The 55,919-nt window shown below is 72.3% G+C and carries 48 protein-coding genes, 3 tRNA genes and 2 pseudogenes (1 of these 53 running past the window's edge); 33 read left to right on the forward strand and 20 right to left on the reverse strand.

Annotation, left to right across the window (positions count from 1 at the left end):
* From ACIQ5Y_RS18565 to ACIQ5Y_RS18600, 8 genes and pseudogenes are all read left to right on the forward strand, one after another.
* Positions 1 to 3,269, forward strand: a 3,269-nt coding sequence (locus ACIQ5Y_RS18565) for an alpha/beta fold hydrolase (protein WP_403881043.1), incomplete at its 5' end; no start/stop codon positions are given.
* A gap of 104 nt (positions 3,270 to 3,373) precedes the next feature.
* Positions 3,374 to 3,583 (forward strand): MbtH family protein, encoded by a 210-nt coding sequence (locus tag ACIQ5Y_RS18570; RefSeq protein ID WP_403881046.1) that lies wholly within the window; start codon positions 3,374 to 3,376, stop codon positions 3,581 to 3,583.
* 37 nt (positions 3,584 to 3,620) lie between these two features.
* Positions 3,621 to 3,878: an acyl carrier protein gene (locus ACIQ5Y_RS18575; RefSeq protein ID WP_403881049.1), complete on the forward strand. Its 258-nt coding sequence runs from the start codon at positions 3,621 to 3,623 to the stop codon at positions 3,876 to 3,878.
* The gene (locus ACIQ5Y_RS18580; protein WP_403881052.1) at positions 3,875 to 5,143 is read left to right on the forward strand and encodes a beta-ketoacyl-[acyl-carrier-protein] synthase family protein; all 1,269 of its coding nucleotides are present in this window, start codon (positions 3,875 to 3,877) and stop codon (positions 5,141 to 5,143) included. The genes ACIQ5Y_RS18575 and ACIQ5Y_RS18580 overlap by 4 nt, the downstream gene beginning before the upstream one ends.
* Complete coding sequence (locus ACIQ5Y_RS18585; protein WP_403881055.1) at positions 5,140 to 6,213, forward strand: beta-ketoacyl synthase N-terminal-like domain-containing protein; 1,074 nt, start codon at positions 5,140 to 5,142, stop codon at positions 6,211 to 6,213. The genes ACIQ5Y_RS18580 and ACIQ5Y_RS18585 overlap by 4 nt, the downstream gene beginning before the upstream one ends.
* A complete protein-coding gene (fabG, locus tag ACIQ5Y_RS18590) occupies positions 6,210 to 6,962 on the forward strand; it encodes a 3-oxoacyl-[acyl-carrier-protein] reductase (protein WP_403881058.1) in 753 nt (250 codons plus the stop codon). Before ACIQ5Y_RS18585 ends, fabG begins: the two co-directional genes overlap by 4 nt.
* Entirely contained in the window at positions 6,959 to 7,762 is an 804-nt protein-coding gene (locus ACIQ5Y_RS18595) for a 4'-phosphopantetheinyl transferase family protein (RefSeq protein WP_403881061.1), read from the forward strand. Before fabG ends, ACIQ5Y_RS18595 begins: the two co-directional genes overlap by 4 nt.
* Positions 7,759 to 8,703, forward strand: a pseudogene (locus ACIQ5Y_RS18600) (hydroxyacid dehydrogenase); the annotation flags it as partial. The gene ACIQ5Y_RS18595 and the pseudogene ACIQ5Y_RS18600, both read left to right, overlap by 4 nt.
* A 65-nt stretch (positions 8,704 to 8,768) precedes the next feature.
* On the opposite strand, the gene ACIQ5Y_RS18605 reads toward ACIQ5Y_RS18600, so the two are convergent.
* Positions 8,769 to 9,860, reverse strand: coding sequence for a LuxR C-terminal-related transcriptional regulator (locus ACIQ5Y_RS18605; protein ID WP_403881064.1), 1,092 nt, complete (start codon positions 9,858 to 9,860; stop codon positions 8,769 to 8,771).
* A 143-nt stretch (positions 9,861 to 10,003) separates the two neighbouring features.
* Between ACIQ5Y_RS18605 and ACIQ5Y_RS18610 the strand changes: the two genes are divergently transcribed.
* From ACIQ5Y_RS18610 to ACIQ5Y_RS18655, 10 genes are all read left to right on the forward strand, one after another.
* Positions 10,004 to 10,360, forward strand: a complete 357-nt coding sequence (locus ACIQ5Y_RS18610) for a hypothetical protein (protein WP_403881067.1) — start codon at positions 10,004 to 10,006, stop codon at positions 10,358 to 10,360.
* 136 nt (positions 10,361 to 10,496) lie between these two features.
* Entirely contained in the window at positions 10,497 to 10,628 is a 132-nt protein-coding gene (locus tag ACIQ5Y_RS18615) for a hypothetical protein (protein WP_403881069.1), read from the forward strand.
* Positions 10,629 to 10,633: 5 nt separating this feature from the next.
* Entirely contained in the window at positions 10,634 to 10,906 is a 273-nt protein-coding gene (locus ACIQ5Y_RS18620) for a chorismate mutase (protein WP_403881072.1), read from the forward strand.
* Positions 10,907 to 10,984: 78 nt separating this feature from the next.
* Entirely contained in the window at positions 10,985 to 15,019 is a 4,035-nt protein-coding gene (locus ACIQ5Y_RS18625) for an amino acid adenylation domain-containing protein (RefSeq protein ID WP_403881075.1), read from the forward strand.
* Positions 15,019 to 15,795: an SDR family NAD(P)-dependent oxidoreductase gene (locus tag ACIQ5Y_RS18630; protein WP_403881078.1), complete on the forward strand. Its 777-nt coding sequence runs from the start codon at positions 15,019 to 15,021 to the stop codon at positions 15,793 to 15,795. Before ACIQ5Y_RS18625 ends, ACIQ5Y_RS18630 begins: the two co-directional genes overlap by 1 nt.
* A gap of 36 nt (positions 15,796 to 15,831) precedes the next feature.
* Complete coding sequence (locus tag ACIQ5Y_RS18635; RefSeq protein WP_403881080.1) at positions 15,832 to 16,869, forward strand: 3-oxoacyl-ACP synthase III family protein; 1,038 nt, start codon at positions 15,832 to 15,834, stop codon at positions 16,867 to 16,869.
* Positions 16,870 to 16,878: 9 nt separating this feature from the next.
* Positions 16,879 to 17,856 (forward strand): zinc-binding dehydrogenase, encoded by a 978-nt coding sequence (locus tag ACIQ5Y_RS18640; RefSeq protein ID WP_403881083.1) that lies wholly within the window; start codon positions 16,879 to 16,881, stop codon positions 17,854 to 17,856.
* 165 nt (positions 17,857 to 18,021) lie between these two features.
* Positions 18,022 to 18,636: an antibiotic biosynthesis monooxygenase gene (locus ACIQ5Y_RS18645; RefSeq protein ID WP_403881086.1), complete on the forward strand. Its 615-nt coding sequence runs from the start codon at positions 18,022 to 18,024 to the stop codon at positions 18,634 to 18,636.
* Positions 18,637 to 18,773: 137 nt separating this feature from the next.
* On the forward strand, positions 18,774 to 19,043 hold the full coding sequence (locus ACIQ5Y_RS18650) for a type II toxin-antitoxin system Phd/YefM family antitoxin (protein WP_030744248.1): 270 nt from the start codon (positions 18,774 to 18,776) through the stop codon (positions 19,041 to 19,043).
* Entirely contained in the window at positions 19,036 to 19,299 is a 264-nt protein-coding gene (locus tag ACIQ5Y_RS18655) for a type II toxin-antitoxin system RelE/ParE family toxin (RefSeq protein ID WP_197990151.1), read from the forward strand. The genes ACIQ5Y_RS18650 and ACIQ5Y_RS18655 overlap by 8 nt, the downstream gene beginning before the upstream one ends.
* 133 nt (positions 19,300 to 19,432) lie before the next feature.
* On the opposite strand, the gene ychF is transcribed toward ACIQ5Y_RS18655, so the two are convergent.
* Positions 19,433 to 20,521 carry a redox-regulated ATPase YchF gene (gene ychF, locus ACIQ5Y_RS18660; protein WP_403881090.1) on the reverse strand — a complete coding sequence of 363 codons (1,089 nt, stop codon included), beginning with the start codon at positions 20,519 to 20,521 and terminating at the stop codon, positions 19,433 to 19,435.
* A gap of 321 nt (positions 20,522 to 20,842) precedes the next feature.
* Between ychF and ACIQ5Y_RS18665 the strand changes: the two genes are divergently transcribed.
* Positions 20,843 to 21,181 carry a DUF6542 domain-containing protein gene (locus ACIQ5Y_RS18665; RefSeq protein ID WP_403881093.1) on the forward strand — a complete coding sequence of 113 codons (339 nt, stop codon included), beginning with the start codon at positions 20,843 to 20,845 and terminating at the stop codon, positions 21,179 to 21,181.
* Here the strand turns inward: ACIQ5Y_RS18665 and ppgK are convergent.
* The gene (gene ppgK / locus ACIQ5Y_RS18670; protein ID WP_403881095.1) at positions 21,178 to 21,927 is read right to left on the reverse strand and encodes a polyphosphate--glucose phosphotransferase; all 750 of its coding nucleotides are present in this window, start codon (positions 21,925 to 21,927) and stop codon (positions 21,178 to 21,180) included. The two genes, ACIQ5Y_RS18665 and ppgK, sit on opposite strands and share 4 nt — an antisense overlap.
* A 21-nt stretch (positions 21,928 to 21,948) precedes the next feature.
* Entirely contained in the window at positions 21,949 to 22,953 is a 1,005-nt protein-coding gene (locus tag ACIQ5Y_RS18675; protein WP_403881098.1) for a 4-hydroxy-3-methylbut-2-enyl diphosphate reductase, read from the reverse strand.
* Positions 22,954 to 23,048: 95 nt separating this feature from the next.
* On the opposite strand from ACIQ5Y_RS18675, the gene ACIQ5Y_RS18680 reads away from it, so the two are divergent.
* A complete protein-coding gene (locus ACIQ5Y_RS18680; protein ID WP_403881101.1) occupies positions 23,049 to 24,428 on the forward strand; it encodes an APC family permease in 1,380 nt (459 codons plus the stop codon).
* 791 nt (positions 24,429 to 25,219) lie between these two features.
* Here ACIQ5Y_RS18680 and ACIQ5Y_RS18685 read toward each other — a convergent pair.
* On the reverse strand, positions 25,220 to 25,816 hold the full coding sequence (locus tag ACIQ5Y_RS18685) for a histidine phosphatase family protein (RefSeq protein ID WP_403881104.1): 597 nt from the start codon (positions 25,814 to 25,816) through the stop codon (positions 25,220 to 25,222).
* A 124-nt stretch (positions 25,817 to 25,940) separates the two neighbouring features.
* Between ACIQ5Y_RS18685 and ACIQ5Y_RS18690 the strand changes: the two genes are divergently transcribed.
* Genes ACIQ5Y_RS18690 through ACIQ5Y_RS18700 form a run of 3 tightly spaced genes read left to right on the forward strand, consistent with a single transcriptional unit; the run spans position 25,941 to position 30,030 of the window.
* Positions 25,941 to 27,113: a hypothetical protein gene (locus tag ACIQ5Y_RS18690; protein ID WP_403881107.1), complete on the forward strand. Its 1,173-nt coding sequence runs from the start codon at positions 25,941 to 25,943 to the stop codon at positions 27,111 to 27,113.
* Entirely contained in the window at positions 27,101 to 28,684 is a 1,584-nt protein-coding gene (locus tag ACIQ5Y_RS18695) for a hypothetical protein (RefSeq protein ID WP_403881110.1), read from the forward strand. The genes ACIQ5Y_RS18690 and ACIQ5Y_RS18695 overlap by 13 nt, the downstream gene beginning before the upstream one ends.
* Positions 28,681 to 30,030, forward strand: coding sequence for an AAA domain-containing protein (locus tag ACIQ5Y_RS18700; RefSeq protein WP_403881113.1), 1,350 nt, complete (start codon positions 28,681 to 28,683; stop codon positions 30,028 to 30,030). Before ACIQ5Y_RS18695 ends, ACIQ5Y_RS18700 begins: the two co-directional genes overlap by 4 nt.
* Before the next feature lie 17 nt (positions 30,031 to 30,047).
* On the opposite strand, the gene ACIQ5Y_RS18705 is transcribed toward ACIQ5Y_RS18700, so the two are convergent.
* Positions 30,048 to 30,533 carry a MarR family winged helix-turn-helix transcriptional regulator gene (locus ACIQ5Y_RS18705; protein ID WP_403881116.1) on the reverse strand — a complete coding sequence of 162 codons (486 nt, stop codon included), beginning with the start codon at positions 30,531 to 30,533 and terminating at the stop codon, positions 30,048 to 30,050.
* A gap of 120 nt (positions 30,534 to 30,653) precedes the next feature.
* Here ACIQ5Y_RS18705 and ACIQ5Y_RS18710 point away from each other — a divergent pair, with 120 nt between their 5' ends.
* The 4 genes and pseudogenes from ACIQ5Y_RS18710 to ACIQ5Y_RS18725 all read left to right on the forward strand — a co-directional run bounded on the left by ACIQ5Y_RS18710 (position 30,654) and on the right by ACIQ5Y_RS18725 (position 32,692).
* On the forward strand, positions 30,654 to 31,223 hold the full coding sequence (locus tag ACIQ5Y_RS18710) for an NADPH-dependent FMN reductase (protein ID WP_403881119.1): 570 nt from the start codon (positions 30,654 to 30,656) through the stop codon (positions 31,221 to 31,223).
* A gap of 91 nt (positions 31,224 to 31,314) precedes the next feature.
* Positions 31,315 to 31,653: a hypothetical protein gene (locus ACIQ5Y_RS18715; RefSeq protein ID WP_403881122.1), complete on the forward strand. Its 339-nt coding sequence runs from the start codon at positions 31,315 to 31,317 to the stop codon at positions 31,651 to 31,653.
* A gap of 392 nt (positions 31,654 to 32,045) precedes the next feature.
* A pseudogene (locus tag ACIQ5Y_RS18720) lies at positions 32,046 to 32,628 on the forward strand (bifunctional DNA primase/polymerase).
* Positions 32,619 to 32,692 (forward strand) — tRNA-Lys (locus ACIQ5Y_RS18725). The pseudogene ACIQ5Y_RS18720 and the gene ACIQ5Y_RS18725 overlap by 10 nt, the downstream one beginning before the upstream one ends.
* A gap of 82 nt (positions 32,693 to 32,774) precedes the next feature.
* On the opposite strand, the gene ACIQ5Y_RS18730 is transcribed toward ACIQ5Y_RS18725, so the two are convergent.
* Positions 32,775 to 34,010 (reverse strand): M6 family metalloprotease domain-containing protein, encoded by a 1,236-nt coding sequence (locus ACIQ5Y_RS18730; RefSeq protein ID WP_403881125.1) that lies wholly within the window; start codon positions 34,008 to 34,010, stop codon positions 32,775 to 32,777.
* Positions 34,011 to 34,357: 347 nt separating this feature from the next.
* Between ACIQ5Y_RS18730 and ACIQ5Y_RS18735 the strand changes: the two genes are divergently transcribed.
* Both ACIQ5Y_RS18735 and ACIQ5Y_RS18740 read left to right on the forward strand, forming a co-directional pair.
* Positions 34,358 to 36,277, forward strand: coding sequence for a putative bifunctional diguanylate cyclase/phosphodiesterase (locus ACIQ5Y_RS18735; RefSeq protein WP_403881128.1), 1,920 nt, complete (start codon positions 34,358 to 34,360; stop codon positions 36,275 to 36,277).
* 146 nt (positions 36,278 to 36,423) lie between these two features.
* The gene (locus ACIQ5Y_RS18740) at positions 36,424 to 37,005 is read left to right on the forward strand and encodes an ALF repeat-containing protein (RefSeq protein ID WP_403881130.1); all 582 of its coding nucleotides are present in this window, start codon (positions 36,424 to 36,426) and stop codon (positions 37,003 to 37,005) included.
* Positions 37,006 to 37,085: 80 nt separating this feature from the next.
* Here the strand turns inward: ACIQ5Y_RS18740 and ACIQ5Y_RS18745 are convergent, their stop codons facing one another.
* Together ACIQ5Y_RS18745 and ACIQ5Y_RS18750 are read right to left on the reverse strand one after the other, a co-directional pair.
* Positions 37,086 to 38,786, reverse strand: coding sequence for a glycosyl hydrolase family 18 protein (locus tag ACIQ5Y_RS18745; RefSeq protein WP_403881133.1), 1,701 nt, complete (start codon positions 38,784 to 38,786; stop codon positions 37,086 to 37,088).
* A 254-nt stretch (positions 38,787 to 39,040) separates the two neighbouring features.
* Positions 39,041 to 40,201 (reverse strand): LLM class flavin-dependent oxidoreductase, encoded by a 1,161-nt coding sequence (locus ACIQ5Y_RS18750; protein WP_403881136.1) that lies wholly within the window; start codon positions 40,199 to 40,201, stop codon positions 39,041 to 39,043.
* A 228-nt stretch (positions 40,202 to 40,429) separates the two neighbouring features.
* Here ACIQ5Y_RS18750 and ACIQ5Y_RS18755 point away from each other — a divergent pair, with 228 nt between their 5' ends.
* Positions 40,430 to 41,188, forward strand: a complete 759-nt coding sequence (locus ACIQ5Y_RS18755) for an IclR family transcriptional regulator C-terminal domain-containing protein (protein WP_365171569.1) — start codon at positions 40,430 to 40,432, stop codon at positions 41,186 to 41,188.
* Between the two features lie 115 nt (positions 41,189 to 41,303).
* Here ACIQ5Y_RS18755 and ACIQ5Y_RS18760 read toward each other — a convergent pair.
* The 8 genes from ACIQ5Y_RS18760 to ACIQ5Y_RS18795 form a co-directional block, all read right to left on the reverse strand.
* Positions 41,304 to 41,377: transfer RNA gene (locus ACIQ5Y_RS18760), tRNA-Lys, on the reverse strand.
* Positions 41,378 to 41,422: 45 nt separating this feature from the next.
* A complete protein-coding gene (locus tag ACIQ5Y_RS18765; protein ID WP_403881139.1) occupies positions 41,423 to 42,073 on the reverse strand; it encodes a LuxR C-terminal-related transcriptional regulator in 651 nt (216 codons plus the stop codon).
* Positions 42,061 to 43,341, reverse strand: coding sequence for a sensor histidine kinase (locus ACIQ5Y_RS18770; protein WP_403881142.1), 1,281 nt, complete (start codon positions 43,339 to 43,341; stop codon positions 42,061 to 42,063). Before ACIQ5Y_RS18770 ends, ACIQ5Y_RS18765 begins: the two co-directional genes overlap by 13 nt.
* Positions 43,342 to 43,421: 80 nt before the next feature.
* Entirely contained in the window at positions 43,422 to 45,080 is a 1,659-nt protein-coding gene (locus tag ACIQ5Y_RS18775; protein ID WP_403881476.1) for an IS200/IS605 family accessory protein TnpB-related protein, read from the reverse strand.
* 318 nt (positions 45,081 to 45,398) lie between these two features.
* The gene (locus ACIQ5Y_RS18780) at positions 45,399 to 47,093 is read right to left on the reverse strand and encodes an AMP-binding protein (protein WP_403881145.1); all 1,695 of its coding nucleotides are present in this window, start codon (positions 47,091 to 47,093) and stop codon (positions 45,399 to 45,401) included.
* Between the two features lie 26 nt (positions 47,094 to 47,119).
* Positions 47,120 to 47,731, reverse strand: coding sequence for a lytic polysaccharide monooxygenase (locus ACIQ5Y_RS18785; protein WP_403881147.1), 612 nt, complete (start codon positions 47,729 to 47,731; stop codon positions 47,120 to 47,122).
* A gap of 239 nt (positions 47,732 to 47,970) precedes the next feature.
* Complete coding sequence (locus ACIQ5Y_RS18790; RefSeq protein WP_403881150.1) at positions 47,971 to 50,223, reverse strand: SPFH domain-containing protein; 2,253 nt, start codon at positions 50,221 to 50,223, stop codon at positions 47,971 to 47,973.
* An 11-nt stretch (positions 50,224 to 50,234) separates the two neighbouring features.
* A complete protein-coding gene (locus ACIQ5Y_RS18795; protein ID WP_403881153.1) occupies positions 50,235 to 51,548 on the reverse strand; it encodes a peptidoglycan-binding protein in 1,314 nt (437 codons plus the stop codon).
* Positions 51,549 to 51,810: 262 nt separating this feature from the next.
* On the opposite strand from ACIQ5Y_RS18795, the gene ACIQ5Y_RS18800 reads away from it, so the two are divergent.
* Positions 51,811 to 51,884, forward strand: a tRNA-Lys gene (locus ACIQ5Y_RS18800).
* Between the two features lie 68 nt (positions 51,885 to 51,952).
* Here the strand turns inward: ACIQ5Y_RS18800 and ACIQ5Y_RS18805 are convergent.
* The 3 genes from ACIQ5Y_RS18805 to ACIQ5Y_RS18815 form a co-directional block, all read right to left on the reverse strand.
* Complete coding sequence (locus tag ACIQ5Y_RS18805; protein WP_403881156.1) at positions 51,953 to 52,615, reverse strand: class F sortase; 663 nt, start codon at positions 52,613 to 52,615, stop codon at positions 51,953 to 51,955.
* The gene (locus tag ACIQ5Y_RS18810) at positions 52,612 to 53,247 is read right to left on the reverse strand and encodes a hypothetical protein (protein WP_403881159.1); all 636 of its coding nucleotides are present in this window, start codon (positions 53,245 to 53,247) and stop codon (positions 52,612 to 52,614) included. Before ACIQ5Y_RS18810 ends, ACIQ5Y_RS18805 begins: the two co-directional genes overlap by 4 nt.
* 78 nt (positions 53,248 to 53,325) lie before the next feature.
* Positions 53,326 to 53,490 (reverse strand): hypothetical protein, encoded by a 165-nt coding sequence (locus tag ACIQ5Y_RS18815; protein WP_403881162.1) that lies wholly within the window; start codon positions 53,488 to 53,490, stop codon positions 53,326 to 53,328.
* Between the two features lie 77 nt (positions 53,491 to 53,567).
* Between ACIQ5Y_RS18815 and ACIQ5Y_RS18820 the strand changes: the two genes are divergently transcribed.
* The gene (locus tag ACIQ5Y_RS18820) at positions 53,568 to 55,073 is read left to right on the forward strand and encodes a recombinase family protein (RefSeq protein WP_403881165.1); all 1,506 of its coding nucleotides are present in this window, start codon (positions 53,568 to 53,570) and stop codon (positions 55,071 to 55,073) included.
* A gap of 194 nt (positions 55,074 to 55,267) precedes the next feature.
* Positions 55,268 to 55,919: the 5' portion of an HAD-IIA family hydrolase gene (locus ACIQ5Y_RS18825; protein WP_403881168.1), read on the forward strand. 128 nt of this gene lie beyond the right edge of the window; the window shows 652 of its 780 coding nt (coding positions 1–652); it begins with the start codon at positions 55,268 to 55,270; its stop codon lies off the right edge, out of view.

A 55,919-nucleotide genomic window follows, 5' to 3' on the forward strand; every position in this document is an offset into this window, starting at 1 on the left:
CCGACCCCCAGGAACTCTTCGGACGCATCGCCGGCGACGGCGTCACCATCCTCGAAGTCGTCCCCTCACTGCTCCGCGCCGCCGTCGACTCGTGGAACAACGGTCTGGTCCGTCCCGAACTCTCGCCGCTCACGCACCTGATGGTGACGGGCGAGACCCTCCCCGCCGATCTGGCGCGGGAGTGGCTGGACCTGGCGCCACACATTCCCCTCGTCAACGCCTACGGGCCGACGGAGTGCTCCGACGACGTCACCCACGCCGTCATCACTCCGGCGACCCCGCTCGACACCCGCGCGCCGATCGGGCTCGCGGTCCGCAACACCCGCCTGTACGTGCTGGACGCGGACCTGCGGCCGGTGCCGCCCGGCGCCGCCGGCGAGTTGTACGTCGCCGGCGTCGGCGTCGGCCGCGGCTACCTCGACGACCCGGCCAAGACCGCGATCACGTTCACGGCCGACCCGTACGCCGTCCGGCCCGGCACCCGCATGTACCGCACCGGCGACCGCGTCCGCCAACGCCCCGACGGACAGCTGGAATTCCTCGAACGCACCGACCACCAGGTCAAGATCCGCGGCCACCGCATCGAACTCGGCGAGATCGAGACCGCACTGCGGCGCCTGCCCGGCATCACCGACGCCGCCGCCGCCGTCCACCACGGACGCCTCGTCGGCTACCTCATCGGCACCACCGAGGACCCGAGGACGGCTCTCGGCGCGATCCTGCCGGACTACATGGTGCCCGGCGCCTTCCTCACGCTGGACGCGCTGCCGCTCACCCCCAACGGCAAGGTCGACCGCAAGGCGCTCCCCGCGCCGGATCCGCAGGCCCACGCGACGGGTCCCGCGCGGGAGCCCCGCACGGACACCGAGCGCGTCCTGTGCGCGGTCTTCGCCGCCGTGCTCGGGCTGCCGGCCGTCGGCATCGACGACAGCTTCTTCGACCTCGGTGGCGACAGCATCCGCTCCATCGAGGTGGTCGCCGGCGCCCGGCGGGCCGGACTGCGGGTCACCGCGGCCGACGTGTTCACCTACAAGTCGGTGGCCGCGCTGGCCGCCGCCGTCGGCGAGGCCGAGCCGGCCGAGATCGTCGGCACCGAGGACGGCGTGGGCGAGCTGGCGCCCACACCGGTCATGCTGCGGCTGCTCGAAGAGGGCGGCCCCCTCGACGGGTTCAACCAGTCCGTCGTCCTCACCACCCCCGCGGACCTGGACCCCGAGCGGCTCACCGGGGCGCTCCAGCGGGTCGTCGACCACCACGACGCCCTGCGGCTGCGCCTGACCGGACGGGACGCCGGCGACTGGCGGCTCGTGATCGGCGAGCCGGGGACGGTCCGGGTCGCGCCCCTGGTGACCCGCATCGACGCGGATCACCGCGCCTACGAGGACGAGGCGCTGCTGCGTCGGGCGGTCGCCGCGCAGTCGGAGGCCGCGCGCGACCGGCTCGCCCCGCGCGACGGGGTCACACTGCAGGCCGTGTGGATCGACCGGGGGGACAGCCGCCCCGGCCGGCTGATCCTGATGCTGCACCACCTCGTGGTGGACGGCGTCTCCTGGCGCGTGCTCCTGCCCGACCTGCTCACCGCGTACGAGCGTCCCGGCACGGCGCTCGACCCGGTCGGCACCTCACTGCGCCACTGGTCCGGGCTGCTCCAGGAGCAGGCCGGGGCCCGCGCCGGTGAACTGCCCTACTGGACCGAACTGCTGTCCCACGGGGAACGGCCGCTCGGGACGCGTGCGCTGGACCCGGCCCGGGACACCTACGCCACGGCCCGGACGCTGCGCGTGACCCTGCCGGCGGAGCACACCGGCCCGCTCCTGGAGCTGGGCCCCGCCGCCTTCCAGGCGGAGATCAACGACGTGCTGCTCGCCGGCCTCGGGCTCGCGGTCGCCGAGTGGCGCGGCCGGAGCCTGCTCGTCGAGGTCGAGACCCACGGGCGCGAACAACTCCACGAGGGAGTCGACCTCTCCCGTACGGCCGGCTGGTTCACCAGCACCCACCCCGTGCTGCTGAGGGCCGCCGCGCTCGACGCCGAGCAGGCGGTCAAGGAGATGCGCGAGCAGCTCAGGGTGCTGCCCGACCACGGCCTCGGCCACGGCATCCTGCGCCATCTCGGCGGCGGACCGGCTCCGTTGCCCGCGGTGAACCCGCAGCTCGGCTTCAACTACCTGGGCCGCTTCGCCGCGGTGGAGTCGTACGACGGCGGATGGGCGGCCGCACCCGAGTCCCGGGAGGCGTTCGCGGCGACGTCCGGCGGCATGCCCCTCGGCCACACCGTCGAGGTGGACGCCCTGGTCGAGGACGGCCCCGACGGGCCCGTCCTGGTCGCCAACTGGACGTGGGCGGGGCAGGTTCTGGAGCCGGACGACGCCGAGGCGCTGGCCGAGGGCTGGTTCCGCGCGCTGCGCACCCTTGCCGAGCGGGCCGGCGAACTCGCCGCGACCCGCCCCTCCGGGGCCGGTGAGCGGCGGCCCGCCCTGCTCACCGAGGCCTTCGAGACCCTGCTTCCCATCCGGCCCGACGGCACCCGCGAGCCGCTCTTCTTCCTGCACGGCGGCGTGGGTCTCAGCTGGCCGTATCTCGGGCTCGCCGAACACCTGGCCAAGGAATTCCCGGTGTACGGATTCCAGGCGTCCGGAATCGTCGCGGAAACACCGCTTCCGACGTCGATCCCGGAAATGGCCGAGGAATATGTCCGTAGAATTCTGGAAATTCAGCCGAACGGGCCTTACCATCTTCTCGGCTGGTCCTTCGGCGGACTTCTCGCCCACGCGGCGGCCACCCGCCTCGAAGGACTCGGACACCGCGTCGCGCTCCTCGCGAACCTCGACGGCTACCCGGTCCCCGAGCCCGACGGCATCCCGGACGACCGGGCTCTGCTCGCCAAGATCCTGGAGTACTGCGGGTACGACGCGGCGGCGTTCGCGGGCGGCGAGCCCACGCTCTCCGAGGTCCTGGCCCTGTTCCGGCGGGACGCCAACCCGCTGGCCGGCCTCGACGAGGAACAGCTGGCCCGGCTGCTGCGGATCGTGCGCAACCACGCCGTTCTCAGTGCCGAGTTCGCCCCGGACCGCTTCGGCGGGGACGTGCTCTTCCTGTCGGCCTCGCAGGGCACGGACGAGCACTCCCCGACGGTCGCGGAATGGGAGCCGTACATCGGCGGACGCGTCACCCACCACGGCATCGCCTCGGACCACGACGGAATGATGCGGCCCGAACCGCAGCGGGCGATCGGCCGGATCATCGCCGCGCACCTCGAACAGTTGCGGTGAATGCGCGGGGGGCACTCGTACGGAATCCCGGCGAGTCCCCCCGCGGCTTCCCGAACGGCTTCGGCCACTGGCCTCCAGACGCACACCCCAAGGAAGAGAACACCATGAAGAACAACCCGTTCGACGACGAGACCGGCACCTTCCTCGTGCTGGCCAACGACGAGGGCCAGCACTGCGTCTGGCCCGAGTTCGCCGCCGTCCCCGCCGGCTGGACCACGGTCCTCCCGGCCGGCCCCCGCACGGCCGCGCTCGACCACATCGAGCGCACCTGGACCGACATGCGTCCGAAGTCCCTGATCCGCACCGCCGCCTGAGAACCAGGCCATCCCGATCCGAGAGGCAGCAGCTGTCATGACTGTGAACACCCACGTGGACGTCACGGCCGTACGAGCCATCATCGTCGACATCCTGGAGCTCGAGGACGACGAGCTCACGAACACCAGCCTGTTCGTCGAGGACCACGGCGCGGACTCGCTGGGCGCCATCGAGATCCTCTCCCGCATCGAGAAGGAACTCGGCGTCGTCATCCCGCAGGACGACCTGGTCAAGCTGGTCAACCTGGACGCCGTCCTCGATGTCCTCGCCACCGCCGAACGGCGTCAGCCGTGAGCGCCGCCGACACTCCGGCCGGCCCCTCCTCGGGGCCGCGCCGGGTCGTCCTCACCGGCTGCGGCGCGCTGTCCAGCATCGGCAACGGGGTCGCGGAGTTCACCGACGCGCTGCGGGCCGGCCGGGTCGGGACCGGTGACATCACCGTCTTCGACACCACCGGCTTCCCCCGGAGCCGCGGCCATCAGGTGCACGGCTTCGACGCCGCCGCCCGGCTGCGCCGGGTACGGCCCGAACAGACCGGCCGCGCCACGCAGTTCGCCGCCGCGGCCGCCCGGATGGCGCTCGACGACGCCGGCCTCGACGAAGCCTGGCTGCGCGAGCGGCGCGGCACCGTCGTCGTCGGCACCACCGACGGCGAGGTCGGCGAGCTCGACCTGCTCACCGAGTCGGCGCTCTCCATCGGGCTCGCCGCCTTCACCGGCGCGGCCCTGAGCAGGACCGCCACGGGCGGTCTCGCACTCGGCGTCGTCCACGAACTCGGCCTGTCCGACGTGGAGTCGTCCACCATCGCCACCGCCTGCGCCGCCGGCAACTACGCGATCGGCGCCGGTTTCGACGCGATCCGCAGCGGCCGCGCCGAGTGGGCGCTCGTCGGCGGCGCGGACGCGCTGAACCGCAAGACCTTCGCGGGCTTCGCCCGGCTCGGCCTGATCGCACCCGACGAGTGCCGTCCGTTCGACGCCGACCGCATGGGCCTGCTCACCGGCGAGGGCGCGGGCCTGCTGCTGCTGGAGACCGAGGAGTCGGCGCTCGCCCGCGGCGCGGACATCTACGCGGAGGTGCTCGGCTACGGCATCAACTGCGACGCCTCGCACCCCACCGCGCCCGAGCGGGACAGCGTCGCCCGCTGCATCCGCCTCGCCCTGGAGAACGCGTCCGTCAAGCCGGAGGAGGTCGACCTGATCTCCGCGCACGGCACCGGCACCCCCACCAACGACACCACCGAGATCGCGGCCATCCGCGAGGTGTACGGGGACAAGGCCCCGCGCACCGTCGGCGTCAAGGCGATGATCGGGCACACCATGGGAGCGGCCAGCGCCCTGGGCGCCATCGCCTCGGCGCTCGCCATCCGGCACGGCTTCATCCCGCCGACGGCGAACCACCGCGCCACCGACCCGGACTGCCCCGTCGACGTCGTGCCGAACACCTCCGTCGCCGCCGACGTGCGCGTCGTGCAGAACAACGGGCTCGCGTTCGGCGGCAACAACGCCGTCGTCCTGCTCGGCCGCCACGAAAGCCCCCGAGGGGAGTACCTCCGATGAGTACCGCGGTCATCACCGCATGGTCGGCCGTGTCGCCGTACGGCACCGGCCGCGCCCCGCTCGCGGCGGGGCTGCGCGCCCGCGCCGCGGCACCCGAGTCCGCCGGGCCCGAGGAGTGGACGGCACAGCCGGACGCGACCGCCCGCGTCGTGCCCGGGTTCGAGGTCCGCGACGCGCTGGGGAAGGCCGGTACCCGGGGCATGGACCGGCTGACCGGACTCGCCGCGGTGACCGTGCGGGAGCTGCTGTCCGGTACGGCCCCGGCCGGCGAGGACGGTGACCTCGGCACCGGTCTCGTGCTCGGCATCGCCTCCGGCAGCGTCCAGGGGTTCATGGAGTTCACCAAGTCCTCCCTCGAAGGGGCGAGCCCCATCGACGTGTCGCCGTCGAAGATCCCCAACATGGCGATGAACAGGGCCGCTTCGGCCAGCGCGATCCGCCATGCCCTCAAGGGCCCCAACACCACGGTCGCGGCCGGCCGGCTCTCCGGCCTCGTCGCCCTGGACCAGGCACGTCGGCTCCTCGCAGACGGGCGCGCCGAGCGGGTGCTGGCCGGTTCGGCCGAGGAGTTCTCGGCGGCCCGCGCCCACCTCACGCACGCGGCGTACGGCACCGGCGTGGTGCTGGGCGAGGGCTGTGTGATGGTCCTCCTCGAATCCGGCGACGCCGCGACCGGCGAACCGCTGGCCGAGGTGCTCACGGTCCACCACCGGGTGGCGCAGGGCGGTGACTTCGCAGGGACGCTCACGGCGGCGGTGCGCGCGGCGCTCGCGGAGGCGGGCGTCGCGGCCGACGCGGTCTGGGCGGCCATCCCCGGAGAGGCCCCCGGCGCGGCGGGCGAGCAGGAACGGCAGGTGCACGAGGACCTGTTCCCGGCGGAGGTGCGCGCCCGCGCGGCGTCCGTCGCGCTGCTCGGCGAGACGGCCGCGGCCACCGGGGCGTACCAGCTCGCGGCGCTGCTGTCCGAGCCGGGCGAACCGGGCCGTGTCGCCCTGATCACCACCACGGACCCGGACGGTCCCGTGGGGTGCGCGGTGCTGCGGCTGCTCACGGACGGAGCGGCCGGATGAGCGGCGACGCAACGGCGGGCGCCCGGCCCGTCGCCCTGATCAGCGGCGGCTCCCGCGGGATCGGCCGGGCCGTCGCCCTGCGGCTGGCGCGGGACGGGCACGACATCTCGTTCTGCTTCCGCGGCGACGAACAGGCCGCCGCGAACCTGGAGAAGGAACTGGCCGGTCTCGGAGCCCGCGCGCTGGCGCGGCGCGTCGACGTCGCCGACGCGCAGTCCGTGCGGGACTGGGTGGACGCCACCGAACGGGACTTCGGACCGGTCGCGGTCGCCGTCACCTCGGCCGGCATCACCCGGGACAAGCCGTTGCTGCTGATGGCCGACAGCGACTGGCACGAGGTCGTGGACACCAACCTGGACGGCGTGTACCACGTCTGCCGGGCCGTGGTCTTCCCGATGATGAAGCGCCGGGCCGGCAGCATCGTGACCGTCGCCTCCGTGTCCGGCCTGTACGGGAACGCGGGCCAGACCAACTACGCGGCGTCCAAGGCCGGGATCATCGCCTTCTCCCGGTCCCTCGCGAAGGAGGTCGGCCGGCGCGGCATCCGCGTCAACGCGGTGGCGCCGGGCCTGATCGACACCGACATGTCGGCCGAGCTCGACGACCAGGTCAAGGCGCAGGTCACCGAGCGCACGGCGCTGGGCAGGACCGGCCTCGCGTCGGAGGTCGCCGAGGCCGCGGCCTTCCTGGCCTCGGAGCGCGCCTCGTACGTCACGGGCGCGGTGCTGCCCGTGGACGGCGGGCTGTGACGGCCCGGGCCTCGGGGCTCGTACCGGCGCTGCGGCCCGGTTTCTGCCAGCTGTGGTGGGCGTCGGCCCGTGATGCCCACCCGCTGCTGCGCGGGCTCCTCGACGAGGGCGAGCGCGCCCGCGGCGATCTGCTGCGGCAGCCGACCGCGCGGGCGCTCCACCTCACCGCGCACGCGCTCGCCCGCACCGTGGCCGCCGCCCACCTCGGCGTTCCCGCCGGGGAGCTGGAGCTGACCGCCACGTGCAAGCGGTGCGGCGGCCCGCACGGCAAGCCCCGGCCGCCGCGGCCGCTCGGGCTCTCCTGGTCGCACTCCGGCGACCGGGTGGTGGTCGCCCTCGCGCTCGGCACCGAGGTCGGTGTGGACGTGGAGCGGATCGCCCCGTTCGCGCCGGAGACCGCGGAGCGGGTGCTCTGCGGGCCGGAGCTCACCGTCCTCGCGGCGCTCCCCGCCACCCGGCGCCCCGCGGGCTTCGTGCGCTACTGGACGCGCAAGGAAGCCCTGCTGAAGTCGACCGGCGACGGGCTGTCCGTGGCACCGGAGCTGCTGCACGTGACGGCGCCCGACGCCTGGCCCCGGCTGCTGTCCTGGGAGGGGCCCGAGCGCCCCCGGCTCCCCCTGTACCTGTACGACCTGGACGCGGGCGCCGGGCATCTGGCCGCGCTCGCCTCCGTCGGCACCCCGGTGCGCCCGACCCGGCACGACGGGTCCGCCCTGCTCGCCGCGGTCGTCACGTCGGCGGATGCCCCCGGAACCTGTGACCCCACTCTTCTCACCTCGGAAAGGCCACTCGCCTCATGAGTCAGTACGTCGTCCTGATCGCCGACGCGCTCAGCCCGCAGGCCGCGGACGTCCTCACCCGCGACGCCGCGGTCGAGGTGCGGCACGTAGACGGGACCGACCGGCCCGCGCTGCTCGCCGCGCTCGCCGGGGCCGACGCGGTCCTGGTGCGCTCCGCCACCCGCATCGACGCCGAGGCCCTCGCCGCGGCGCCGCGGCTCAAGGTCGTCGCGCGGGCCGGGGTCGGCCTCGACAACGTGGACGTGCCGGCGGCCACCGCCGCCGGCGTGCTCGTCGCCAACGCCCCCGCGTCCAACGTCGTCAGCGCCGCCGAGCACGCCGTCACCCTCCTCCTGTCCCTCGCCCGCCACGTCCCGCAGGCGCACGCCTCGCTCAAGGACGGGCGGTGGGCGCGCGCCTCGTTCACGGGCGTGGAGCTCGCGGGCAAGACGCTCGGCGTCCTCGGCCTCGGCCGGATCGGCTCCCTGGTGGCACGCCGGCTCGCCGCGTTCGACATGGAGGTGATCGCCTACGACCCGTACGCGGACGAGGCCCACGCCCGGGCTCTCGGCGTGCGCCTGACCGGCCTCGACGAGCTCCTCGCCAGGGCCCAGTTCCTCACGGTCCACCTGCCGCTGACCGAGCAGACCTCCGGACTGATCGGCTTCGACGCCCTCCGGCGCGTGCGCCCCGACCTGCGGCTCGTGAACGCGGCGCGCGGCGGCATCGTCGACGAGCAGGCGCTGTACGCGGCGCTCGCGGAGGGCCGGATCGCGGGCGCCGCCCTGGACGTGTACGCGCAGGAGCCCTGCACGGACTCCCCGCTGTTCGAGCTCGAGAACGTGATCGCGACACCGCACCTGGGCGCGAGCACCCCCGAGGCGCAGGAGCGGGCCGGCACCCAGGCCGCCGAGTCCGTGCTGCTCGCGCTCGCCGGGATGCCCGTACCCGACGCGGTCAACGCGCCGCGCGAATCACCCGTGCACGCGCGATGAGGTCACCCAACGCCGCCGCGCGCGGGGCGGCCTCAGCCGCCGGACCCCGCGACGGGCACCGCGTCGGGCGCGTCGCCGGTGTCCGCGGCGCGGCCCTCGCCGCCGTCCGCGCCGGATTCCCCGCCGGTGTCCGAGCCGTTGCCGAGCCAGCCACGCTCCATCGCCAGCGCCCCCGCCTGGTAGCGGCTGCGGGCGCCCAGGCGGGCCATCAGATCGGCGGTGATGCGCCGGCCCGTACGCACCGATACGCCGAGCTTGCGGGCGACGACGTCATCGGTGTGGCCTTCGAAGAGCAGGTCGAGAACGGCCTGCTCCTGCCGGGTGAGTCCGTCCGGCTCCGCCGTCACCGTCCTGGTCTCGCCGAGCGGCTGCGCCCGCGCCCAGGTCTGCCGGAAGAGCGAGACCAGCGCGGTGACGACGCCGGAGCCCCGCAGGATCAGCACCCCGCGGGCGGCGGCCTCGGGGTCGATGGGCACGATGGCGGCGCGACGGTCGAAGATGATCATCCGCGGCGGCAGCTGCGGCAGCACGCGCACCTCTCCGCCGATGTCGTTCAGCCAGCGTGCGTAGTTGAGCGTCGCCGGGTCGTTGCGGACGGAGTCCAGGTAGATGTAGCGGACCTGCACACCGCGCTCGACGGCGGCCCGGTCGAGCGGACGGGCGGCCTCCAGGGCCGCCTCCGTCTGGGCGCCGCCCGGCGCGAACACCTCGACCCTGCTCTCGGCGCCCTGCGCCAGCCGCTCGATCTGGGAGTTGATGGCGTCGAGTCCGGTGTACCTGCGGACCTCGTCGGTCTGCGCCTCCTGGTCGTCGCCGTACTCGGTGAGCATCTGCGTGATGGCCAGCCGGGTGGCGGCGACGGCCTGCTGGTGCTGGGCCAGCTCCCGCTCCTGGCGCTGGAGGAGGCCGGCGAGCCCGAACTCCGGGTTGACGAGACGGATCTTGCCCAGCTCTTCGGAGGAATTCCGCACGAGGGTCAGTTCGGCGAGTCCGTCCAGGGTGAGCTTGGCGCGCTCGACGGGCCAGTCAAGCCCTTGCGCGATCTCCGCGACACCTGCTCTGGGCCGCTTAAGCAGAATGCGATATACCGCTTCGGCATCCGCATCAAGACCCAACTGTCCCATTGCTCGCCTTCCCCCGAAGTTCCCCCGTCGACCGCACTATCTGGTCCGCAGTCAGCGCAATTATCTCAGCCCGATTCTGGCAAGGGCAACCTGACCAAGGGACGCGCGAACCGATTCTCCGGATATTCACGGAGGCGCAACTCATGTACCTCGTGACGGCGACCGTGCCGCCCGAAGCCCTTCCCGGCGAGCCCGCGCTCGTCGACCGCATCCGTGCTCTGGCACGCCCGGAGGACCGGCTGGAGCACGTCCACGTGCTGCGCGTACCCGACGGCGGCGCGCACCTGACGCTCTTTCTCGGCCATGCCGACAGCGAGGAAACCGAGGCGGCCGCCGCCCGTCTCGTGGCCCACGCACTGCCGGCGACGGTCGGCGCGGACCTCGCCTGGACCCCGGCCACACCGCTCGTCAGCGCCCTGGAACGGCTCGGTGCCGGGGCCCGGAACGGCCGGCATGACAGGGAGTTGCCATCACAGGACCCTGACAATCCGTGGTGCTGACGGGACGCGTGGTGAGTGTGAGACTCGAGAAGACCGAGAACGAGCGTCACACCGAAGTGAATGTTCCGAGGAGACGAACCAGATGCACGCCATCGCTCACAGCACCGTCAAGCTGGCCACCCGCCGAGTCGCCACCGTGGCGTTAATCGCCCTCGCGGCCATCGCGACGGCCCCGACGGCCATGGCCACGGAGTCTCCCGCGGTCCAGACGACCACCAAGGCGGTCGCGGACCTGCTGACCCCGCTCGGCCACACCTGGGGCAACTGATCACGATGCAGCCCGAGTCGACCGCACCGGCGGACGTGCCCGCACTCCGCGCCGAACTCAACCTCGTGGACGCGGAGATCCGAGCCCTGGTGGAACGCCGCCGCGAGCTCTCCCGCGAGATCCAGAGCATCCGCCAGGCCTCCGGCGGCCCCCGCACCGACCTCACCCGCGAAATGCGCGTCATCTCCCCGTACACCGAGGCATACGGGCGGCAGGGGACGGCGATCGCGATGGCCCTGCTGGAGATCTGCCGCGGCGCCGGCGCCTCTGCCCAGTAGCCGTACGAGTTCCCCACGCAGCAGCACCGAGCGGGAGGGCCGGGTGGCCCGGCCCTCCACCCATGAGAGGGCTCCGACGTGCCTGGTTCACCCGCCGACTCCTCGTCCCGGCTTCCGCTCACGGAAGGCCAGGCCGGAATCTGGTACGGCCAGCGGCTGGACGATTCGAAGCTCGCGTACTCCTACGCGGAATTCCTGGACATCCGGGGTCCGCTCGATCCCCCGCTGCTCCAGGAAACGGTCCGCCGGGTCGTCACCGAGGCAGAGGCGCTGCGCGCGTCCTTCGGAGAGGATCCGGAAGGGCCGTGGCAACGGGTCGGGACCCGACCGGTTCCGCACGTGCCGCTCGTGGACCTGACCGGCGAGGCGGAGCCGTGGGAAGCAGCGAACGAGTGGATGCGCGCGCGCATCCACTCCCCGCTCGACCCGGCCGCGGGAGAGGTCCGGCGCAACGCGGTGCTCCGCGTATCGCCGGATCGGCACCTCTGGTTCTGGCAGTTGCACCACATCGTCTCCGACGGCGTGGGATCGCTGCTCCTGGTCCGCCGCGCCGCGGAGGTCTACGCCGCGCTGGCCGCCGGCCGGACACCGTCCGCCACTCCCTTCGGACCTCTCGCCTCCCTCGTCGAGGAGGACCGGCGCTACCGCGCCTCGGCCGGCTTCCAGGAGGACCGCCGGTACTGGCTCGACGAGTTCGCGGACATCGAGCACGTGCCGAGCTTCTCCGACGCGTCCATGACGCCGACGGGCGTCGCGCTCAGGGAGACCTGGTACGCGGACGCCGAACTCAGGCAGCTGCTGGCCGACTTCACCCGCGCCCGCGCAGTGAAGTGGCCGCGCGCGGTGATCGCCGCGTTCGCCGCGTACGTCGCCCTGGTCACGGGCTCGCGTGACGCCGTACTGGGGCTCCCTGTGTCCAATCGGCACACGGACGCGGCCGCGACGACCCCGGGAATGGTCTCCAACATCATCCCGCTGCGGGTCCGGTGTTCTCACTCGGACAGCTTCCTCGACCTGCTGGAACGCGTGTCCGGGAAGATCGACGAGACGCGCGCCCACCGGCGCTACCGGTTCGAGGACATCCGGCGCGACCTCCGCACACGGCGGGGAAGCACCCGCGTCTTCGGCCCCACGGCCAATGTCATGTCGCTCGACGCCGAGCTGTCGTTCGGCGCGTGCTCCGCGCAGCACCGCAATCTCGCGCCGGGCCCGATCGAGGACTTCATGCTGGGCGTGTACGCGACGCCCCGGAACCTGACGTTCACGATCGACGCCAACCCGGGTCTCTACGACGCCGGGGAACTCGCCGGTCACCGGACTCGGTTCGAAGCGTTCCTGCGGAACGTCCTCGCGGGGGCCGACCGACCTCTCGGTGAGATCGGCGTGCTGAGCGACGAGGAACGGCGCACGCTCCTGCGGGTGCGCCCGCGGCGCGCGGCCGACGGGGCCCGCACCCTCGTGGACGCCTTCGAGGCGCAGGCCCGGCGCAGCCCCGCCGCGGTCGCCGTGACCTGCGGGGCCGCGGCCCTGTCGTACGGGGAGCTCAACGCGCGGGCCAACCGGCTCGCTCGCCTGCTCGTGCGGCACGGCTGCGGTCCGGAGCACCTGGTGGCCGTCTGCCTGGCGCCGTCCGTCGACCTCGTGGTGGCGCTCCTGGCGGTCCTCAAATCGGGCGCCGCGTACCTTCCCGTCGACCCGGAGCACCCGCGGGACCGGATCGACGCCCTGCTCGCCGACGCGAAGCCCTCGCTGCTGCTCGGCACGGCCCAGGGGGCGCCACGCCCCTGCGACCCGGACCTGGCCACCGTGGAGGTCGACGGCGCGGACACGACGGCGATCCTGGCCGCCCTCCCCCAGGGCGATCTGCGCCCCGGGGAACGCGGCCGCCCCCTCACCCGGGACAGCGCCGCCTACGTCATCCACACCTCGGGCTCCACGGGGCGTCCCAAGGGCGTGGTCGTCCCGCACGGGAACGTGCTCGACCTCTTCTCCGCGACCCGGGAACTGTTCGACTTCCGCGCGGACGACGTGTGGACCATGGCCCACTCCTTCTCCTTCGACTTCTCCGTCTGGGAACTGTGGGGAGCCCTGCTCCACGGCGGACGGCTCGTCCTGGTCCCCCCGACCACGCGTCGCGCGCCGGACCGCTTCCTCCGGCTCCTGGTGGAGGAGGCCGTCACCGTGCTGAGCCAGACGCCCTCGGCGTTCCACCAACTGCTGCAGGCGTACCGGGACGATCCGCGGCTCGGGCGGCGGTCGGCGCTCCGCTATGTCGTCTTCGGTGGTGAGGCGCTCGACTTCCGGCGGCTGGAGGAGTGGTACGACCTGCACCCCGACGACGACCCGGTGCTGGTCAACATGTACGGGATCACGGAGACCACGGTCCACGCGAGCCATCTGGCGCTCCGCCGGTCCGCTCTCCCCGGCCGGAGCGGGAGTCTGATCGGACAGAGCCTGCCGGGCCTCGCGCTCTACGTCCTCGACGAGCGACTGCGGCCCGTTCCCCCCGGTGTCACGGGCGAGATCTACGTGGCCGGCGACCAGACGGCCCGCGGGTACCTGAACCGGCCGGCCCTCACCGCCGAACGCTTCGTCGCCGACCCGTTCGGCCCGCCCGGCTCCCGCATGTACCGGTCCGGCGACCTTGCCCGCCGTACCGCCGAGGGGCTCCTCCAGTACGAGGGCCGCGCGGACGACCAGGTGAAGATCCGCGGGTTCCGGATCGAGCCGGGCGAGATCGAGGCCGAGCTCCGGGCCTGCCCCAACGTCGCGAGTTGCCGTGTCGTCGTACGGAAGGACACGGTGGGCGACAGCGTGCTGGCCGCGTACGTCGTGCTCGCGGATCCGTCGGACCCCGATACGGCCGGCCTGCGCCGTCGCCTCGCGCGCCGGCTGCCCTCCCACATGGTGCCGGCCACCGTGACGGCGATCGACCGGATCCCCCTCACCTCCAACGGAAAGCTCGACCGGCACGCCCTGCCCGATCCGGTGGTGACCGGCGGTCAGGACGACACGGCGGCGACCCCCACCGAGCGGATCGTCATCGACGCCTTCCGGGACGCCCTCGGGGTTCCGGGGATCTCCGCCCGGGACGACTTCTTCGACCTGGGCGGGGACTCCTTCAAGGCCGTGCGCGTGGCCCGTCTCATCGGCCGGGGCACCGAGGTCCTCGACGTCTTCCAGCACCCCACGCCGGAAAGCCTGGCCCTCCGCGTCCGGGAGATCCACGACGACCGCGACGACCCCGACGGGGACGTTCCCGCCGCAGGGCGACGCATCCTGCGGCCCCTGACCGCCGGCACGCCGGGCACGCCGGGCACGGCGGGTGCGGCGGGTGCGGCGGGTGCGGGAGGCACGACAGTCACGGAAGGCGCGGACGTCACGCTCGTCTGCATCCCCTACGGAGGCGGCACCGCGGCCGCCTACCACCGCCTCGCCGCCGAGCTGGCACCCGGGATCAGGACCTGGAGCGCCGCACTGCCGGGACACGACCCGGCCCTCTCCGGCGAACCCCTGCTGTGCCTGGACGAGACCGCCGACCTGATCGCCGCGGAGATCGGCGGCTCGCTCGACGGCCCCTTCGCCCTGTACGGCCACTGCGCCGGCTCGGCCCTCGCCGTGGCGGTCGCGCAGCGGCTGGAGCGGCAGGGGCGGCGGCCGGCCGCGCTCTACATCGGCGGCGCACTGCCCTCCGCCGCTCCGGCGCGCGAACTGGAGCACGCTCAGGGCTGGTCCGGAGAGTCCCTGTACGCGTACATGAAGTCGCTCGGCGGCTTCGACGGGGCGCTGGAGGAATCGGATCTGCGTGCCGTCCTGAAGGTGATCCGGCACGACATGACGCAGGGCCTGCGCTTCCAGATCGAAGCCGAGAAGGACCGTCACCGGCTGCTGGAGGCTCCGCTCGTCGTCGTCATCGGCGACGAAGACGCCGCCACACGGGGATACGAGCACGCGTACACGGACTGGAAGCGCTTCGCGACCCACGTCGAACTGACAGAGATCCACGGGGGCGGGCACTACTTCGTCACCCATCGGCCACGCGAACTCGCCGCGATCATCTCCGGACGTCTCGGCACGTCCGCGCGTCCCGGCACCTCGGAGGAGGAGAACTGATGTCACCCACCACGGTTGCCCTGGTCACCGGTGGCACCTCCGGACTCGGACTCGCCGTCGCCGACCGGCTCATCTCCTCCGGCGTCCTCCCGGTCCTCCTCGGCCGGAGCGAGGAACGCGGGCAGGAGGCTCTGAAGGCCCTGGGCGGCCCGGCGGTGTTCGTACGCGGCGACGTGGCCGACGAGCCGGAGGTGACGGAGGCCCTGGACGTCGCGACGCGGCACGGCTCCCTCCGCATCGTCGTGAACTGCGCCGGAGTGCCCCACGCGGCGAGAGTGCTCGGCCGGTCCGGCCCGCATTCCCTGGAACGGTTCGTGGACGTCGTCACGACCAACCTCGTCGGCACCTTCAACGTCGTGCGTCTGGCCTCCGAGCGCATGGCCGCGAACGCGCCGGTCGATCAGGAGCGCGGCGTCATCGTCAACACCGCTTCCCTGGCGGCCTTCGAGGGCCAGGTCGGCCAGGCGGCCTACGCCGCGTCCAAGGGCGGGATCGTCTCCATGACACTGCCCCTCGCCCGCGAACTGGCCGACTCCCTCATCCGCGTCGTCACCGTCGCACCGGGGTTCTTCGCGACACCGGCTGTCGCCACGGTGCCCGCGGCGGCCCGCGCGGCATTGGACCACGATCTCGTACATCCGAAGCGGTGGGGGGATCCCGGTGAATTCGCCGGACTGATCGCCCACATCATCGACAACCCGATGATCAACGGGGAGACGATCCGCATCGACGGCGCGGTGCGCATGTCGTCCAGCCCGCGGCGCCGCAGCTCTTGACATGGCAGAGTCCGAGACGGGGGAAGTGAAGACATCATGACCGGATCCGTTGTCAGTACGCAGGTGCTCACCGGCGTCGGCATACGCTCCATAGGCGTCTGCGTTCCGGAGAACGAGCTCACCAACGCACAACTCGTCGAGCGCTTCGACACCAGCGACGCCTGGATGCGCGAGCGGCTCGGCATCGTCAGCCGCCGTGTCGCCGGGCCCGAGGAGTTCACCTCGGACCTCGCCCTCGGCGCGCTCGAGGACGCGTGCAAGCGGGCCGCCGTGGATCCGTCGAGCATCGATCTCCTGATCTGCTGCACCTCCACGCCCGATCACATGATCCCGGCCGTCGCGACGATGATCCTGCGCAAGGCGCAGATCCGCGGTGTTCCCGGATTCGACGTGAACGCGGGCGGCTGTGCCGGCGGCCTCTTCGCCCTGGACGTCGGCCACAAGTACATGCAGTCGGGGCAGTACGACCGCGTCGCCGTCGTCGTCGCCGACACCGTGGCCCAGCTGAACGACCCGGACGACCGGACGCAGCACGCGATCTTCGGGGACGGAGCCGCCTGCTACCTCCTGGAGCACTGCACGGACAGCACGGGGATCGGCCGGACGCTCCTCGGCACGGACCCGGAGCGCTACTACACGGCCTTCATCGAACGCGTCCTCGACGAGGGGCGGTTGAACCGCTTCAGCGGGGCGAACGTGACGCGCATGGACGGCAGGGGAGTCAAGGACTTCGCCCTCTCCGTCGTCCCCGGCTTCGTGGACGAGGTGATCGAGTCGGCGGGTGTCACCCTCGACGACCTGAAGCTGATCGTCACGCACCAGGCGAACCCCACCCTCGTACGGGAGCTGGTCGACCTCCTCGGCCAGCCGAGCGACAAGGCCGTCATCGTGGCCGACAGGTTCGGCAACACCAGCGGTTCCAGTGTGGTGATCGCGCTCGCCGAGGCCGAGCGAACGGGCCGGCTCAGCCCCGGCGACAAGGTCCTGCTGCTCGGCTTCGGCGCCGGAATGAGCTACGGGGGAACCGTCGTCCACTGGTGCGGCACCGAGAACTTCCCGCAGCGGGCGTGGTGAGCGCCCCTCATGTTCGCCGCCTACGCCGCTGAGATCGGGCTTCGACAGCCCCTCCAGGGCCTACGGCTCGGGGACCTCCCGGCCCCCCGGGCCCGTACGGGCTGGAGCCGCGTCACCGTCAGGGCCGCCTCGCTGAACCACCACGACCTGTGGTCGCTGCGCGGGGTCGGCCTCTCCACCGACCGACTCCCCATGATCCTCGGCACCGACGCCGCCGGCGTCGACGAGGACGGCAACGAGGTCGTCATCCACCCCGTGGTCGGACTCACCAGTCACGGACTCGCCCCCGGGGAACCCCGCTCGATCCTCACCGAGAAGTACCAGGGCACCTTCGCCGAGCAGGTGACCGTCCCCACCTGGAACATCGTCCCCAAGCCGCCGGAGCTCTCCTTCGCGGAGGCCGCCTGCCTGCCGACGGCCTGGCTCACCGCGTACCGCATGCTCTTCACCCAAGCCCGCGTACGCCCCGGCGACTCGGTCCTCGTCCAGGGCGCCGGCGGCGGCGTCGCCACCGCCGCGATCGCGCTCGGCACGGCGGCAGGACTGCGCGTGTACGCCACCAGCCGGGACGAACACAAGCGCGAACGCGCCCTGGACCTGGGCGCCGCCGAAGCCCTGGAACCGGGCGCACGCCTCCCGCACCGCGTCGACGCCGTCATCGAGACCGTCGGCGCCGCCACCTGGTCCCACTCCGTGAAGTCCCTCCGAACGGGCGGCACCCTCGTCATCTCCGGCGCCACGAGCGGAGACCGCCCCACCCGAGCGGAGCTGACCGACATCTTCCACCGGGAACTCACCGTCGTCGGTTCGACCGTGGCCACGAAGGACGAACTGACGGCCCTGCTCTCCTTCTGCGCGACCACCGGCACACGCCCCACCATCGACCGGATCCTCCCCCTCGACCAGGCCCACGAGGGCTTCGCCCGCATGGAATCCGGCAGCCACTTCGGCAAGATCGTCTTCACCCTCCCGGCGAAGGACCTCTGAACCCGCGCCACCCGGAACCGAACAGCGCACGCGTCCCGCTGCCGGGATGGCGACCCCCCCTTCACCTGAATGCCCGTGCCACGTTGCCCCCCGTCCGCCCCGGCCATCGCATGGAGTAGGGAACACGAGCCCGCACGGGGCCGCCGGAAGGCAGGGAAGGGCGCCATGTACGTTCGCAGCATCTACGCAACGGGTGATCCGGCCGAGCTCGCCGGAGTCGCCGAGGCGCTCCGGACCGACGGGCGCGCGCTGCTGTCGGCGCAACCGGGCTTTCGCGGGATGGGGCTGTTCGCCGACCACGAACTCGGCAAGCTCCTGGTGGGATCGTGGTGGGAGGACGAGGCCTCCCGGCAGGCCAGCTACGAGAACCTGAGCAAGCGGCGGGCCGAGATGATGGCGCCCTTCGCGCAGACCGTGGCGGTCGACAACTGGGAAGCGGCGGTGACCCGGCGCGCAGAGGAACTCAGGCCGGGCGCCGGGTTCCGGCTGGTCCGCATGGACGTCGAGCCGCCCGACATCGACCTGCTGGTGGACACGTTCCGCGACGCCTCACTGCCCAAGGTCCAGAAGGTCCCCGGACTGGCCGGCATCTCCCTGCTCGTCGACCGCGAGCGGGGCAGAGCCGCTGTCGGCGCGCTCTACACCGACCACGACGCACTCGTGGCATCGCGCGGCGCCGTCGCGGCGCTCCGCGGAGAGGCCGCGGCGAAGGCCCGAGCGACCACCAGCAGCCTTGAGGAATTCGAGGTGATCATCGCAACGGCGGTCCCCCACACCTGACCCCGCGCCCGCCGTGACCACACATTGAAGCGGAACGTTCAGCGCAGCGCTCCCACCTGCGAGAACACGGCTCTGGAAGTGGGCATCCAGCACCGAAGAAGTGGTGTACACATGGCACACTCGGTACGCTTGAGCGCATGACACAGCCGCTGCCCATAGAGTCCATCCGCGACGTGCGCGCCCACTTGGCGGAAGTCGTGGAGCGCGCGGACCGCGACGACGTGCCCACGGTCATCACGCGCCGGGGCAAGCAAGTCGCCGCCGTCGTCTCCATCGAGGTGCTGCGCAAGTACCAGGAGTGGGAAGAGCGCGAGATCAACCGGATCATCGACGAGCGCATGGCCAACCCGGCACCCGGCATCCCGATCGAGGACATCATGAGGGAGACGCTGGCGCGCGGTGAGTGAGTACCGAACCGTCTTCCGCCCCGAGGCGCAGGCCGAGCTTCGGAAGATCCCTCGCGACATGGCACTGCGCATCCTCGCCAAGCTGACCGAGCTGGAGAGCGACCCCCTCGGCTTCAACACGACCGCGCTCGTGTCGCAGCCGGAACGCCGTCGACTACGAGTCGGCGACTACCGAGTCGTCTACACGATCGACAACGGGGAGCTCGTGGTCTGGGTGGTACACGTCGGGCATCGCTCCGCCGTTTACGACACGTGACGCCGACTGATTCGACGTCGGAATATCCAGCACCCGTCCAGCACGGTGACGACGAAGGGGTCGGCTCCCGGAGGAGTCGACCCCTTCTGACCTGCCCGCTTGAAGGCTTGCCCAGCGTGCCGTAACAGGTTGCTTACACGTTGAAGCGGAACTCCACCACGTCGCCGTCCTGCATGACGTAGTCCTTGCCTTCCATGCGGGCCTTGCCCTTCGAGCGGGCCTCGGCCACCGAGCCGCATTCGACCAGGTCCGCGAAGGAGATGACCTCCGCCTTGATGAAGCCGCGCTGGAAGTCGGTGTGGATGACGCCGGCCGCCTCCGGGGCGGTGGCGCCCTTCTTGATGGTCCAGGCGCGGGTTTCCTTCGGGCCTGCCGTCAGGTAGGTCTGCAGGCCCAGCGTGGCGAAGCCGACGCGGCCCAGGGTGGCCATGCCCGGCTCGTCCTGGCCGACCGACTGGAGGAGCTCGAGGGCCTCGTCGTCCTCCAGCTCGATGAGCTCCTGCTCCAGCTTCGCGTTCAGGAAGATGGCCTCGGCCGGGGCGACCAGGGCGCGCTGCTCGTCCTTGAAGGCCTCGTCCGTCAGCTCGTCCTCGTCCACGTTGAAGACGTAGAGGAAGGGCTTCGTGGTGAGGAGGTGCAGCTCGTGGAGGAGGTCGCCCTGCTCCGTGCCCTTGGTGATGCCCTTCGAGAAGAGCGTGTCGCCCGCTTCGAGGATCTTCTTGGCCTCGACGACGGCCGCGAGGACCGCGACCTTCTCCTTCTGGAGGCGGGACTCCTTCGTCAGGCGCGGCTCGGCCTTCTCGATCGACTGGAGGTCGGCGAGGATCAGCTCGGTGTTGATCGTCTCGATGTCGTCCTTGGGCGAGACCTTGCCGTCGACGTGGACGACGTTCTCGTCCTTGAAGGCGCGGATGACCTGGCAGATCGCGTCCGACTCGCGGATGTTCGCGAGGAACTTGTTGCCGAGGCCCTCGCCCTCCGAGGCGCCGCGCACGATGCCGGCGATGTCGACGAAGTCGACCGTGGCCGGGAGGACGCGCTGGGAGCCGAAGATGCCGGCCAGGGTCGCCAGGCGGGAGTCGGGGACGCCGACGACGCCGACGTTCGGCTCGATGGTGGCGAACGGGTAGTTGGCCGCCAGCACGTCGTTCTTGGTCAGGGCGTTGAACAGGGTCGACTTGCCGACATTCGGCAGGCCGACGATTCCGATCGTGAGCGACACGTTGGCGACTTCCCGTAGCTGGAGGGGGCGGCGGCCCGGGTGTGGGCCACCGGACAGTTTACTTTCCGATGAGTGGCGGTGGATGTACGCGTGTCCGGGACCGGATCCGGCGGCTTCCCCGCCTAGTTTTGTGGGGTGGAGCAATACAGGACGCGACCGGTCCCTCACCCCCAGCGAGCGCCGAGGCCCCAGCGGCCCGTGCGGCCCCCGCGCCCCCCGGCGCAGCGCACGCGACCGGCCGCGTCCGCCGCGAGCGTCGCGCGGCGGCTGCCGCGGCCTCGGCTGACGGGGCTCGGCGGCGGGTTGTTCGCGTGCGCCGCCATGGTGCTGGTGGCCGGGTTCGCCTGGCTGCTCTTCGACTCGTCACTGTTCGTGTACGGGCTGTTGTTCCCGCCCGTCGCCGCGGCCACTGCCCTGTGGGTGCGGCCCGCCGACCTGATCACCGCGCCGATCGCCGCCCCGATCGCCTTCGCCGCCGGAGTCTGGCCCGTCTCGGGCGGCTCCGGCGGCTTCGGCGGGCAGCTGATGGGGCTGGTGTCCGCGCTGTCCCTGCACGCCGGGTGGCTGTACGCGGGGACGCTGGTCGCCGCCCTGATCGCCGTCGTGCGCAAGGCCGTGCTGATCGGGCGGCGGAGGGTTCCCCGACGCGTGCCCGGCTAGGACGTGTGGGCCGCTTTCGCGGCCATGGCGGCGCCCACGATGCCCGCGTTGTTCTGGAGCTTCGCGGGGACGATCTCCGCCCGGATGCCCTCGATCAGCGGCAGGAACTTCTCCGGCTTGCGGCTGACCCCGCCGCCGATGATGAAGAGGTCCGGGGAGAACAGCATCTCCACATGGGCCAGGTACTTCTGCAGCCGGTGCGCCCAGCGCTCCCAGCTGAGGTCCCCGTCCTCCTTGGCCTTCACCGACGCCCGCGTCTCCGCGTCGTGGCCCTTGAGCTCCAGGTGGCCGAGCTCCGAGTTCGGCACCAGGCGCCCGTCCGTGAACAGGGCGCTGCCGATGCCCGTTCCCAGGGTGAGCAGGATGACCGTGCCCAGGCGGTCGGCGCCCGCCCCGTACGTCATCTCCGCGACGCCCGCCGCGTCCGCGTCGTTGAGGACCGTCACCGGCAGACCGCCCAGCTCGCGCGAGAGGAGGCCCGCGGCGTCGGCGCCGACCCACCCCTTGTCGACGTTGGCCGCCGAGCGGGTGATCCCGTTGGTGACGACGCCCGGGAAGGTGACCCCGACCGGCCCCGACCAGGAGAAGGCGCCCACCACCTCCGCGACGCAGCCGGCCACCCCCTCGGGGGTGGCCGGATGTGGTGTCAGTACCTTGTGGCGCTCCTGTGCCAGGTCGCCCTTGGCCAGGTCCACGGGAGCGCCCTTGATCCCGGATCCGCCGATGTCCACACCCATGATCTGCATGGACATACCGTACGAAACCAGTTACTTGTCCGCGACCAGTTCGGCCGCTTCGGCGCGCAGGTCGCGGCGCAGTTCCTTCGGGAGGGAGAAGACGATCGACTCCTCGGCCGTCTTGACGATCTCCACGTCGGCGTAGCCGCGGGCGGCCAGCCACTCCAGGACCTCCTCGACCAGCACCTCCGGCACCGAGGCGCCCGAGGTCAGGCCGACCGTGGTGACGCCCTCCAGCCAGGCCTCGTCGATCTCGCTCGCGAAGTCGACGAGGTGGGCGGCCTTGGCGCCGGCGTCCTTGGCGACCTCGACCAGCCGGATGGAGTTCGAGGAGTTCTTCGAGCCGACCACGATGACCAGGTCGGAGTCGGCGCCCATCACCTTGACGGCGGCCTGACGGTTCGAGGTGGCGTAGCAGATGTCGTCGCTGGGCGGGGAGACGAGCAGCGGGAACTTCGTCTTCAGCGCGTCGACCGTCTCCATGGTCTCGTCGACGGAGAGGGTGGTCTGGGAGAGCCAGACGACCTTGGACTCGTCGCGGACCTCGACCTTGGCCACGTCCTGCGGGCCGTCGACGATGGTGATGTGGTCCGGGGCCTCGCCGGAGGTGCCGATGACCTCCTCGTGGCCCTCGTGGCCGATGAGGAGGATGTCGAAGTCCTCGTTCGCGTAGCGGATCGCTTCCTTGTGCACCTTGGTGACGAGCGGGCACGTGGCGTCGATCGTCGCGAGCTTGCCGCGCGCCGCCTCCTCGTGCACCACCGGCGCCACGCCGTGCGCGGAGAACATCACGATGTTGCCCGCGGGCACCTCTTCGGTCCGCTCGACGAAGATGGCGCCCTTCTTCTCCAGGGTCTGCACGACGTACTTGTTGTGCACGATCTCGTGCCGGACGTACACCGGCGCACCGTACTGCTCGAGGGCTTTCTCGACGGCGATCACGGCTCGGTCCACGCCCGCGCAGTAGCCGCGGGGCGCGGCGAGCAGGACACGGCGGGAAGCGGAAGCAGGGGCGGGAGCAGTCATGTGCTCCATCGTACGGGGGTCTTCAGCAGGCCGTACGTCCCCCGTTCGGCACACACTTGCCGGGAAGATCAGAAGAAACGTCCCGACAGTCACCCGGAGGACTGATGGCGTCCGCTACGGATTCCGGCAACGCCGCGCCCAGAGGTGCCGATGGGGGTGCGACCACCACCCTGCGGCGGAATCTCGGCTTCCGGGATCTGGTCGTCTACGGGCTGCTCTTCATCGCCCCGATGGCCCCGGTCGGGGTGTTCGGCACCCTCGACGCGAAGTCGCACGGCGCCGTCGCCCTGGTCTACCTCGCCGCGACCGTCGCGATGGCGTTCACGGCCTTCTCGTACGCGCAGATGGTGCGCGTCGCCCCGCAGGCCGGCTCGGTCTTCACCTACGCCCGCAAGGGCCTGGGCGAGGGGGCGGGGCTGATCGCCGGGTGGATGGCGATGCTCGACTACCTGCTGATCCCGGCGGTCGCGTACCTGTTCTCGGGGATCGCGATGAACGCGCTGGTGCCGGAGGTCTCCCGGTGGGTGTGGACGGCGCTGGCGGTGGTCGTGACCACCGGCCTCAACCTGTGGGGCGTACGGACGGCCGCGCGGGTCGGTTTCGCCGTGCTGGCCATGGAGGTCCTGGTCCTGCTGGTCTTCCTGGTGGCGGCGGTGACGGTGCTGGTCCGGGACGGGGCGCAGCGCGGGCTGCTCTCCCCGCTGACGGGCGACGGTTCGCTCGGCTTCAGCGTGGGCGCGGTGCTCACGGCGGTGTCGGTGGCGGTGCTGTCGTACCTGGGCTTCGACGCGATCGTCTCCTTCGCGGAGGAGGTGACGGGGGGCTCCCGGCGGGTGGCGCGGGCGGTGCTGTTCTGCCTGGGGCTGGCGGGTGCGCTGTTCATCGCGCAGACCTATCTGGTGGCGCTGCTCAGCCCGGTCTCCTCGGCGGAGCTGGCGGCCGATCCGGGGTTGCAGGGCCCGGCCTTCTACAACGCCGTGGAGGCCTCGATCGGCTCCTGGCTGCACGACCTGGTGGCGATCAGCAAGGCCATCGGGGCGGCCTTCGCGGCGCTGGCCGGGCAGGCGGCGGCGGGCCGGCTGGTGTTCGCGATGGCCCGCGAGGGGCGGCTGCCGAGGGCGCTGGCGCGGACCTCGGACGGCACTCCGCGGGTGGCTCTGGTGGTGGCGGCGACGGTCACGCTGGTCGCCGCGCTGTGGGCGGCCGGTCGCGACGACGGGCTGGACCACCTGGTCTCGGTGGTGGACGTGGGGGCGCTGGTGGCGTTCACGCTGCTGCACGCGTCGGTGGTCGGCTGGTTCGTGGTCAAGCGGCGCGAGGGGCCGCCGAACTGGTGGAAGCACCTGGTCATGCCGGTGCTGGGTGCGGTGGTGACGGTGGCGGTGATCGTCGAGGCCTCGTGGGCGGCGCAGGTGGTGGGGGCGGTGTGGCTGGGGGTGGGCCTGTGCGTGCTGCTCGCGCAGCGCGGGCGCCGGTCACCGTAGCCGGGGCTCCGCCCCCGCACCGCGCGCCTCCCGCGGGGTGGCGTGGTCTTGCCGGGCGCGGCACCGTTCCGGGGGCGCTGCCCCCGCGCCGCGCGCCTCCCGCGGGGTGGCGTGGTCTTGCCGGGCGCGGCACCGCTGCCGGGGCTCCGCCCCGGACCCCGCGCCTCAAACGCCGGCGGGGCTGGAGGGTGTCCTGGAGCGGGACCGGCCGGGTTGGGGCGGGGGCCCTCCGGAGTGTCTCCTCGTCCTCGCGCCTGCGGGCACCGCGAGAGGAGTCGGGGTGGTTGCGCGCTCGTCCTGCGGGGACCCTCCTGCGGACCCCCACCCCAACAGCACGATCCCGCCCCGGCCGGGCAGGGCCTTGCCGGACTGTCGGAGCGGGGGCACGGTGGGGCGTCCCCGCAGGACGAGCGCGCAACCAGCCTCAGCGGTTTCACGGTGCCCGCAGGCGCGAGGACGAGGAGACGCCCCGCCGGGACACCGCGCAGGACCCGCACGACCGAGGCCCCGAAAGGCAAAACCCAGCCCCTCCGGCGATTGAGGAGCGGGGGCGCGGGGGCGGAGCCCCCGAAACGGCGCCGCACCCGGCACGACCAGGGGCACCACGACCAGCCCCTCCGGCGATTGAGGAGCGGGGTCCGGGGCGGAGCCCCGGCAACGGACCCGCACCGGACAGCGGGCACCAGCCAACCTCCAGCCCCGCCGGAGGCGAGAGGCGCGGGGCCAGCGCCCCCGGAACGGCGCCGCACCCGGCAGCCCAACCGCACCGCACCGCACCGCACCCCGCGCCGCTACGTGTCCAAGTGGCCCGTGTCGTTCCAGCGCTCCAGCGCAGGGGCCCCGTACGCCCAGCCCAGGACCGACAGCGACGTCGGGTCCAGCCGGATCCGCGCACCGAAGGAGACGTCGAAGCCGAGCCAGCGCGCGGCCAGCGTCCGCAGGATGTGGCCGTGCGCGAAGACGAGGACGTCCCGCTCGGCCGAACGGGCCCACGCGACCAGCTCGTCCGCCCGCGCCCCCACGTCGGCGACCGACTCGCCGCCGGGGACGCCGTCGCGCCAGATCAGCCAGCCGGGCCGGACCGCCTGGATCTCGGCCGGGGTCATGCCCTCGTAGTCGCCGTAGTCCCACTCCATCAGCGCGTCCCACGGATCGGCCTGCGCACCGAAGCCCGCCAGGTCGCAGCTCTCGCTCGCGCGGACGAGCGGGCTCGTGCGGACCTCCACGCCCGGCAGGCCGTTCCACGGCGCACGGGCCAGCCGCTCGCCGAGCAGCTTCGCGCCCTGGCGGCCCTCCTCCAGCATCGGCACGTCCGTGCGTCCTGTGTGCTTGCCGAGCTTGGACCACGCCGTCTGGCCGTGACGGGCCAGCAGGATGCGGGGGGCCATGTGAGTTCTCCCGGTTATACGGCTGTTGAGGCAATTGGAACGATTCCAGCGTCCGTACATCATCCCACCGCCGTTTTCCGGACGAAGCCCGCGATTGTCAGTGGCGGATGGGACACTTCCGCGGGTGAGCTCTTACCCGCCCAGCAGCCCTGCGCAGCCGACCACACTGCGGCAGCGGCTCGCCGGTCTGCGCGGCCCCGCCGTGCCCCCGCGCCCGCTCGACGCCCGGGCGCTGGCCGCGCTCGCCGCCAACCCCGGCTGCGGCCGACGCGCCCTGCTCGACGGCGCGGGAGTGGACAAGACCGTCCTCGCCTCCGCCCTCGGTTCGCCCGCCGCCTTCGGGCAGTCGCAGTTCGCCATCGTGCGCGGCAACTCCTTCGAGGCCAAGGTCAAGGGCGACGGCGGCGCCGAGCTGCTGCGACTGGTGTACGAGCACCTCGGCGCGGGCGCCGAACCGCCCGGCCGGGACGCCCTCGTCCCCGATCTGGCCGCCGCCGGCCCCGAGGGCCGCGCCGCCCGGACCGCGCTCGCCCTGCGCGAGGCGACCGGCGCCGGGACCTGGACGCTGCTGGACCACCCCATGCTGGCCCTGGAGGTGGCGGGCTCCCCCGCCTACCTGGAGCCGGACGCCGTCGTCGTCCACCCCGACGGCCGCTGGACCGTCGTGGAGATCAAGTCGTTCCCGATGATCGACGGATCCGCGGACGCCGCGAAGGTGGGCGCCGCCGCCCGACAGGCCGCCGTGTACGTCCTGGCCCTGGAGAAGACCGCCCGGAAGCTGCCCGGCGCCGAGGTCGGGCACACCGTGCTGCTGGTCTGCCCGAAGGACTTCTCCAACCTGCCCACCGCCTCCGCCGTCGACATCCGCCGCGAGCGCTCCGTGACGCTGCGCCAGTTGGAGCGGCTGACCCGGGTCGACGAGTTGGCCGCCGCGCTCCCCGAGGGCCTCACCTTCGACCCGGCGCGCACCGCCGAGGAGCTCGCCGAAGCCGTGGCCGCGGTGGACGCCTCGTACGCCCCCGAGTGCCTGGCCGCCTGCGAGCTGGCCTTCCACTGCCGGGAGCGGGCCCGAGCCGCCGGTGAGGTGACCGCGCTGGGTCGTTCCGTACGAGGTGAGCTGGGCACGCTGACCACCATCGAGGCGGCCCTCGCGGCGGCCGCCGCCGGGGCGGGCCCCGAGGGCGATCCGACGGCCGAGGCCCTGCGCCACGCGGCCCGGCTGCGCGCCGAGGCCCTGGAGGAGGCCGCCGCCCGCCCGCCGTACGACCTGCCGGAGACCCCCGAATGCCCCTGCTGAACACCCTGGCCCGGCTGGAGGCCGTCCGCGCGGGCCGCGCCCAGCCGCTCGCGACCGTGCGCCACCGGCACCTGAGCGAGAACCCGCTGGTCTTCGTGCCGCTGACCACCGCCGGTGAGGCCGGCGCCCCGCTGGGCGCGATGGTCGGCACGGACCGGCACGAGCCGCGCGTCTTCGTGATACCCCAGCCGCGCGACCGCGACCTGCGCTGGGCGTTCCTCGCGGACCTGGCCGTGCACGTGCTGGACCACATCGACGGGTACGCGGACGCCGTGGAGCTCGTCGAGCGCAACGAGACCGACCCCGAGACGGGGAAGCGGTCCAAGGTCGAGGCCGAACTGTGCCTGGACGCGCCGCAGCTGATCGTGCCGAGCCGGGCGGGCATCGAGTACGTCCGGCTGCTGGGGCGGTCGATGCGTTTCCGGCGTACGGCCGAGGAGGATCCGGAGAATCCGTATCCGGCCCCGGCCCGGGTGCCGCTGCTGGGGCGCTGGTTCACGCACCTCGCCGAGCGTTCGCGGGTGCCCGGTTCCTCGCTGCTGCTGTCGGCGACGGATCTGCTGTCCCGGCACTGGGCGACCGGCCAGAGCAACCTGGAGGACCAGCACCTGGCCGCCCTCCTGGCCTGGATCGCGCCCCCGGAGGGCGAATCCGGTGCCGTGGCGGCGGAGCGGGCCGAGCTGGCCCGGGACCGCGACGGCCGGCTGCTGGTCCCGCCCGCCGGTCCGGCCACCGACCCGGCTTTCGACAACAAGCTGCTGGCCCCGGCGATGGCCCGCTACGACGCCGCGCGCACGGCCCTCGCGACGGGGCCCGGGGACGACGACCGTGAAGTGCGCATGGCCGAACGGGCCGTGCGCCGGCTGGTCGTGGACCAGATGTCGAGCACGTGGTGGAGCACGTGGGCGGCGATCGACCTGGCCCGCACGCTGCCGCCCGGCGAGCGGGCCGAGGAGCGCTGGACGCGCGACCGCTGGTCGTACACGGGCCACCGGGACCGCGTACGGGCGGGCGAACCGCCGCAGCCGCGCCACGACGACGCGGTGACGGCGGCTCAGAAGCTGGCCACGCGCGAGACCGAGCAGGTGCGGCTCGACGCCCAGGAGGCGTTGGACGACCCCCTGGTCATGGCGGGCCGGAGGCTCTCCGGCGAGGCCTTCGCCGGTGAGGTCACCGACGTGGTGATGGAGTGGACGGACTCGAAGCGGCCGAGCCCGCGCCCCCTGGTGACGGTGGCCACCGAGGACCGGCCCGGGCTCGGCGAGGGGGGCGGCGGAAAGGTGTTCCGCTCGTTGGACGGGCGTCCGCAGTCGGCGCGGTTCGTGCGGTACGAGGGCGAGGGCCTGGTCGTGCTGCGGCTGCTCGACAAGATGGGCCGCGGCCGAGATCCGGAACCGGGCTCGGTGCCGGAGAAGGGCGACCGGGTGTGCTGGACGCTCTTCGAGCACGACGCGCGCGGCGGCCCCCGGCTGCCGGACCCGGAGCAGACCCCGTGGACGCACGGCGGCCCTCCGGGACACCTGACCGCCCCCGCGCTGCCCGACTCCGTGACCGACGAGGACCTGCTGTGACCGCGAACGACTCCTCCGCGGCCTTCGACCCGGGGGCCGCGGCCGCCGAGGCGACCGCCGCCATCCTGCGCGACACCCTGTACGGGGCCGAGCGGGGCGTGGTCGTCGACTCCCCGCCCGGTGCCGGCAAGTCCACGCTCGTGGTCCGGGCGGCCCGGGAGCTGGCCGCGGCCGGGCGCCGGCTGATGGTGGTGGCGCAGACCAACGCCCAGGTCGACGACCTGGTGCTGCGGCTCGCCGACAAGGACCCGGAGCTGAAGGTCGGCCGGCTGCACAGCAGCGACGGTGACGCCTACGACCCCGCGCTGCGCGAGCTCCCCTCGGTCACCCTGTCCGCCAAGCCGGGTGACCTGGCCGAACTGCCCATCACCATCTCCACGGCGGCGAAGTGGGCCTACGTCAAGGACACGGAGCCCTGGGAGCACGCGATCGTCGACGAGGCGTACCAGATGCGCTCCGACGCGCTGCTGGCCGTGGCGGGCCTGTTCGAGCGGGCGCTGTTCGTGGGCGACCCGGGACAGTTGGACCCCTTCAGCGTGGTCGGCGCCGAGCAGTGGGCGGGGCTTTCCTACGACCCGTCCGCCTCGGCCGTGTCCACCCTCCTCGCGCACAACCCGGGGCTGCCGCAGCACCGGCTCCCGGTGTCCTGGCGGCTCCCGGCGTCGGCCGCGCCGCTGGTCTCCCGCGCCTTCTACCCGTACACGCGGTTCCGCAGCGGTACGGGCCCGGGAGAGCGCCGGCTCTCGTACGGGGTCCCCTCGGACGGCTCCGGCCCGGACCGGGTTCTGGACGAGGCCGCCGAGTCGGGCTGGGGGCTGCTGGAACTGCCGGCCCGGCACACCCCGCGCACCGACCCGGAGGCGGTGGCGGCGGTGGCCCTGGTGGTGCGCCGCGCGCTGGACCGCGGGACGGTCACCACCGACGAGCAGTCCCCGGACCCCACTCCCCTGACCGCCGACCGGATCGCGGTCGGCACCGCCCACCGCGACCAGGCGGCCGCGGTCCGCGCCGCCCTGTCGGCCCTCGGGGTCACGGGCGTCACGGTGGACACCGCGAACCGCCTCCAGGGCCGCGAGTACGACCTCACGGTGGTCCTGCACCCCCTGTCGGGCCGCCCGGACGCCACGGCCTTCCACCTGGAGACGGGCCGCCTGTGCGTCCTGGCCTCCCGCCACCGCCACGCCTGCGTGGTCGTGGCCCGCGCGGGCATAGCGGAGCTCCTGGACGACCATCCGTCGACGGAGCCGGTGCAGCTGGGGGTGACGGTGAAGTTCCCGGACGGCTGGGAGGCCAACCACTCGGTCCTGGCCCACCTGGCGGAACACCGCGTGAGCTGGCGGCCCTAGGGCGACTGCCGGACCCGCTACCGGGGCGTCTTGCGTTCGGCGCCGAGGCGGATGCGGAGGGTCTCGCCGACCTCGGCGAGGACGCCGAGCTGTTCCGGGGTCAGGATGTCGATCAGGTGGCGGCGCACCGATGCGACGTGGAGCGGGGCGGCCGTGGTGATCGTCTCGACGCCGGCCGCGGTGAGGACCACCTCCGCGCCCCGGCCGTCGGCGGCCACGTCCTCGCGGCGGACGATGCCGCGCTGCTCCATCCGGGTGAGCTGGTGCGACAGCCTGCTGCGCGACCAGTGCATCATTTCGGCCAGTTTGCTGATCCTCATCCGGTGGCCGTCCGTGGAACCGAGCACGGACAGGACGTCGTAGTCCGCCTCGGAAAGGGCGCTGTCCTGGCTGAGATCGCGCGCGATCTCCGCGTTGACCAGCGGGAACATCCGACGCCAGGCGTACCAGGCGTCCTGCTCGGGCTCCGTGAGCCAGCGCGGCGGCTCGGATGCGGGGGTCATGTCCGCACTCTAGCCAGATCGATGACACATCATCTACCTGGTTGACACATCACCCATCTCCGGGTTTTATAGGTGACACGTCAACAAACAACGGCGCCGACCGATCGGGAGTTCCACACCGTGACCCGCCTGCACGTCATCTCCGCAGCCACCCGCCCCACCTCCTCCGGCCGCCCGCTCGCCCAGTGGGTCGCCGAGCAGGCCCGCAGCCGCGGCGACTTCGAGGTCACCCCCGTCGACCTCGCCGAGATCGCACTGCCCTTCCTGGACGAGCCCGAGTACGCCTCCAGCGGCGTCTACACCCACCAGCACACCAAGGACTGGAGCGCGCTGATCGACTCGGCGGACGCCCTGCTCTTCGTGCTGCCGATGTACAACGGCGGCTTCACCGCCCCCTTCAAGAACGCCATCGACTTCCTCTACAACGAGTGGAAGGGCAAGCCGGTAGGCATCGTCAGCTACAGCGCGGGCCCCACGGGCGGCGTCCCGGCCGCCCAGATGCTGCTGCCGGTGCTCACCCAGCTGGGCATGGTGCCCGCCGAGCGCTCCGTGGCGGTCCCGGGCATCCCGAAGCTGGTCGGGCCGGACGGGTTCCAGGCTCCCGAGGGGCTCGCGGACGAGCTGACCGGCGTACTCGACGACGTGGCGCTGCTGGCCGCGCAGCGGGCTGCCGAGGCCGTGTCGGCCTGACCGGCGCGCGGCCCCTCCGTGCGCCCTTGCGGGGCGTTGGACAATGGACGGTGGCCCGGAAAGCATTCGCACGCGCAGCAGGAGGACACGCATGGCAGAGCCAGAGCGGACCGAGCGGAGGCTGCGGCCCGCGCCGCTGCTCTTCGAACCGTCCGAGGTCGTGGCGGATCCGGAGCACTTCTTCGACCTGGAGTCGATAGAGGACCCTCGGGAGCTGCTCGCCCGTGCGACGGAGCTGACTCTGGCGTTCCGGGCCGCGCAGGAGCGCGCGGTGGAGTTCCAGGCGGTGGCCGCGGCGCAGCTGGCGGACCCCCGGCGGTTCGACCGGATGTCCCCGGCGGCCATCGCCGAGCGGGCGGAGTGGACCGAGGACTACGCCCGCAAGATGATCGAATTCGGCGAGTCGCTGCAGCGCCCCGAGACCCCGTAGCGCTCCGGGCCGAACCGCCGCGCGGGGCCTCCTGGGACGCCGCCCCGGACCCCGCGCCTCAAACGCCGGAGGGGCTGGACCGCGCCGCTGCGCGGCAATCCGGCCGCAGCGGTGCACGTCCGCGCCGCGCGCGCCTCCAGGTCGCCACCGGCCGACTCCAGCCCCGCCAGGGGGGCACCCCCCAGCGGCAGCAGGGGGAGCTTGAGGCGCGGGGTCCGGGTCCGAGCCCCGGCAGCGGCGCCGCGGCCGACCCCGAACGCCGCCGGCCGAGCGCAGCGGACCGGCAGCGGACTGGCATATGCGGGGCGCAACATACACCCGCACCCCCCGCCCCGTCCCCGTTTCCGGTAACTCCCGGAGAGCGGAACATCACACCGGGTAGACCTGGCGTCATGACTCCCGGCTGCCCCGCACTCGAAGTGGACGTACGTACCGCGCCCGCCACCCACGTCACCCCGCAGGGCGCGCACTGGCTCGCCTCCGCCAGTGCGCATCCGGGGCTGACCCTCGCGGCGTGGCAGGCGCGGCCCGCGTCGCCCGCCGCGCTGCCGTGCGGGGTGGCCTTCGACGTCGTCAACGTGCCGCTCGTGGTCGGGCGCCGGATCCTGGACCTGCTCTGGGCCGAGGGGCCCGGCTGCGGGCCGGTCGCCGTGCACCGGGGGCGGATGCTGCTGTTCGCCTCGCCCGGCACCGCCCACCGGCTGCCCGCGCTGCTGGCGTGGGAGGAGTGGGGAGGTTCGCGCACCGTCCCGGCGCCGCTCTGCCACGGGCGGGGCGACGCCGTCACCGTGCCCCCGCTGGCCACCGCGGCCGGTCCTTCGCGCTGGCTGGTGGCCCCCGATTCCCGTACTCCCTGGCTGCCCGGACCCGACGCCCTGCTGTGGGCTTTCGTCCGCGCCGCCCGAGCTGCGGATATCGATTTTTAGTTCCGCGGAACCTCCTGGTAATGTCTACGACGTCAGCAAGCGCCGCTAGCTCAGTTGGTTAGAGCAGCTGACTCTTAATCAGCGGGTCCGGGGTTCGAGTCCCTGGCGGCGCACAGACGGAAGAAGGCCCCCACTCCTCGGAGTGGGGGCCTTCTTCGTTCGCGTGGCCGTGCGGGTGGCCGTTCGGGCGGTCGCTCAGGTGGTGATCTTCACCGTGTACGCGCCCGACGGCGTGCGGTCCGCGACCTCGATCCTGATCCGCTCCCCCGGCACGGTGTACGACTCGCCCACCTCCAGCGGGGCGTCGGCGAGCGGTGGGTACACCGAGTGCTCCCAGCAGGCCTCCGTTCGCGGATGCCCGTCCAGCACTTCGATCGGGCCGCCGCCCGACGCCGCCTCGTTGCGCACCCGGTAGACGAGGACGCCTTCCGTGCAGGTGTTCCCGTCGTTGCCGGCGGAGCCCCGCGCCTCGACGGCGATCGCGCTGCCGGGGCCCGTACGGATCACCGCGAGCCGGGTCCCGCCCGTGCTCCCGCCCGGCGGGATCTGGGACAGCGGTTGCAGGGTGTGCAGCGAGGAGCCCGACTGCACGCAGTCCACCTGGGAGGCGTCCAGCCAGCCCAGCTTCCACTTGTGCCAGGCGAAGAGGTCGGGGGCCATGCCGAACTGGCTGCCCATGACGTCCCAGTCGCCGACGTACGTGTCCCAGTCGCCCTTGCCGTCCGTGGGCCGGTGGTAGAGGTCGGGCAGGTCGAAGACGTGGCCGGTCTCGTGCGCCAGTACGTTGCGGTCGGGCGGGTGGCGTTCGAAGACGGTGACGATCCGCCGCAGCTCCGCGCCGTCCGCGACGATCGGCTGCTCGAAGTTGACGACCTTCGTGGCGTCGGAGTCCACGCCGGGCGCCTCCGGGTCGGCGACGAAGTAGACGACGTCGTACTTGGAGAAGTCCACCTCGGCGTCGGCGACGGCGACCGCGTCGCGCAGGTAGGCCGCCCGGTCCTCGGGGGCCCAGTCGCGCCTTATCCCGTACGCGGTAGACGGTTTCGGCATCCGGATCCAGCTCTTCTGCGGGTGCGGGACCAGGTGGAAGCGGCCGTACGAGGCCTGCTCGAAGAAATCGCTGGTGGCCGGGAAGTAGTCGGCCGTGATCTGCGAGGGCGTCAGGGCCGCGCGGTGGTCGGGGAACGAGAGGAAGACCATCACCGCGTTGAGGGTGCGCTCGGGCTTGGGGTAGGCGCCGTTCCACGAGTCCAGGCCGAGGGAGTGGTGGGCCGCGGTACGGGTCAGCGCGCACGGGCCGGCCCCGGAGTCGGCGACCGCGGGGCCCGCGACGAGCGACATGGCGGCGAGTGCCGACAGCGAGGTGAGCGCGGCAGCCGCACTGCGGAGGCGGGAGCGGTCCACTCCCCCGGGTGTCTGCTGTCGCGGCACATCGACCTCCGGTGGTGGATTCCTACCCTCTCGTCCCACCTTGAGGCGATTGTCTTACTAATGCCTCGTTCCGCTGCCCCACAAGAGTGAGCGGTACGGCAAGTCGGTGACCCCCGGACTTCACGCCGCCACCTACAGAACGTCACGACCGATCACACGAGATCAGCAGGGGCCTCCGCACGCTCACAGCCGCGCAGAAACGATCGCCCGGCCTTTGGCCAACACTTCGTCATCACACCGAACCACCGCCCTCCGCACGGCGACGCCGCTGGATAGGGCCTCCCGGCTGCCTCTATGATCGGCACACTTTCCTGCACGGACACCCACACGCACTGCGGGAGCCAACGGTGAGCGGAACCCCAGAAGGAACCGGTTCGGCGGCCGACAGCATCCGCTCGGCCGTCACGGAGCGTCACCCGGCCGTGTCGGCGACGGCGAGCCCGCCCCGCGCCGAGGCCGAACGGCGCGACTACCGGGCCGCCTTCAACGCGGCCCACCTGCCCATGGCCGTCGTCGACCGCGACGGCTACGTCGTCACCGCCAACCAGGCCTTCGCCGGCCTGCTCGGCGCCGAGCCGCACGAACTCGCCCAACGGTGCGCCGCCGACCTGGTCGACCTGGCCGCGGAGGCCCGCACCTGGGCCGCGTACCAGGAGGTGCTCCGCGGGCGGCAGGCCCGGCTGCGCTGCACCCGGCGCCTCAAGCACCCCGACGGGCACTCGATGTGGACCGAGGTCACGCTCGGCCCCGTACCCGGCACCGGCGACGTCCTGCTGTCCGTCGCCGACATCAGCGACCGGCGCGACCTCCAGGCCCGGCTGCGCCACCTCCAGATGCACGACCCCGTCACCCGGCTGCCCAACCGGGCGCTGTTCTTCGAACGGCTCTCCCACGCCCTGGAGGCCTCCTCGTACGAGTACGGAGGCGGCACCGGCCGGATCGGGCTCTGCTACCTGGACCTCGACGGCTTCAAGGCCGTCAACGACACCCTCGGCCACCGCGTCGGCGACCGGCTGCTGACCGCCGTCGCCACCCGGCTGACCCAGTGCGCCGACCAGTCCGGATACGGGCGCACGGGCGGCCACCTCGTGGCGCGGCTCGGCGGCGACGAGTTCGCCCTGCTCGTGGAGGACTCCACCGGCACCGAGCAGCTCGCCGAGCTGGCGCGGAGCGTACTGGCCGCCGTACAGGAGCCGTTCGACCTGGCCGGGCAGCGCCTTTCGGTCTCCGCTTCCATCGGGGTGGTGGAGCGGGCCACGGCCGGGACCTCGGCGACCTGCCTGATGCAGGCCGCCGACACGACCCTGTACTGGGCCAAGGCGGACGGCAAGGCCCGCTGGACCCTCTTCGACCCTGAGCGCAACGCGCACCGCATGACGCGGCAGGCGCTCTCCTCCACCCTGCGGCCGGCGGTGGAGCGCGGGGAGTTCGCGCTGGAGTACCAGCCGCTGGTGGACCTGGAGAGCGGGGCGGTGCGGGGCGTCGAGGCCCTGGTGCGCTGGAACCACCCGCAGTTCGGCACGTTGACGCCGAATCGGTTCATCGGGATCGCCGAAGAGGACGGATCCATCGTCCAGTTGGGCCGGTGGGTGCTGCGCACGGCCTGCCGGCAGGCGCGGCGCTGGCAGATCGAGCAGCCCAGCGACGCACCGGTCTTCGTCTCGGTCAACGTCGCGGTGCGCCAGGTGTGGGACTCAGACCTGGTGGGCGACGTCGCGGAGATCCTCGCCGAGACGGGCCTGGCGCCGCAGCTGCTCCAGTTGGAGCTGACCGAGTCGGCGGTGATGGGCTCGGCGGGGCGTCCGCTCCAGGCGCTCCAGGCCCTCAGCGACATGGGCGTCCGCATCGCCATCGACGACTTCGGCACCGGCTACTCGAACCTCGCCTACCTCAGCCGGCTGCCGGTCTCGGTCCTGAAGCTGGACGGCTCCTTCGTCCGCGGTTTCCGCTACGAGGAGGGCACCCACCCGAACCCGGCCGACGAGACCATCGTCGAGGCCCTGGTGCAGCTCGCGCACCGGCTCGGCCTCACCGTCACCGCGGAGTGCGTGGAGACCGCCGGCCAGGCGGCCCGGCTGCGGCGCGTCGGCTGCGACACGGGCCAGGGTTGGCTGTACTCGCGTGCGGTCCCGCCGGACGCCATCGCCCGCATGATCGGCCGCCAGGCCGCCGAGGCGGCGGCCACGGCCTCCGCCACCACCTCGGCCACCGCCTCCGCTTCCGCTTCCACAGAACAGGACGGGCCCGCCCCGCACCCCCTGGTCTGACGCGCCTCCAGCCCCTCCTGTAACAAAACAAAACGAAACGGAATCCATCAGTCATCGCGGGACAACCGACTTAGGGTGAAAAGGATTCATTCGCTCAGGTAATCGAACAGCGAATGTCTTCACGACTCTTCGACCAAGGGGGAACCATGAACCCGACCCGCGCCGCGCTCGTCCTGGCCTCCGCCGCACTCGCTCCGGCACTGCTGCTCTCCACCCCGTCCTTCGCCGCCACCGCGGCCCCGGCCACCGGCACGGTCACCGCCCCGTACTGCGGGACCACGGCCAAGGTGGGCACCAAGGACTCGGACAACGCCTTCGCCATCATCAAGCTGCTGACCGACCCCAACTGCGGCAAGGCGGTGCGGCGCGAGGCCAACACGGCCCTGTCGGGCACCCCGGCCGACCGGGTCGCCTTCCTGACCACCGGCCTCGCCGTCGCCCAGGACGAAGACAACAAGGTCGCCATCCTCCGGATCCTCGCGGGCAAGCCGGGCAGGGGGGTGACCCGCGAGGCGAACAAGGCCCTGAGCGGCACCGCCGCCGACCGGGCCGCCTTCCGGAAGACGGGCCTCCGGCTCGCCCAGGCCGAGGACGACCGCGTCACCGTCGCGCGCATCCTGGCCCGCCCGGGCATCAGCGACGCCCTGCGCGCCGCGGCCAACAAGGCCATGGACGGCACCCCGGAGGAGCTCCGCCACTTCGTGACGGTCGGCCAGTACCAGGTCTGACCGGACCGCCCGCGCACGACCGCCCCCGGCCTCGTGAAGAGGACGGGGGCGGTCGGCGCTCGGCGCGGGGTGGGGGGCGATCAGCAGGCGCCGAGGTCCTTCCAGACACCCCATTCACCGGTGGTGCCCGGCGTCTCGTTCTGCGTCCACCACTGGGCCTTGTACTTGCGGCCGTTGTACGAGACCTCCTGGCCGCCCGTGTAGACCGTGCCGGCGACGTACGCCGGGGTCGACCCGCAGCCGGTGGGCGGCGTGGTGGTCGGGGGCGTGGTGGTCGGCGGGGTCGTGGTGGGCGGAGTGGTCGTCGGCGGGGTGGTGACCGGCGGCTGCGTGGCTCCGCCGAGGGCGTCCGAGATCTGGTTCAGCAGCGTGGTGTTGTTGTCCAGGCCGAGCAGGGAGTACATCATCGCTCCGGCCAGGCCGCGCTGCTTGCCGTAGTCGACCCGGGCCTGGATGGACTTCTGGTTGAGGCCGGTGAAGAACTCGCCGTCCTTGTAGAAGTACGAGGCCTTGGCCTGGTCGTCCCAGAAGGTGGCCGCCGGGTTGTCGACGATCCCGCCGAGCTCCTTGTACATCGCGATGCCGGCCTGCTGGCTGGTCGGCCGGGCACCGGAGGCCTGGGTGGCCGGCTGGGCGAGGCCGTTGGTGGTGCCGGGCGCGACGCCCTTCCAGCCGCGGTAGTAGAACTCGTAGCCCAGGGTCAGCTTGTTGGCGGGGAAGCCGCCCGTGATGCCGTAGGCCGGGTTGCCGTCGATCCAGGAGTCGATGGCGTTGTCGATGCTGTACTTCTCGGTGCCCGGGGCGATCGGGTCGGTGGGGTCGGCCGCCGAGGGCTGGAGCGGGGACTGGTGGTACGTCGGCCCGTCGCCGTCCCAGGCGCCGTGCATGTCGTAGGTCATGATGTTCGCGTAGTCGAGGTACGCGCCGATCTTGTCCGTCTCGATGTACTTGATCTTGTCCTGGCCGGCCGGGAGGGCCGAGGTCAGGAGGTACTTCTTGCCGCCGTTGGCCGCGCCGTAGGCGTCGAGCTGCTCGCGGAACTCCTTGAGCAGGAGGGTGAAGTTCTGCTTGTCCTCGGGGGCGTAGTGGTTGCCGAGGTGGCCGCCCGACGAGCCCGGGTACTCCCAGTCGATGTCGATGCCGTCGAAGATCCCGGCCGCGCTGCCGGCGCCGCCGTAACCACCCTCGACCGGCAGGTTGCCCTTGATGTACTGGTCGATGCAGGAGGAGACGAGCTTCTTGCGGGAGGCGTCGGTCTTGGCCGCGTCGCTGAAGTACTTCGAGTACGTCCAACCGCCGAGCGAGATGTTGATCTTCAGGTGGGGGTACTTGGCCTTCAGCTGCTTGAACTGGTTGAAGACGCCGACGATCGGCTGGTCCCACTTGTCGGCGACCCCGCTGACGCTGTCCGCGGCGCTGAAGGACTTCTGGTAGTCGGCGTACGAGTCGCCCGCGCCGTCACCGGCGTTGGGGTTGTTGTCGTCGCCCGCCGCCTTGTTCGCCTCGAAACAGGTGAGGTTGGTGGGGTGGATGTTCCCGAAGGAGTAGTTGATGACGTCCAGCTTGCCCGCTATGCCACGCGTGTCGAGGTGCTTGGGATAGAAGGCGTTCCCGTACACGCTCCACTGGTCGTAGTAGGCGATCTTCACGCCACCGCTGCTCGCGGTGGTGGCGGCATCGGCGGCCTGGGCGGCGCCGCCGAGTCCCGCGAAGGCCGCCAGCGATCCGGCGGCCAGCGCGACCGTGGCGGCGGCCGCGACGAGGGGTTTACGGATGTGCATGAACTCGCTCCGTGGGGGTGGGAGGGGAACGCAGTGGATCGGGTGGGAGAAGTGATAGCGATCGGCTCGCGTCCGCGTCAATGGTTTGGACCAAAGAAGGACTAGACCACTCTCCGCGCAAATCCCCTCGTCAGAGACCTGAGAGCACGTCAAAAACCGCTCGCCACCCCGGGTGACGAGCGGTTTAAGGCTCTCTTCAGGCACCGCCCCGCAAGGTTTCGGCAACAAACCAGCCGAACTCCGTTCCCATGCGGTCAACCAGCGGCAGGACCCTGCGGCTCCATCCCGTACGCATCTGCGACGAGCTCGTACGAGCGCAACCGGGCCTCCCCGCCATGGGCGTTGGCGGTCAGCATCAGCTCGTCCGCGCCCGTGCGCTTCGCCAGGCCGTCGAGACCGTCCCGGACCTCCTCGGCGGTGCCGTGGACCACGTTCGCCAGCCAGCCGTCCACGAACTCCCGCTCCAGCGGGGTGAACGCGTACGCCGCCGCCTCCTCGGGCGTCGGGATCAGCCCCGGCCGCCCGCTGCGCAGCCGCAGCATCGACAGCGCGCCCGTCAGCACCTGGGCGCGGGCCTCCGCGCCGGTGTCGGCGGCGAGCGCCGAGACGCCGATGACGGCGTACGGGGCGTCCAGTACGGCCGAGGGGCGGAAGCTCTGCCGGTAGAGATCGAGCGCGGGCAGGGTGCCGGCCGCCGAGAAGTGGTGGGCGTACGCGAAGGGCAGGCCGAGCTCCCCGGCGAGCCGGGCACTGAAGCCGGAGGAGCCGAGCAGCCACAGCGGCGGCCGCCCGGTCGACCCCTGCACGGGCCCCGGTACGGCGTGCACGCGGGCGTACGGGTGCCCGTCCGGGAAGTCGTCGTCGAGGAAGCGGGTCAGCTCCGCGAGCCGCCGCGGGAACTCGTCCGCGGCCTCGTCGAGCCGGCCGGGCCCGCGCAGCGCGGCGGCCGTGCGGCCGTCGGTGCCCGGGGCCCGGCCGAGCCCGAGGTCGATCCGGCCCGGGGCGAGCGCCTCCAGGGTGCCGAACTGCTCGGCGACGGCGAGCGGGGCGTGGTTGGGCAGCATGACCCCGCCCGAACCCAGGCGGATCCGGGAGGTGTGCGCGGCCAGGTGGGCCAGGATCACGGCCGGGGAGGAACTGGCGACCCCGGGCATGGAGTGGTGCTCTGCGACCCAGTGGCGGTGGTACCCGCGGGACTCGGCGAGCCGGGAGATGGCCACGCTGGTGCGCAGCGCCTCGTGGGCGGTGCGGCCGGCCCCGACGGTGACGAGGTCCAGCACGGAGAGCGGTACGGGTGCCCGGCCCAGGGCGGTGCCCCGGATCGCGCCGCCCGCTCCGCCGGCGCCGCCCCCATCGCCCGTACCGCCCGCGCCGTCCGCGCCGTCCCGCCGCCGCGCGTCCCCGGTGTCGCTCATCGTCACTCCCGTCCCGTGCCCACGTCCGTACGAGGAGTTCGAACCATCGGCGGCGACCGGGCATTCCCGGCACCAAGGGCGGCGCTCATGACCTTGGCATATGCCAGAGGAGTAGCCACAGGCGAGACGGTGCGATTGAGCCATCAATCTCCTCAACAGGCGCTCCACATGGGCCTCTTGATGGCTATCGTGGTAGAGCAAGCGGTAACAACCTGGTAGGGGGAAACCGTGGCGCTGAAGCCCGAGCCGACCGCGCCGTTCCACTCGGTGCAGTACGCCCTGCGCGTACTCGAAACGATCGCACGGCACACCGGTGGTGTGACCGACGTGCAGATCGCGCGTGAGACCGGCCTGCCCGCAGTCCATCTCGCCCCGATGCTGCTCATGCTGCGCCGGGAGGGATACGTGCTGCAGGTGTCCGACGGCGCCTACGCCATAGGGGATTCCCTCGTCCTGCTCGGCTCCGGCGTCGACCGGCAGCAAGCGCTGACGGACAAGCTCCAGGACACCTTGGACCGACTGCGGGACTCCGTCGGCGCCGCCGTCTACATCAGCCGTTACGTGGACGGCGAGGTCAGGATCACCCAGTTCGCCGACAGCCCGCGCACGCCCAAGGTCCACGAGTGGGTCGACTTCCGTTCCGCAGCGCACGCCAGCGCGGTCGGCAAGTGCCTGCTGACGCAGCTCGACCTGAACGGGCGGCGTGACCACCTGTCCAGGCACAAGATCGCCCGGCTCACGTCGAAGACGATCGTGAACGAGCGGATCCTCTTCTCCAAGCTCGACGCCCAGCCCGCCACCGTGCCGATGCTCGACCTCCAGGAGTACGCCGTGGGCACCGTCTGCGCGGCGGTCCCGATCACGGCAGGCGCCTCGGTGGGCTGCCTGGCCCTGTCGATGCCCGTGGAACACGCGCACCGGCTGCGCGCCGCGGCGGACACCCTGAACCGGAAAGCCGCACCGCTGCTGCTGTCGCTCACCCTGTGAGGCCCACCGGGCCGCGGTGAGCGCGGTCGGCGTGGCTGGCGTGGTCGGCCTGATCGGCGTGGAAAACACTTCGGGCGGTTTCCGGTGATGAACCGGAAACCGCCCGAAGTACAGGTGCGCCGCCAGGGACTCGAACCCCGGACCCGCTGATTAAGAGTCAGCTGCTCTAACCAACTGAGCTAGCGGCGCCTGACAAAGAAAATACTACCTGGTCCCAGGGGGTGCTCCAAACCACTACCCCCGCAGGTAGGCGAGGACGGCCAGCACCCGGCGGTGCGTCTCCTCCGCGGGCGGCAGATCCAGCTTTCCCAGGATGTTCCCGATGTGTTTGCCCACGGCCGCCTCGGAGACCACCAGCTCCCGGGCTATCGCCCCGTTCGACTTCCCCTCCGCCACCAGGCCCAGCACCTCCCGTTCCCTCGGGGTCAGCGCCGAGAGCGGGTCGCGCCGCCGGCGCAGCAGCTGGCGTACGACCTCGGGGTCCACCACCGTGCCGCCGGCCGCCACGGTGACCACCGCGTCGAGGAACTGCTCCACCTGCCCTACCCGGTCCTTGAGGAGGTAGCCGACGCCGCTGCCGTCTCCGGAGTCGAGCAGGTCGGCGGCGTAGGAGCGTTGCACGTACTGGCTGAGCACCAGCACCGGCAGGGCCGGGCGGGCCGCCCTCAGCTCGACGGCGGCGCGCAGTCCCTCGTCGGTGAAGCCGGGAGGCATCCGTACGTCCGTGACGACGACGTCGGGGTCGTGGGCGGCGACGGCGGCGCGCAGCTCGTCCGCGTTCCCGACGGCGGCGGCCACCTCGTGGCCGAAACGCGTCAGGAGGCCGACGAGTCCTTCGCGCAGCAGGACGCCGTCCTCGGCGAGCACGATCTTCAAGGCGCGCAAGGGATCTCCAGGCTCAGGACGGTCGGCCCGCCGCGCGGGCTGGTGATCGTCAGTGTGCCATCGAGGACGGCGATCCGGTCGGCGAGTCCGGTCAGTCCGGACCCGGCGGCCGGATCGGCCCCGCCGCGCCCGTCGTCCCGTACGTCGACCAGCAGCGCGGAGCCGGTGTGCCGGGCGGAGACGGCGGCGCGGGCGGCGCCGCTGTGCTTGCCGATGTTGGCGAGGGCCTCGCACACGCCGAAGTAGGCGGCGGCCTCCACGGACTCCGGGAGCCGGGGCAGGGCGGCGTCGATGGCGTCGGTGTCGACGGGGACGGCGGACCGCTCGGCGATGTCGGCGAGGGCGCCGGTGAGCCCGTAGTCGGTCAGCACCTGGGGGTGGATGCCGTGGATCAGTTCGCGCAGCTCGGCGAGGACCTTGCCGGCCTCCGCGTGGGCCGCGGCGAGCTGGTCGGAAAGCGGGCCGGGCGGCACGTCGAGGCGGGCGATGCCGAGGCTCATCGTGAGGGCGACGAGGCGCTGCTGGGCGCCGTCGTGGAGATCGCGTTCGATGCGACGGCGCTCGGCCTCGAAGGCGTCGACGAGCCGGGCGCGGGAGCGGGTGACCTCGTCGAGGCGTCCCTTCAGCTCGCGCTCGCGGGGCGCGAGGAGGGCGCGGGTGAGGGCGGCGCGGGCACCGGCGAAGGATCCGAGCGGGAAGAGGAGCGCGGGAAGGAGGACGGCCCCGGCGGCGGCGATGGCGAAGGCCTGGGGGTACGTGGTGATCAGCCAGAGTTTGACGATCCGGGCCTCGCCGTCGCCGAGGGCGAGCTGGATCGGGGCCGTGAGCAGGGCGAGGGGGAGACCGATGAAGAACCCGAGCGCGGCCAGCTCCACCCACCAGAGCAGGAAGCCGTGCAGGAAGGCGTGGCCGAGCTCCCGCCAGGTGGCCTGTTCGCGGTAGCGCAGCCGCGCCCATGCGGCGAGGCCGGGCTCGGCGGGGGTGCGGTGGGGGCTGGGGGCGGGCTCGGTGTCGACGAGGCGGAGTCGGCGGCGCTCGACGGTGGCGGCGGGGATGCCGGCGAGGCCGAGCAGGGCGAGGAGCGGCAGCCCGACCAGCACGACGCTGAGCGTGGCGCCGGCGGCGGCGAGCAGGACGAGGCCGAGGAGGAGCGGGAGCCCGGTCAGCACGCCGGCGGCGAGGTAGCCCACGGAGCGCCAGGGCCAGGCGGAGAGAAGGTAGCGGCGGCCGAGGGAAAGCGCCTGCCAGGTGCTGCGCACGTCATCCATGCGGCCGAGGCTAGCCGCGCGGCGGCGCCCGCCCCATGGGCCCAGGGGGTGTCCGGGGGGTATGCCCAGCCCTACCGTTCCTACTCAGTGAGCAGGAGTGAGTCTTGGACCCATTCCTGCTGACTGCGGACATCCCGAACGGTTTTGGGTGTCCTGGTCGCCCGCGTTCGCTCCGCGTCCGGCGACACGCATCGTGTGCGTGGTCCGGGGACGCGCGGGCGGGGTTCCTCACGCCCGAGGGTGCCCGGTCGAGCCTGGACGGTCCGATGCCCACGACGATCGCTCTGGTCGTCGTGGGGCGGTGCCGTCCCTCCCCAAGCTCTTCGAGCAGGGGATACCCCATGCCGGATCGGGTGCCCTTGGGCGCGCCTGCCGATCGCGATGCTCGCCGCATCGTGACGGCTGGTCTTGCGGTTGGTGGTGGTGAGGGGCTTCTGCCAGTGCTGGGCTCCCCACTTGCTGGTGTAGGCCGGGTCGACGGCGACGATCGCGATGCCGGTCTGGTCGGCCATGGAGGTCAGGCGGGCCCGCAGCTTCCCGGTGGGCATGCCGGAGATCAACTGCCGGAAACGCTTCCTGCCCCCGTGCTTCTCACGGGTCTTCTCCGCGTCGAAGTCCAGGTCCTCGACCGCGATCGCGGCGACGCCGCAGACTTTTGCCCAGTGCAGCAGCCGGGTCAGGGCGTGGCGGACCTGGGCGTCCCGGTGATTCGCCGACCCGCGCAGGTCGAAGTGGAAGCGATGCGGCTGCCCGATGGGATTGCCATGCCGGTCAAGGCGCCAGGCGGCGAGGTGGTCGGCGTTGGTGTCGACACCGATCACTCCGTGTGTGAGGGCGGCTTCGAGCGGGATGGTCTTGGTCGGCGGGTATTGCCAGGAGGCGGTCAGGTACCAGCGGTCCCGGTCCGTGTCGTAGTGGATGCGGTAGGCGATGGCCCGGTTGGCTTCCACGCGGTCGGCCCACTCCGGTCCCCGGTGGGCGAACGCGACGCGGCAGGTCAGGACGTACCGGCCGCGCCCGGCGTTGGCCAGGCCTGCGAGCGGGGCCGGCAGCTTGATGCTCACCTCGCCGTCGGGGGCGACTCGGATCGTCTCGTTCCCGAACCGCTTACCGGACTCCCCGTCGGCCTGGAGGAACCAGCGTTCGGCTTCCCACCGGCGGCGCCACTGGGTCTCGGTGAGCTGGGCGGCATCGAGGTGGTGCCGGGTGCCCAGGAGGCGTTTGCCGCCCCGTACGATCCGGACCCGCCCGGCCTCGCGGTCGGCCCGCGCACGGGCCAGCCGGTCTTTCAGCACGTGCAGGCGCCGGGTCTTGGCGAACCATTCCGGCTTGCTCCGGTAACCGCCCGGAGAGCGCCTGCTGCCCTTCTCCCCTACCGGGAACGACAGGCGGTGTGTGATCGTCCGGATCCCGGCTTCCAGGTTTTGGATGTACGCCGCCTGGCCGCGCCGGGCCAGCGCCCACTGGTCATGCGTCGCCTTGGTGACCGACCCCGCCCACCGCGACGACGACACGGCGGTCAGTCCCCGCTTACGGGCCGCCCAGGTGTCCGTGGAGTGATCCAGCCCGTCGGCACAGCGCGCCTTGAGATCGTGCGATGCCAGGGCCCCGAGGTGCGTGCCCGCAAGGCACAGCACCTCCTCATCGCGCGTGGTGAGGTTCTTCAGCCGGGTCCGCACCGCGACACCGGCCGGCCATGGCGCGACGAAGGGCGCCGACAACTCCCGTAGCCCGCCCACCCTGCACCCCCTCAGCCGCCGAAAAGACCATCCCCGATGCTCAACGACCACCACCCGCAAAGGTCACCCATTCGATCCAAGAACCCGCGTTCCCACTCGCCACCAATCCGCCCCGCACCGGTGAGACACCCGCTCACACATGCCAGAACACACTCACACCCACTCAACAAGCGGCAGTTCCAACTCCCTGGGGCGTTGGCCCCTGGCCGCTGACCGTGCGGGGTGCGGGGACGTCCGGCGGGTCGGGGTGCCGCTGCGTGGGGCCGCTTCCCTGGGGGTCCGGGGCAGAGCCCCGGCAGCGCCGCCGCACACGACGGGCTAGCGGTCCAGGAGGTCGGCCCGGCTGTGGGTGGTGTACGAGGCCAGGAGCGTGGACAGGGCGGGCTCGTCCAGGGGCGTGTAGGCCCCGGTCGGGGTGCGGTGCCAGACCGGGTCCGGGGCGCAGCGGAAGCCGGCGCGGCGCAGCGAGACCCGGTGGACCTTGTTCGTGGCCGTGACCGGCATCTCGGGGATGATGCGCACATAGCGCGGGGCCATCTTCGTGCCCAGGTCCGGCTGCGCGAGAAGGAACGCGGCGAAGGCGTCCGGGTCGAAGCGGGCGCCCTCCCGGAGGGAGAGCGCCGCCATCACCTGGTCCCCCGCGACCTCGTCCGGGACGGCGTAGACCGCGACCGCCGCCGCGGGCGCCCAGCGGGCCAGGATGTTCTCGATCACCGCGGCCGCCAGGTTCTCGCTGTCGACGCGCAGGCGGTCGTCCGTACGGCCCGCGAAGTAGAGGAAGCCCTCCGCGTCCCGGAAGAAGAGGTCACCCGTCCAGTACCAGCCGTCCCGCGTCCGGGCGGCCTCCGCGTCCGGGTTGCGCCAGTAGCCCTCGAACAGGCTGCGGCCCCGGTTGACCAGTTCACCGATGGCCTCCGAGCCGTTCACCAGCCGCCCCTCCGTGTCCAGGACGGCCGGTGGGCATTCGCGGCCCGTCTCCGGGTCGATCACCGCGAGGTCGTCGCCCGCCCCCGCCCGGCCCAGCGCGCCCGGCGGGGTGTCGGGCGTCCGCTGGACGGAGGCGCCGCCCTCGGTGGCCCCGTAGCCCTCGACCAGTCGGACCCCGAACCGCTCGGCGAAGCGCGCCGCGTCCACCGCGCCGGCCTCGGTGCCGAAGCCGAGCCGGAGGGTGTGCGCGCGGTCGTCCGGGGTGGGCGGGGTGGCGAGGAGGTACTGGATCGCGCGCCCGACGTAGGTGAAGTACGTGGCGCCGTAGGCCCGTACGTCGTCCAGGAACGCGGAGGCGGAGAAGCGGCGGCGCAGGGCGACCGCCGCGCCGCCCACCAGTGCCGGGAGCCAGTCCGCGATCACCGCGTTGCCGTGGAAGAGCGGCATGCAGACGTAGTGGACGTCGTCCTCGCCGACCGAGAAGCTCCGGGCCAGCGAGGCCCCGGCGCCCGCCAGCCGGCCCTGGGAACAGACGGCCGCCTTGGGGGCGCCGGTGGAGCCGGAGGTGAAGTACAGGAGGAGGCGGGAGGTCGGAGCCGGGGCGGCCAGCGCCGCGTCGCCCGGCTTCGCGGCCGCGTAGGGGGCGAGGAGGGCCTCGTACTCCTCGGTGCCCGTGATCAGGATGCGTACGCCGGGCAGGTCGAGGCCGCGCAGGAGCGGGAGGTGGGTCCGCTCGGTGACGAGGATCCGGCACTCGGTGTGCAGGATGTCGCGGGCCAGTTCGGGACCGCGCCGGGTGGGGTTGATGCCGGCGACGGCGGCCCCCGCGAGGGCCGCCGCGCCGAGCCAGAACGGGAACTCCGGCGTGTTGTCGAGCAGCACCCCGATGTGCGGCTCGGCCCCCGGGGGCATGAGGTCGACGAGGAGCGCGGCGCGCGCGGCGGCTTCCCGGGCGGTCCGGTGATGGGTGAGGACGTGGCGCTCGGCGTCGCCGTCGGCGTCCTGGTACATCAGCCCGGGTCGGTGATCACCCCATTGGCGCGCCACGAGCTCCGCGACGGTTTCCGGTGCAGTCGTCGTCCGCATGCCGCCGGAGGGTAGCTGACGAAGCGTCAGAACTGAACGTCGGAGCAGGCGTAGAACGCCATCGGGGTGTCGTTGACGGTCCAGACGGCCAGGATCAGGTGGCGGCCCGTCTTGCCGCTGGGCATGTTGCCCTGGTGGACGGTGGTCATGGCGGGCCGGGCGCCGTTGTAGGCGACGGTGAGGAAGGGCTGGGGTTCGAGGTCGGCGCGGGTGAGGGCCTTGGTGCCGGTCCAGCCGTTCTTGGTGATGTAGTACTTGAAGTCGGTGGTGGAGTGGTTGGCGGTGAACTGCCACCGGAAGCCGTAGCTCTGGCCACTGGTCACGGACGTGGTGGGCCAGGCGCCACCGCGCGGGTCGTCGAGTTCCGCGAACTGCGAGAGACCGCCGGAACATATCCTGCCGTCGGCGGGGCCGGCCGCCGGGAAGCCCTTGTAGCCCTCCACACTCTGCGGCTCCCACTGGATGGCCCCGCAGTTGGAGACGGTCTTGTTGGCGCAGAGCTTCTGGCGGCTGATGGGGGTGTCGGTGTAGCCGTGGCTGCTGGCGGTGGGGGCGCCGAGCAGGGTGACTCCGGCGACGAGGCCGAGACCGAGCGCGGCGGCGGCCGTCGCCCGTCCGGGCATGCGGAAGGAACGCATGATGCTGATGCTCCTTGAACGTGGGGGGAGGTTCGGGGAGAGCGTGCGCACGCGTGGGGCTCTGGGTTCTGCGGTTCGGGCTTGTGGATCTTCCGGCTTTCAGGACTTTCAGGTCTAGACCAAGTCTCAGGTTATTGACGGGAGTTGGCCATGTCCAGACCAATGGGAGAACGGGTGGTCCGGTCGGTTCCGGCCACCCGTTCTCGTCGTGTGAGAGCGCTGCTCCGCGCCGGTCCGCGCTACTCCGCCCGGCCCGTGTAGAAGGCGACCGTCAGGTCCTTCACCAGCGCCTTGCGTTCGTAGTCGTCCAGCTCGACCAGCCCTCGGGAGGTCAGCCGGTGGACGGTGTCGTCCACGGCGTCCACCACCGAGGTCAGCACGGTGTCCCGGTGCTTGGCGTCGATGGCGGCCACCCGGCGGCGGCGCATCGCCTCCGCGACCTCGGGGGCGTACTCGATCCGGGTGGGCTGCGCCGAGTACACCTCGATCCCGACGGCCTCGGTCTCGGCCGCCAGCATCCGGGTCAGCGCGTCACCGACGGCCTCGGCGTCGCGCAGGGTCGGAGCGTCCTCGTGGAAGGCGTCGGCGGGCAGCTGGGACAGGACGCGCGCCATGGCCGATTCGACCTGCTCGGCCAGGTAGTCCACGTGGTCCTCGACGGCCAGGGTGGCCCGGGCCGTGTCCTTGACCTGCCAGACCACCTGGACGACCACTTGGAGGGCGAGGCCGCCGGAGTCCACGGCGGGCATGGGGTCGCTGCGCCAGTGACGCAGGCGTACGTCGACCCGGCGGCGCAGGAGGAGCGGGCTGATCCAGGTCAGGCCGGTGCGCCGGACCGTGCCGCGGTAGCGGCCGAAGAGGGTGAGCACCCAGGCGTGGCCGGTACGGGCCCGGCCGAGGCCGCCGAGGGCGAGGAGGGCGACGATGCCGAGGAAGGCGAGCGGGGGCCAGTGCTGGGCGCGCAGCCCCTGATAGGCGCGGGGGGTCCCGCCGAAGGCGGCCACCAGGGGGGCGGGGAGGATCCCGGCCCGCCAGAGCACGGCCGTGCAGCCGGAGAGGGCGAGCCCTCCGACGACCACGCCGACCCAGCCGGGCAGCACCGGGCCGCGGTGCTCCCGGAGGCGGTCGTCCCCGCGGGGGACTCGGCGACCGGGGGTGGGCTTGGGGTGCGTCCGCCGGTGTGGAGTGGGGGCGGGCGTGGGCTCGGGGGCGGGGGCGATGGGCCGGGTGGGCTGCGGCTGCGGCTGCGGCTCTCCGCGGAACGGGAGGTGCACCGGGACCTCGGTGACGGCCGTGCCGTGGCCTGCCGGGCGGAGTCGGGGGATGTCCTGGGTGTCGTCCTCGTCCCCGGCCTTCCCCCGCTCGGGCTCGGTGCGCAGTCCGCGTGCCACTGCCTGGGCGACGATCTCGGCCACGCCGGGGCCGGGGATGCCGGAGGGTTCGTGGGGGTGCGGGATCTCGGGCTCGGGGTCGGGGTGGCTCCGCAGGCGGAGGGTGGGGTGGGGGGCGAGTTCGTGCGTGTGCGCGTGCGCGTGCGTGTGCTCCGTGGTGGGGGGCTCGGGGTCCGTGGCCTCTCGGGGGGCGGCCACGTGCGGGGTGGTGGGGGTCTGCGGCGCTGCCACCCCACCCGCCCCTTCCCATGACCGGGGCTCCGCCCCGGACCTGTCGGCGTCCCCGGCAACCGGGTCCGGCCCCTCGCGGGGCGGGGAGAGGACGGGTACGGGTACGGGTACGGGTACGGCCTGAGGCCCGGCGGGTCGCGCCGGGGCCGGGTACGCCTCCGGGTCGGCGGCCATGGTGAGCGATGTCGCTGCCGCGAGCAGGGGGGCGGCGGGGGCCGCGGCCTCTCGGGGGGCGGCTACGAGGGGGGTGGGGGCCTGCGGCGCTGCTCCCCCACCCGCCCCTTCCCGAAACCGGGGCTCCGCCCCGGACCCCGCGTGCGCGTGCACCGCCGCCCCGTCGGCCGGGGCCTGGTGGGCCTCCCGCTCGGCGGCCACCACGGCCGCCGGGACAGCGGCCCAGGCCGGGGACCGGTACGGCTCCGGCTCGGAGGGCACTGCGGCCGCCGGGACAGCGGCCCAGGCCGGGGACCGGTACGGCTCCGGCTCGGAGGGCACTGCGGCCGCCGGGACAGCGGCCCAGGCCGGGGCCTGGTACGGCTCCGGCTCGGAGGGCACTGCGGCCGCCGGGACAGCGGCCCGGGCCGGGGACCGGTACGCGTCCGGCTCGGCGGACGCCGCAGGGGCGGCGGCCCCGGCCGGGTGGGCCCACGGCCCGGCGGCGGGCGCCACCTGCGGGGCGGCCCATGCCGAAGCTCGACCCGCCTCCGGCCCGGCGGACGACGCCGGCGCGGCGGACCGGGCCGGGAGCTGGTGCGGCTCCGGGGCAGCGGTCGGCGGGGTGGCGGCGCCGGACTGGTGGGGGTCCGGCTTGGCCGGAAGGGTGGGGAGTCGGAGGGTGCCCGTGGTTGTGGTGGTGCGGGTGGGGTACATGTTTGCCTCCGTCATGCGAACAGCCGGCGCCAGGTTTCCGGGCCCGGATAGCCGTCGGCCGCCGCGCCGCGCCAGCCCTGCGCGCGCTGGAACGCCTCGACGGCACGGCGGTCGGCCTCGGTCCAGCGGGGGCCCGGTCCGGTCCGGTAGTACTTGCCGAAGCCCTTCTTCACCAGTTGGCGGCCCAGCGCGGTGATGGCCTCGTGGGAGGAGCCCGGGCGGAACACCGACGCCCCGGGGTAGGCCCGTACGCCGCCCGGACCCGACGCGCCGCCCGTGGTCGGCGGGATGTCCTTGCCCTGGCGGTCGACCAGCAGCCGCCAGGTGTGCGCGCCCGGGATCCCGTCCGCCTCCGCGCCCGTCCAGCCCTGGGCGCGCTGGAAGGCCTGCGTGGCCAGCCGGTCGGAGTCGGACCACGTCCTGCTCGCGCCCTGCGGGTAGAAGCGGGAGCCGCCCCGGTCGATCAGCATCCGGCCGAGTCGTGCGACGTACTCGTTGCTCTGCCCGGGCCCGAACTTCGCGGTGCCCGGGAACGCCGCGGAGCCTTCCGGCGGCGCGCCCGGGGTGTCGACCCCGCCGACGACCCCGTTGTAGCGGTACGGGATGTACTTCGTCGCGTTGTTCCAGTACCCGTACGGCGTCGCCAGCTTCCGCGTCGTCGGGCGGGTCTGCTCGTAGGCGATGTAGTGCGTGCGGGTCTCGTCCACCCACCCGCCGAAGAGGGTGACGTGCGAGCCCTTGTTCGGGTCCGCCGGGTTGTGGAAGAGCAGCATGTCCCCCGGCAGCAGCTCGTCCTTCGTGATGCGGGTGGCGAATTTGTCCAGGCTGCCGGTCCACTCGTTCGAGCCCAGGTTCCAGACCATGGAGACGAAGCCCGAGCAGTCCTGCCGGTATCCGTCCGTCCAGTAGTCGGACATGCTGTACGGGACCTTCGCGTCCAGCCACAGCTTCGCCCGGTTGACGATCGTCGCCCGGTCCAGCCGCTTCTGGGCCGCCGGCGCTCCCGGGGCTCCCGGCTTCCCGGCCGGGCCGCCCTTCGGGCCGTGCAGCGGGGACCTGCCGCCCTGGGGGGTGCCCGGGTCGTCGTGCGCCGCCGGTCCCGGGGCCGGTGTGGTCACCGCGACCGCGGTCGAGGCGCCTGCGCCCAGGACGACTCCCGCCGCGGTGGCCAGGACCAGCGCGCGCCGGGCGCCGCGCGCCGCGGGATGTCCCCCGTCACGCAGCGGTATGGCCCGGGCGCGGGCCAGCGCTCGGCGACGGTCCGCGCATCCCCGGCAGGGGCAGTCGCCGGCGGGCTCGTACTCCTCGAAAGCGGGCATCGACATCGGCGTCTGCTCGGGCGCCGGCACCGGCGTCGGCACCGGCGCCGGCGTCGGCTCATGCATCGGAGGCTGCATCGTCATGCGGTTCCGTCCACTCCCCTGCTCGTCCACTGGTCGGCCGGACCGCGTCTGGCGGGGCATCAGATGCGGCACGGCCAGACATATCGTGCACGATAAACCCCCCAAACATGGGTTAATCGGACAAGGCGGGCGTGGCTGGTCACGAGCACCCTCGGAGGTGGGGTAGAGTTTTCCCTGTCAGCAAGCGCCGCTAGCTCAGTTGGTTAGAGCAGCTGACTCTTAATCAGCGGGTCCGGGGTTCGAGTCCCTGGCGGCGCACAGACGGAGGAAGCCCCTCGCAGTGAGAACTGCGAGGGGCTTCTTCGTTTTCCGTTGCGTGCGAACGACTACGCCGCCGTGCCCGGGCGGACCCCCGCGCCCGTGAGGTAGGCGGAGACCACCACGTTCGCCGTGTATTCCTTGGCCTCCTTGTCGTACGAACCCCCGCAGGTCACCAGCCGCAGCTCGGCCCGGCCCGCGACGCGCTGCCCGTACGCCTTGTGCGGGTCGAAGCCCGCGCGCTCGTAGACCCGTACGTCCTCGATGGTGAACTCGGCGACCGAACCGTCCGCCCGCACCACCCGCACCTTGTCGCCCGGCTGCGCCGAGCTCAGGCCGTAGAACACCGCGGGTTTGGCGCGGGTGTCCACGTGCCCCACCATCAGCGCGGTTCCCGCCGCGCCCGGCTGTACGCCCTTCCCCCACCAGCCCACCGTGCCCGGGCTGTCGTACGGGGGCGGCTCGATCGCGCCGTCCTTGTCCAGGTCCCGGGGGATCACCGGGGCCTGGATGCCTATGGAGGGCACGTCGACCCGCTGCGGCAGGGCTCCCGCGAGCGGGGCGCGCGCGGCCGGCAGTCCCGGGCCGACGGCCCCTCCGGCCTGGCCGGCGAGCGGGGCCGGGACACCGGTGATCTGGCGGCCCCACAGCCACAGCCCGAGCACCAGCACCGACCAGGCGGCGAAGGTCAGCAGCCGCCCGCCGGGGGAACCCTTGGCCTCCGCGCTCATTCGCCGCTGCGTCGGCGGCGCAGGGTCAGCGCCCGGCCGGCCACCGCCAGGGTGGCCACCGCGGCGAGGACCGCGCCGATCACGGTGTGCGGCAGGCCCGGGCCACCGCCCCCGTGCTCCTTCTTGGCGGCTGCGGCCAGCTCGGTGTCGCCGGCCTTCTGCGGCTGCTGCTTGGCGACCTCGGCCGCCATTCCGCCGCCGCCGGCGTGGACCGGCCAGACCGGCGAGGCGTGGTGGCTCGGGCGGTGGTGGGCGATCTCGATGGAGCCGGTGACCTTGTCGTGGCCGTCGCAGATCACCCGGACGGCGTGCCAGCCGGGCGAGGCGTGCGAGGCGATCAGGCCGCTCCCGTAGAGCGGGCTGCGGCCGCCGTCGCGGCCGTACAGGTCGATGTCGTCCACGAAGACGGAGGACTTCGCGGATCCCCGGGTGCCCTCGCAGCCGTGGACGCGCAGCTTGACCTGCGCTCCGGGGTGGGCCGGGTTCGGCTCGACCGAGATGCTGCCACCCCGGTCGCCGCGGTCGCCGCGGTCCTCCTCGCCCGCCAGGGCGGTGGGCGCGGCCACCGTGGAGAGCGCCGTCAGGGTGACGGCCACCCCGGCGGCACGGAGAGCGATCAGAACACTGCGCATGGTGAACCTCCTCGTCAAGGAGATTCACGCGCGGCGCGCCGCTCCGCATCCGGAGCGGCGCCGTACGTGTCAGCCCTGTCAGCCGTACGCCTCAAACACGGTTCGCCCCCATGGCCGAACGCGCTGGGCCGACCGGGTCGGGTCGGGGTCGGCCTCGAAGTACGGCTTCTTGCCGATCGGCTTGTCGATCAGAGCGGGACCTCGCCGGTGATGAAAACGGGCACCCGCCTCGTGTTCAAACATGTACGTTCGCACCTCACTCCGCACGCACGAAACGTATGGTTCGAGATGACCGCAAAACCGGTACTGGCGGGGGAGACATGCTCACAGTCGGCGGGTACACCCGAGTCTCGGACGTCGGCCGGCTAGGTGATGGGCGCGACGGCAATGAGGGCCTGATGCGTCAGCGCGAAGACGTGTACGACCTGGCCAAGCTGATGCGATGCAACGTGCACCGCATGTATGAGGACAATGACACCTCCGCCTACAAGCGCCGCGTGAAGCGCAACGATTTCGAGGCGATGGTCATCGACCTTGAGCGAGGCCTGATCAGCGGAATCCTGGCGTACAACATCGACCGCATTGCGCGGCAGCCTCGCGACCTGGAACGCCTCATCGACATCTACGAGCAGGCCCGTCGCCCGATGGTCTTCGCCACCACGGCGGGAGACTACGACCTCACGACCGCCGACGGGCGCTTCCAAGCCCGAATCCACGTAACCATCGCCAACAAGTTCTCGGCAGATGCCGCGCGCCGAGTTGCCCGGCAAAAACGGGCCGAGGCAATCGATGGAAGGCCCCACAAGGGACAGCGGGCGTTCGGCTGGATGGACTCCGAAAGCCTCGACGAACGGGAAGCCGAACTTCTCGTGATTGCGCGCAGGGACATCATCAACGGGAAGAAGGTCGCCACCGTTCATCGGGAGTGGACGGAACTCGGGATTCGAGGCCCCCAGACTCCCCCGGGCAAGACGATCGGGTACACGAGCGTCAAGTATGTGCTCCGCAACCCCAGGTTGTGCGGTTATCGCGCCTACATTCCCCAGGAGGTTCGCGAGCGGTCAGGCCGAGTCGATCCCGTCGAGTGGCTCATCGAACGAACCGACGGGACCCCCGTCAAGGGCCAATGGGAAACGATCTTCACGCCTGACGAGTGGCGCGAGCTGGTGGACGTGCTCGACGCCCGCAAGAACACCGGCAAGGGCCGGAAGGTCGGAAGCACCGTCACCAAGCGCCTGTTGACGGGTATCGCGCGTTGCGGGAAGTGCGGCGCCGGCCTTGCTTCCGGGATGTACGCCCGTGGGACCACCAGCTACGAGAAGTACGGGTATTACTACTACTGCCGCAAGGCAGACGGCGGCTGCGGCAGCCTGTCGAGAAGTGGACCGGCGGTCGAGGAGTACGTGGAGGAAGCCCTCCTCGGAAACCTGAAGGACCAGGCCAGGGCCGTTCGTTCCGCCGCAGAAGAGGACCTCGAGCCGGCCGAGGCCAAAGCGACCTTGAAGCAGATCGACGCCGACAAGGCCGAAGCCCGTCGCCTTCGGGCCGATGACCTGTTCTCCCTCGCCGAGTTCGCGCGGGAGATGCGGCGGCTGGAGGAGAAGGAGCGGGAGACAAAGGAGAACGTCTCCGGCCTCTCGGTTGCGCCCGTACGGACAGGGAGTGCGGCGGCTCGGATCGTCCGGGAATGGGGCAATTACACCATCGACATGAAGCGGGCGGAGATCCAGAAGAGCATCGAGGCCGTGGTGGTCAAGCCCGTCGGCAAAGGTGGCGCCCAACGGGGAGTCTTCCGCCCCGACCTGATCGAGATCATCTGGAAGTAGCCGAAACAGGACAGCACCTCGGTGATGCACTCGTCGCCACCGGATCCCGGAAGGGCGATTCGCGGTACTGGCGTGTGCATCCCATGAGGCTCGCAGCACGAATCAAGAGCCACCGGGATCGATAGGCTGGGGGTGTCGGCACAGCGTCGTCCCGGCGCGCCCCCAGCCACCCACGCGTACAGGAGACCGGCAACATGGCAGAGCGCAAGCCCATCGAATCGTGGCTCACCGACATGGATGGGGTGCTGATGCACGAAGGCATTCCCGTGCCGGGAGCAGACGCATTCATCAAAAAGCTGCGCGACTCCGGCCGCCCGTTCCTGGTTCTGACGAACAACTCCATGCACACGGCGCGAGACCTGAACGCACGACTCAGCCGAATCGGCCTGGACGTGCCCGCCGAGAACATCTGGACTTCGGCGCTCGCGACCGCCAAGTTCCTCGACAAGCAGCATCCGGGCGGTTCCGCCTACGTTATCGGCGAAGCCGGCCTGACCACCGCGCTCCACGAGGTGGGGTACATCCTGACGGATACCGAGCCCGATTTTGTAATTTTGGGCGAGACTCGAACCTACTCGTTCGAGGCCATGACGAAGGCAGTGCGCTTGATCAACAATGGCGCACGGTTCATCGCAACGAATCCAGACGAGACGGGCCCCTCTGCCGAGGGCGTACTCCCGGCTACCGGCGCGGTTGCCGCCCTCATCACGAAGGCGACGGGTAAGGAGCCCTATTTCGTGGGGAAACCGAACCCGCTGATGATGCGCACGGGCCTCAACGCCATCGGCGCCCACTCCGAGACCAGCGCCATGATCGGCGACCGGATGGACACCGACATCCTCGCCG

It is taken from the genome of Streptomyces sp. NPDC096339, assembly GCF_044762985.1.
Classification (GTDB): Bacteria; Actinomycetota; Actinomycetes; order Streptomycetales; family Streptomycetaceae; genus Streptomyces.

Bases quoted from the DNA above. Each gene is read 5' to 3' on its own strand.
- fabG (WP_403881058.1), top strand. From the start codon at position 6,210: ATGAGCGGCGACGCAACGGCGGGCGCCCGGCCCGTCGCCCTGATCAGC.
- ACIQ5Y_RS18815 (WP_403881162.1), bottom strand. From the start codon at position 53,490: ATGTTTGAACACGAGGCGGGTGCCCGTTTTCATCACCGGCGAGGTCCC.
- ACIQ5Y_RS18635 (WP_403881080.1), top strand. From the start codon at position 15,832: ATGACCGGATCCGTTGTCAGTACGCAGGTGCTCACCGGCGTCGGCATA.
- ACIQ5Y_RS18585 (WP_403881055.1), top strand. From the start codon at position 5,140: ATGAGTACCGCGGTCATCACCGCATGGTCGGCCGTGTCGCCGTACGGC.
- ACIQ5Y_RS18745 (WP_403881133.1), bottom strand. From the start codon at position 38,786: ATGCACATCCGTAAACCCCTCGTCGCGGCCGCCGCCACGGTCGCGCTG.
- ACIQ5Y_RS18630 (WP_403881078.1), top strand. From the start codon at position 15,019: ATGTCACCCACCACGGTTGCCCTGGTCACCGGTGGCACCTCCGGACTC.
- ACIQ5Y_RS18740 (WP_403881130.1), top strand. From the start codon at position 36,424: ATGAACCCGACCCGCGCCGCGCTCGTCCTGGCCTCCGCCGCACTCGCT.
- ACIQ5Y_RS18820 (WP_403881165.1), top strand. From the start codon at position 53,568: ATGCTCACAGTCGGCGGGTACACCCGAGTCTCGGACGTCGGCCGGCTA.
- ACIQ5Y_RS18645 (WP_403881086.1), top strand. From the start codon at position 18,022: ATGTACGTTCGCAGCATCTACGCAACGGGTGATCCGGCCGAGCTCGCC.
- ACIQ5Y_RS18805 (WP_403881156.1), bottom strand. From the start codon at position 52,615: ATGAGCGCGGAGGCCAAGGGTTCCCCCGGCGGGCGGCTGCTGACCTTC.
- ACIQ5Y_RS18685 (WP_403881104.1), bottom strand. From the start codon at position 25,816: ATGGCCCCCCGCATCCTGCTGGCCCGTCACGGCCAGACGGCGTGGTCC.
- ppgK (WP_403881095.1), bottom strand. From the start codon at position 21,927: ATGCAGATCATGGGTGTGGACATCGGCGGATCCGGGATCAAGGGCGCT.
- ACIQ5Y_RS18650 (WP_030744248.1), top strand. From the start codon at position 18,774: ATGACACAGCCGCTGCCCATAGAGTCCATCCGCGACGTGCGCGCCCAC.
- ACIQ5Y_RS18750 (WP_403881136.1), bottom strand. From the start codon at position 40,201: ATGAGCGACACCGGGGACGCGCGGCGGCGGGACGGCGCGGACGGCGCG.
- ACIQ5Y_RS18675 (WP_403881098.1), bottom strand. From the start codon at position 22,953: ATGGAGCACATGACTGCTCCCGCCCCTGCTTCCGCTTCCCGCCGTGTC.
- ACIQ5Y_RS18610 (WP_403881067.1), top strand. From the start codon at position 10,004: ATGTACCTCGTGACGGCGACCGTGCCGCCCGAAGCCCTTCCCGGCGAG.
- ACIQ5Y_RS18715 (WP_403881122.1), top strand. From the start codon at position 31,315: ATGGCAGAGCCAGAGCGGACCGAGCGGAGGCTGCGGCCCGCGCCGCTG.
- ACIQ5Y_RS18695 (WP_403881110.1), top strand. From the start codon at position 27,101: ATGCCCCTGCTGAACACCCTGGCCCGGCTGGAGGCCGTCCGCGCGGGC.
- ACIQ5Y_RS18620 (WP_403881072.1), top strand. From the start codon at position 10,634: ATGCAGCCCGAGTCGACCGCACCGGCGGACGTGCCCGCACTCCGCGCC.
- ACIQ5Y_RS18780 (WP_403881145.1), bottom strand. From the start codon at position 47,093: ATGCGGACGACGACTGCACCGGAAACCGTCGCGGAGCTCGTGGCGCGC.
- ACIQ5Y_RS18785 (WP_403881147.1), bottom strand. From the start codon at position 47,731: ATGCGTTCCTTCCGCATGCCCGGACGGGCGACGGCCGCCGCCGCGCTC.
- ACIQ5Y_RS18705 (WP_403881116.1), bottom strand. From the start codon at position 30,533: ATGACCCCCGCATCCGAGCCGCCGCGCTGGCTCACGGAGCCCGAGCAG.
- ACIQ5Y_RS18810 (WP_403881159.1), bottom strand. From the start codon at position 53,247: ATGCGCAGTGTTCTGATCGCTCTCCGTGCCGCCGGGGTGGCCGTCACC.
- ACIQ5Y_RS18680 (WP_403881101.1), top strand. From the start codon at position 23,049: ATGGCGTCCGCTACGGATTCCGGCAACGCCGCGCCCAGAGGTGCCGAT.
- ACIQ5Y_RS18640 (WP_403881083.1), top strand. From the start codon at position 16,879: ATGTTCGCCGCCTACGCCGCTGAGATCGGGCTTCGACAGCCCCTCCAG.
- ACIQ5Y_RS18570 (WP_403881046.1), top strand. From the start codon at position 3,374: ATGAAGAACAACCCGTTCGACGACGAGACCGGCACCTTCCTCGTGCTG.
- ACIQ5Y_RS18665 (WP_403881093.1), top strand. From the start codon at position 20,843: ATGGTGCTGGTGGCCGGGTTCGCCTGGCTGCTCTTCGACTCGTCACTG.
- ACIQ5Y_RS18575 (WP_403881049.1), top strand. From the start codon at position 3,621: ATGACTGTGAACACCCACGTGGACGTCACGGCCGTACGAGCCATCATC.
- ACIQ5Y_RS18790 (WP_403881150.1), bottom strand. From the start codon at position 50,223: ATGTACCCCACCCGCACCACCACAACCACGGGCACCCTCCGACTCCCC.
- ACIQ5Y_RS18605 (WP_403881064.1), bottom strand. From the start codon at position 9,860: ATGGGACAGTTGGGTCTTGATGCGGATGCCGAAGCGGTATATCGCATT.
- ACIQ5Y_RS18795 (WP_403881153.1), bottom strand. From the start codon at position 51,548: ATGTCGATGCCCGCTTTCGAGGAGTACGAGCCCGCCGGCGACTGCCCC.
- ACIQ5Y_RS18770 (WP_403881142.1), bottom strand. From the start codon at position 43,341: ATGGATGACGTGCGCAGCACCTGGCAGGCGCTTTCCCTCGGCCGCCGC.